A 57671-nucleotide genomic window follows, 5' to 3' on the forward strand; every position below is an offset into this window, starting at 1 on the left:
CACCAAGCCGTCGTCGAGCGACAGCCGCTCGCCGGCATAAACCTTGTCCTTGATGGCTTCAAAAGCAGCGGGCGTAAATCCAGACATATCAGCAACTTGGGCGAAACTTCGAAAATCGGTGCCGCATCCGCGCGGCCACCTCACAACTGTCTAACCGTCGAGTTTAGGGGTGAGATAACGGCTTGTCGATGCCGCGACGGTTCTGCATGTCAGAGATGAACTTTGTTCTGCGTCGCAAACTCGTCCCGCACGAACGCTTCAACGCTGGCAACTTGTTCTGTTGAAATTCCGAAGCCGGGTCTCAGTTCTTGCAACTTCTTGATGCCCTCTTCTGCATCGGGCACTTGCTTCTTTACGAGCAGCCAGGCGAGCACGATGGAACCGGTTCTGCCGTGACCGAGTGCGCAGTGGACAAACAGGTTCCCGCACCGCCGGCGTTCCGCGAGCCATTTCAAGGCAATCCGCAAGTTTGCTGCGCTGACCGGCAGGCCGTCGAGTAGGGGCAACGATTTGTAGTCTGCGGTTGGTACCCACACCCGCGAAAACTCCGCCGCCAGATCGAGTACACCAGCAAATTCAACAGGCAGTTGCGACGCTTCGCGCTTGGTGAGACGCCGACCAAACCACAGCCCCGGTGCAAACTCAGCAATCGCTGGCTGCTTGCGATTGAGTAGCCGGGCAATCCCCAGGCTCAGTCTGATCAGCAGGAAATAGCAAACCCAGCGGTTCCAGGCCAATTTCTCAAACGTCCCATCGTCCAGCTTGCCAAACCAGCGAGGCTGATCACACGCATAGGTTAACCCCACACCTGCAAAGGTAAGGGCCAGAATTGCCAAGGGAACTTGAACGAGCCCGTTCGCGCCAAAAGGGATTGCGACACCCAAGATGGCTGCCAACAGCAAGAACAAGATCGGGTACTTCATCGCTCAATCGCCGCTTCGCAAAACGTCAGCGCCGCAATGCCGTTTGCGCCGATCAGCAGGTTGTCCGGGTTCCAGGCCGCGCTGTCGAGATAAGTGACTTGCGTCGCCTTGCTCGGAGCTTTCAACTTCAGCGTCAGCTTGTTGCCAACAGCCGCGCCGGACTCGACCTGCTTCGGTTCGCTGATCAGATGGAACTGGTTGACGAGCGAATCTTGCCAAACGACCGGCTGATCGAACTCGAGGGCCAGTTCATCCTTCTTGTCCGAGGTGAAATAAGCCTTTTGTAGATTCGGTGGATTGATCGGCTGTTTAAACGGTTTGCCGTAGAGATGCGTTTCGACTTGCGGCTGGATGAGCCGGGCGAACTCCGCATAACCGGCAGCGGGAAAGTGGCAGCCGCCCGGCGGCTTCACGCCGCAGGTCGACATGATGCTGAGGTTGGAAAACAGCCCCGGCATGTTGCGTTGCACTTCGCGCAGGCGGTTGTCGGAACCGTTAATTCCCATCGAGCATGACTTCGGCCAGATTTGGAACGTGAAGTAATGCTCGACGTTCGGAAAATCGCTCTTCCAGCTGCCGGCCAGGTCGACAAAGAACTGCTGATACGTTTCAAAGCCGTAAGTGCCGGTCGGGCCGTCCGATCCCTGATCGCTTTCGCCCTGATGCCAGATAATGCCCCGCACGCCGTGCGTCAGCCGAGCTTCTTGCACCCGCCATAGCAGACGGCCGTAGATCGTTTTGATGTCGGTCGGATCCTCGTCGTTCCGAATGTGCTGATCGATCCGTGTGCCGCCGACGGCGCCGTTGATGATGCAGATCGGCATCTTCCGGCTCTCGACCAATCGCCGGCCGAGTTCCATGCCCCAGAAACCGATCTCGGCTTTGCCGCCCGGCGCGCGAGCTTCGGCGGGTGCCCATTTTTTCAATCGCGAGCCCGGTCCGCCGTCGGTAGCACCGAAAGTGCGAACCCATTCGTTTGGTACCAGCGGGTTTTCTTTGCCGAAGTCATTGGCTACCGCATTCGATTGGCCCGTGATGATGAAGGCATCGCCGCAGACGATGTTCGTCGCCGTGTGCAGGACCTTCTCTTCGCCCTTCTGCTTCACGCCGAACTCGGTGCGGTATTTCACCAGGCCCGCTTTGATCTTGGCCGTGAGTCCATATTGCTTCTCAGGAGTGACGCGAGCATTGAGCGTGTCGACCAATTTGTCGTCGGCATAGATTCGTAGGAATGCAACTTCGGCTGGCTCCAGCAGCGTGCCGGCGTAAACGATCGTTCCTTCCGCGCTCGCGCCCTCGCGAGCAATGAATTGTCCATCCTCGGGCTGTTCACGTTCGGCAATTGGCTGCGGCAGCCATTTGTCTTTTTCCTGCGGCTGGGTGACGCGAATCTCGGTCGTCTTCACCACCGGCTCGCCGCCGTTGCTCACGGCCAGCTTGATTCGCAGCAAGCCATCGCCTTGAGCTCGCTTCAGCTGCAGTTTGTCGCTGGCTTGCTTGATGACCGCAACATCGTCGGCCGACCATTGGAATTCCAATGGCACGCCGGCTTGCTTCACGGCGTCGGCGTTCGAAATCTTCGGAGCAATTTCGAGCGGCTTACGGCCATTCCATGTCGCCGGCACATCGAGCGTGAACTGCGGCTCTGCAATTGCTTCGCGAATGGAAATGTCGATCGTCTTGCTCTTTACCTCGCTGGGATAAACCGCACGGACAATCAACTGCGCTTTGCTATCTCCGGTCACGCGTCCTGCGGCGAAGGTATGTGCAAAGCGATCGGTGGCAACGAGCGACTCTTGTTCGCCGCGTTTCAGGATCCAGTAAATCTTCTGCGCACCGCCGGCCTTCACCGACACGTCAGCCGTTTTGCCTTCGCCGATTTCGAGCTTTTCGGTGGAGACGGAAAACGCATCGCCAGTCTGTACCAGCGGCCCCACCAGCGTTTGCTGTGGCTTTTGATTTTCGAATTGCAGCTTGATCCACTCGGCCGAGCGGACGACGCTCGAGATGCGGACTTCGTCGATATCGCCGGTGAATTGGTAATTGTTGTACCAACCGCCGATCCACAGCCGAGCCGGACGCTTGATCTCCAGTGGCGGGCCTTGGCCTTTATTCGTGACGTCGAGCTGACCATTGACGTAGAGCTTGGCTTCACCTTTTTCATAGGTGTGCACCACGTGGTGCCAATCGCCAGTCGAGAGAGGGATCGCGCCGTTCACATTGCCGCCCGAGAAGTAGCAATCGACGTGAGCATGTGGCGGGCTGCGATACTGCACGACGACCTTGCCCTTGGCGTGCTCGTTGCCCCAGCTGACGATCAGCACGTTCGGCTTCTCGGCGCGGAACCAAGCCTCGGTGCTGTGCGATTCGGATCCTTGCGGCAGCGATTCGATTTTCTCGCCGGCCGTCAGTCCCTTGCCGGGCAGAAAGTGCCGGGACGAACCAATCATGCCCTGCGATGCCGTGGTGCCGGTGTCGGTGGTTGTGAGCGTGCCTACTGCATCGTTGGCTGGTTCATTCATGTGCCAGGCGGCGACGTATCCATTGGAAGAATTGAACACGGCAGCGCCGTTCGATTCGCTCTTGGCGGCAGCATTGCCCCAGAACATGCGCAGCATCTGTCGGGCATTGCCGGTGATCTTCGGCACGCGGACCCAAACGCTCGCGGTGCCCTGATCAGCGTTCCATTCTTCAATTTGGTGAGCGATTGATTCTCCGCTGCTCGTAGCAAAGCGGATGTCTTCGCCCTGCGGCTGGGCTTGCTTGAAATCGAAGAAGTCGCGGTGCAAACGAACGAGCACCGGAAAGTTCTCGCAAACGGCTTCGGCTGGCAGATGGGCTCCTTCAGGAGTTGTCAGCAGCCAGAATTCGCCTCGCTGTTTCCAGTCCTGATAGGGCTCGCTCTTGGCTTGAGCGAAACCGATGGAGGGCAGCAACGACCAAACAACCAGACCGACAAACAGAGCAGCGCGCAGCATGGAGAGACTCGGCAGGTGAGTAGGGTGGGGAGAGACCGCTGCCTATCATCACCGCCCGAATTGGCAGTTGCAATCGCAGGCAGATAGCAACTGGCCGAGCAACAGCGCAGAATAACCGCCATGCACCTCGATCCGCACTCCAACGAACCGCCGATCGGCGACGATCCATTCGCCGCCCCCGGTCCGATGACCGGCTATCGGTTCTCGGAGCGTCCCGAGGATGGCAAGGATGCCACTGGTGGGCCATGGACAATCGCCACCAGTCCCTGGCAGACCTGGCTCTGGTTCGTCCGCGTTCTGTCAGCCGATCCCACCCATCACGTGCCGCCGCGGTTCGGCACTTCGGCGATTTTAGGCATTACAACGCTGTTAGCTTTACTTTTCGCATTGTTCCGCGCGGTCGATCTCCATCCGCTCAATTACATCTTCTCGACGCTGCTCCTGTTCACGGTCGTGCTGGTGCAAATGCGCTGGGGGCACATGGCTCGGCCGGCGTCGATCGTTGCCGGCGCCATCTGGCTGCCGCTGTTTGTCCTTACGCTGATTGCCTTTGTGGAAGAGCCGCCGGCCCTGCTGGGGGCCTGTTGCGCGGTCCCGGTGCTGGTGCCGATTGGTGGCTTCTTCGGCTACTTGGCCGGCACGTGTGCTGGCGGCTTCTTTTTACTGATGGAATTATTTGAGAAGTATTGGGAACGCCGGATGCAGCAGAGCGGGTCGACCCCACCCGCTGCGGCCCCGACGCAGCTTGACGACCCGAAAGGGCACCGTTAGAATCCGCCGAAAATCCAAAGCGGCCAAAGGGTTGTGACTCCCGGCCGCCTGCTTTTAAAAGCACCTGTTTTTCACAGCATGGTGCTTTCGAAAGCACTGCGATTAACAACCAACCTGTTATCAGAACCCGACCAGGAAACAGACATGGCCGATGCCCGCAAACCCTCTCCGCGATCCGGTACGTCCGCGCGGGCGGCGGCCAAGGGCCCGGCGGTCAAAAAGCCTCGGAAAGAACCAATGGCAGAATCGGAATCGGAATCGGTTACGGGCAACGTCTTTGATGTCGAGCGGATTCGCAAGCTCGTCGAGCTGATGAAGGAACACGATCTCAACGAGATCGACCTCCGCGAATCGCGTCAACGGCTCCGCATTCAACGGGGCGCTGCCGTGCAATACGCCGCGCCGCAGATGATGGCTGCCCCTCCTCAAATGATGGCAGCCAGCGCTCCAGCGCCAGCCGCTGCCGCGAGCGGTGGCAAGAGTGCGCCGGCTGCAGATGGCCCGAACATCACGATCATCAAGAGCCCGATGGTCGGTACGTTCTATTCCAAGGCCAACCCCAAGGCAGCCCCGTTTGTGAAGGTCGGCGATCGCGTCGATACCAACACGACGATCTGCATTGTCGAAGCCATGAAGGTCTTCAACGAGATCCCTGCCGAGGTACGGGGCTCGATCGTCGCCGTGCTCGTCGAAGAAGGCGAAGCCGTCGAATTCGACAAGCCGCTGTTCAAGGTCGACACCAGCAAGTAAGTCGCCCGTCGTCCGGCCCTCCAGCAATGTCTCGCCGGGTTTCCGGCCATTTAGCCGCCGGTAACCCGGCTATCGAGCAATGTTTAAAAGAATTCTGATTGCTAACCGCGGCGAAATCGCGCTGCGGATCATCCGGGCTTGCAAAGAGCTCGGCATCGAAACCGTCTGCGTTTACAGCACAGCCGACAAGGGCTCGCAGTATCTGCAGCTCGCCGATCAAACCTATTGCATCGGCCCGCCGAAGAGCGTGCAGTCGTACTTGAAGATCGATCAGATCATCGCCGCTGCCGAACTGGGCGAGGTCGACGCGATCCATCCAGGTTACGGCTTTCTCGCTGAAAACGCCCACTTCAACGAAGTGGTTCGCAGCTGCGGCTTTGGCTTCATCGGCCCCACACCCGAAGCCATGGATGCCCTGGGCGATAAGAACCGCGCTCGCGAAGCAGCCCGCAAAGCCAAAGTTCCCGTTGTGCCCGGCTCGGCTGGCTTGATCGAAGACGACGAAGAAGCCGTCAAAGTCGCCCGCGAAATCGGTTACCCCGTGCTCATCAAGGCTACGGCTGGTGGTGGCGGCAAGGGCATGCGCGTCGCTCCCAACGAAGCGGCCCTCAAGCCCGCGCTGCAAGCCGCCAAGACCGAAGCCGCCGCCGCGTTCGGCAACGCTGGCGTGTATCTCGAACGCTACATCGAAAAGCCCCGCCACGTCGAAGTGCAAATCATCGCCGATCACCACGGCAATGCGATTCACCTCTTCGAGCGCGAATGCTCGACTCAGCGCCGCCATCAAAAACTGATCGAAGAATCGCCGGCCCCGCGCTTGCCCGCCGCTCGTCGTCAGGAAATGTGCGACGCTGCCGTTCGCCTGGTAAAGACTGTCGGCTATCAAAACGCCGGCACCGTCGAGTTCATTGTCGATCAGCAGGACAACTTCTACTTCATCGAAGTCAACGCTCGCGTCCAGGTCGAACACCCCGTCACCGAAATGGTCACCGGCGTCGACATCATCAAGACGCAGATCTTGGTCGCCAGTGGCGAGCCGCTGCCGTTCAAGCAGGAAGACATCAAGCAGACCGGTTGTGCGATCGAGTGCCGCATCAATGCGGAAAACCCCGACCGCAACTTCCAACCCTGCCCCGGCTTGATCAAGCAGATGTACATCCCCGGCGGCAACGGCGTGCGGTTCGACTCGCACGCTCACCCCGGCTACAGCGTGCCGCCATACTACGACTCGATGATCGGCAAGCTGATCGTCTACAAGCCGACCCGCGCCGAAGCCATCGCCACCATGATCCGGGCCCTCGATGAACTTCGCTTCGAAGGGATCCAATCGACGGCTCCCTTCCACAAAAAGGTGCTCAGCCATCAGATCTTCGCCGACGCCTTGGTCGACACGGGCTTCGTCGAGCGGACCTTCCTCACCGCCGGCACCTAGCCGGAACTAGGCAGGAATATATAACAGGTTATTGCAATTTGATTTTGCCGTAACCTGTTATTCGGCAGCCACTTAAGCCAAAAGCACTGCACCTGGCTATAACCTTTTATAACCGCGACAAAATGTCGTACCCGACAGTCGCGGATGGGAGCTGCACCAGCTAGCGGGCGGACGGTATCTAGACCGTTGCGCGAGTCAGGCCGCCAGCAAAGGGCAGCGCGGGAAACGAACGCACTTGATATGGGGCAACATTTTGCTGCCGAGCGATGCCTAGCCACGTATCGATCATGCTGGGCAACCTTTGGTGGAGTTGCTCAACGGTAAATTGATTCGCCGCGACGCGTTGCAGTACCGCAGTGATCGGCTCGACGAATAGTGAGCATTGACCACGAGAAAGTTCTGTGGTCACGGCCTGCAGTTGTGCGGCCTGATTATCGAGACAGTAAACGGCGCCAGGATGCCTATAGACCGACTCGCCGAAGCAGAGCACGGGTAGTCGCTGATTCAAGGCTTCGATGGCTGTCGATGAATTGATGCAAGCCAGCGCGCGGCTGGCGCTCAATGCTTGCTGCAAAGTGGACGAATCGTCCCACAGATGGCCGCGCGACAGCACGAGTTCCTTCAGGCCTGCCGCTGGTGGATGGCGCGGATGCGGCCGGACTCGCACGCGGAGGGCGGAGTGCTTGGTAACGTGATCCACCAGCGCAGCCATGTCTCGAAACCAGGGCGAGTAATCGGTCAGTTGCGTGTCGCGGTCGTACTGCAGCAGCAGCAGGAGATCTCCCTTATCGCGCACCTGTAGCGGAGTCTGCCCGTTGGCGGCCAGCGGTTTGTTCGCCCAACTCGCGCCGATGTTTACTCCGACGTCGTCGAGTTGGACGGTGGCTTGCTGCGGATACCAGCCATGTTCTACGTAGACAACGTGGGCTCCCAGTTCGCGCAGCAGGCGCACGCTCGGCAGGTATCGCTGCTTGATGCCGTTCCAAACAAAGGCGAGATCCGGCCTGCCAGCCCACCAACGATTGGGCAACCAACCACTCAACGGCCCAAACCAGTAATTCATCTGGTGCCCTTGGGCTTTGCAAGTCTGGGCGATCTGCTGAAGTGCTGGCAAGCAGCGCGCAGAGAACGGAAGTTGAACGAGGATTTTTGCCATTCGTCACCTTGCAGTCCAAGCGAAGCCGCCAAGTTTCGTCGCTTTGCTAGCAGTCATCACCCCATCGAATGATGGGACTTACCTGACTAATCGGCAAAATCGTTACAGACCAACATTACAAACGAAATGGCCGTTGCGGCTAGTTTGAAGGTTCCGCGGCAGACGGTGCTCTTGCACGAGACACTAGCAGACCTACTTCAGATCGAGCAGAAAATCTTGCGGACCGGTGGGGAGAACGACTCTTTGAGGTAGCGAGTGCAACCTGAATTCGGAGAACTCCCGAAGCGTTCGCAGCGCGTTGTCCCACCATTCGAGTCGTGACACATTCACGCTCAATTCACGGGCGTGCTTGTGGGTAGAAACAATGGCGCACGAAACCCCGATCAGCAAGGTTAGCCAAAAGAAGTCACGCAGTTGCCAACGGAATACGGGCCTAAGTAGATCGGCAGCCGTAGCTTGTTCATACTTCTCATCAATCTGCTGACTCAACTCTGGCGTCAAAGATACGCCTGGGTGGGTGAGGTAGAAGGTCAACATGAAGATGGCTCCCGCAAATGCCAGCGTGCCAGTGAAGGGACGCAAATCGCAGTATCCGCTGATTGACATGCCGCAGGCCATCAGGATCGAGAAGGGAGTAACGAAGCGGTAGACGCTGAGAGAAGCCTTGGAGTATGCCTTGCCGGTCGTCGGTGCAGCCTTGCGAACCAGAATGCCGGCCAGAGCGCTGAGGGGCGCAACGACAACCAGTAGCAGGAGCGCAAAATCCGCGTCCATCATCCCGGTCAATAAGGATTGATCGCGTTCTGGCCTAGCTCCACCGAACGAATAGCTGCTGCTGTTACGACGCTGCCAGTCGTCGCTGACAATCGAGAGTGTGTTGAATTCAGAGAGGTTAGTCCGCACGCCAAACCTCGTTTGAAGCTGATACGCCAACTCGTGGGTTGCTTGCTCCGTACGTTCTGCCTGTTCTTTCGCGAGGGAAAATTTGCGATAGCGGGCGTGCTCGGTCGCCAAGCCAATTAGCAGCCCGATTAACAGTGTCAGCCAGACGAATTCGCGCCAAGGAAACGGCATGCATTGTTCCCGGTGACGTCAGGTCTAGCCTTGTTTGCGGAAGAAATCCTGCGTCTTCGAGAGCGCGGCGAGAATGTGGCGGAAGACGCTGTAGTGCCCGCCGGAGTACCAATGAATTTCTGGTTTGTCGAGCGCGTTCCATAACGCTTCGGTGCAGGCCTTGGGAATAACCTCGTCGCTCTCGGCGTTGAGCATCAAGATGTGCCGGCCTTTGCAATTGCCGACGTAGTTGAGAGGCTCGATTTCTTTGACGGCGGCGCGGAAGTCGGTGAGCTGCGCACCCTGCGCGATGAGCTTGTCGCGCTCGCGGCGAAACTCGCGAGCCTCCCAAGCGATCTGGCCGAGGTCGCCGCCGGCGAGGAGCAGGCAGATGTTCTTGAGTCGGGGTTCCGAAGCTGCCGCCAGCGAGCCAGTGATTCCTCCGAGGCTGATGCCAAAAATGCCGAGCTGCTCGGGATCGATTTCGGGCCGGCTCATCAAAAAGCCGGTGGCCTGGCGAATGTCGAGAATAGCCTGCGTCATGCCAGCGATGGTCTCCTCGGGGTTAGCGCTGATCATCCGCTGCGGCGCGCCTGGCGCGCGGCGCGGACCGTAGTAGGGCATCTTTACGAACAGAGCCGCCGTGCCCGTTTGAGCGATCGCTCCGGCAAAGAGCCGCGAGAGCGCGAAGTCGCCGCCGAGAATGTGGAGCACGATGACGGCAGGGCGCTTGGTCTTGGTGAGTTCGGCTCCGACCGGCTTGTAGTACTCGCAATGGATTGTGTTGTTGGCTTCGTGCGGCGTGACGACCGGCGAGGGGAACGTCACGTCCCAGATCTCGTGGTTCGAGAGCTGGACGTCGAGTTTTTTCATCTCGTAGTTGAACGAGTGCTCGGCCAGGCGAAATCGCTCGCCGACCTGCTGCTCAGCCGTTGCCGGCGCGGGATGAAAAGTGGCCGTCCCTTTTTCCGTGCCAACATAATCGCCGCTGAGGGTGAGCAGCAGAAGCGCGAGTGCAGCAGCCATGCGAATTCCCGTCTAAATCCCGATCCGAGGAGAGAGGCACGCAAATTATGGGGCTGGCGGCAGGGGAAGTACAGACGAATAAGTCGTGGGATCAGCGATGCCGGCCAGGGCAAAGGCTTCGCGTCGTTCTACGCACGTGCCGCAGCGACCGCAGTGAACCTCGCCCCCTTCGTAGCAGCTCCAGGTGCTAGCGAAATCGACGCCCAGGCGAGCACCTTCGCGCACGATGTCGGCTTTGCTGAGCGTGAGAAACGGCGTGTAGAGCTCGAGCGTGTCCCAATCGGCGAGCCCGAGCGCGTGGCGCATGGCTTCGACAAACGCCGGTCGGCAGTCGGGATAAATCGCGTGATCGCCGGCATGAGCGCCATACGCAACGCGGTCGCATTTCCGGCTCAGGGCCCAACCAGCCGCGATCGCGAGCATGATCATGTTGCGATTCGGCACGACCGTGGCCTTCATCGACTCTTCGGCATAATGGCCATGCGGCACGGCAACATCGCTGCTGGTCAAACTCGACCCTGCCAAGAGTGGCGTGATCGCCCGCAGATCGGCGAGTCGCCATTCGATCTGCAACCGCTCAGCCGTCGCGCGCGCATATTCGAGCTCCCGCCGATGTCTCTGCCCGTAATCAATCGACAGCGCGAACACTTCATCGCCCGCCCGCAGCAAATGTTCGAGCATGACAGTGGAGTCGAGCCCACCGGAAAAAATGGCGATGCTGCGCATGGGGCTGGGAACTGGGGACTTGGGGCTGGGGAAATGCGGGCGAATTGGTACTAGAGTTTACCAGGGTTCCCAGTCCCTAGTTCCCAGCGCCTGCCGCTTCCTTCAGAAACTCCGAGCGATATACCGGCAGCTCGTGCAAGCGCGTGCGACGTTCGAAGTGGGTGCGGAAGTCGAGATCGTGCTCGGCGGGCGTTTCGGGCACGGCCAGGGGCCCCTGCAATTTGCCGGCGGGATTCGGCGGCAACTGCGCGATCAGTTCGAGCGTCGATTGATAGTACTCTTCGACGTCGGTCCAAAAATGGAGCTTGCCGCCGGGGATCAGTGTGCGGATGACATCCTGCAAGAATGACTCGTTGAGCACGCGACGACGGCGATGGCGTTTCTTCCACCACGGATCGGGAAAGTAAACGTGGACCGCGTGCAGCGAGCTATCGACAATCGCTTCGCGAAAAAACGCGAGGGCATCGCCGCAAGCCATTTTCGCATTGGTCCGCCCAGCGCGCGACAATCGCGAGGCCGCGAAGCGGGAATATTTCTTGGCGACTTCGATGCCGAAGAAATTGTGTTCAGGATTTGCGCCCGAGGCGCTGAGCATGAACAGGCCTTTGCCGCTGCCGACTTCCACTTCGAGCGGAGCGCTGCGGCCGAACATGGCGACGGGATCGAACGGCTTGGGAACGTCCGTGGTCTCGACCAGGTGCGTGGCCAGATCCAGAGTGGGATCGATTTTGGGAAGAGCGCGGCGTCCCACGATCAACCCTTCGCCGCAGCTTGTTGCTGCAATTTCTGCAGCGAAGAAACCGGAATCGGCACTCCCTTGAGCGTTCCCTCGATGCACAAGCGATCGCCCGCGATCCCTTGAAACTGGCAGATGATCATCCCGCCGCGGCGGACCTTGCCGAGTTTCGAAATCACGATAAAGCGTTCGCCGGGGAAAACCACATCGCGAAAGCGAACGTTTTCGAGCCCACCAAAGCCGACGACTTCGGCGCCCAGCAAGTCATAGCGCTGGGTGACGAAGCTGCACAGCTGGGCGATCGATTCGAGCATCACCACGCCCGGCATGATGGCCAGCTGCGGAAAGTGGCCGCGGACCCAAAAGTCGTCCTTCGTGGTGTCGCGATAGCCGACGCTGAGGTACTGCGTTTCGTCGACATAAACGACGCCCGACAGCTGCTCCATCTCGTGGCGCTGCGGGTTGTACTTACGAATCTCCTCCAGCGTCGCCACGTGGCGGCTGAAATCGAGCTTGGAGATGTCGTACAAGAATTCTTGCTGGGGCACAGCGTTACCCTTACCAAACGCTGACGATCCGGACAGTTGTGCGCAGTGTCTTCTACGTGACGCTTTTTTGCGTGCAACAGCGGCACGGAAGGCAGAAACGCCGACTAGGTGCGGACCAGCTTTCGCTTGGCGCGCTTGGCTTTGCCATTGGCTGGACGCTTACCGTGATTGGCTTTTTTGTTCGTACGATGGGGCTTGGCCATGACAGACTACTTGAAAAATAGAGTGGCTGAGAATGGTGACAAAATTGGAATCCCTCAAAATACCACGAGGCAGGAAATTGGGGAAGGGGAAAGCAAGGCTGAAGTGGGCTGCAAAGTTGTAATACAAAAAGTTGCAAATCCGCCGATTTTCGCTACTATCAAGCACCAGTCGCGCCCCTCCTGGCCGATGCAAAAGTATTCCCTCTCCACCTTGCTGGTTCTTCTCATGCGCATTCGATCTCTCCGCGGCGGGTTTACTCTCGTCGAACTGCTCGTGGTCATCGCCATCATTGGCGTGCTGGTGGCGCTGCTCCTGCCGGCAGTTCAATCTGCCCGCGAAGCATCTCGCCGGATTTCCTGCTCGAATAACATGAAGCAACTCGCCTTGGCGTGCCTCAACTACGAAGACACCTACAAGAGCTTGCCGGTGGGCATTCAGTTTCCCAAAGGCGAGGCACCCGAATCTAGCCGCAAACATGGCCCGAACTGGATCATCTCGATCCTTCCCTTCATGGAGCAGCAGCCGCTGTTTCAGAAGTTCGATCTGACGGTGCCGATCTCGCATGCGAATAACCGGGAACCGCGGGGCACTACGATCAAGGCTCTGTTGTGCCCAACCGATGGTTTCAACCGCCGGAAATTTGTCGGCATCGACGCCAATGAAGGTGACAACTGGGCGCGCGGCAACTACGGTTCCAGCGGGCTCAACTGGCAGCTCGATTCAAACGCTAACGGTCATTGGGGCGAGCCAAATATCACCGGTGTGATGGGTTGGAACGTTACCAGCCGCCTCGCTGAAGTTACCGACGGCTTGAGCCAGACGCTGATGCTGGGTGAATTGCGTTCTGGGTTGTTTGAGAATGATCGCCGCGGCACGTGGGCGCTCGGGACTGCGGGCGCGAGCGCTATGTTCTGGCATGGCTGTGGCGGCGATGCTTATGGTCCCAATGCCGTCGATATCGACTCGGATGACGTCGAAGGCTGCTCTCTCTTCTACACGGCAGGGAACGCGCTGCTGAAAGCGCAGCGGATGGAATGCCATAACGGCTGCCCCAGTTACCAAGCCGCGACGCGCAGTTTGCATCCGGGCGGTACGGTCATCGGAATTTGCGATGGCAGCGTGCAATTCATCAGCGAGAATATTGAAACGGCCGGCAACTACGGCGCTTGCACCGTGCAGTCGGCCTGGGATCGCCTGATTACGCGTGAACAGGGCCAACCGCTCAAGGCCGGCACGTTCTAGTGCGAGTCGCACCGACGTTACAGACCTGCTTAAAAACTACTCGAAGCGATTCTGATCCTAGGAAACATGATGCGACCTCTCCTGTATCTGACTGGCACGATGGCGTTGTTCCTGCTCGTAGGCTGCAGCGGTGAGGACACGATGTATCCCGTATCGGGCACCGTGAAATTCAGCGATGGGACGATCCCGCACGGTGAAGTCGCCACGATTCGCTTCGAGCCGGTAAAAGCCAACAACGACGAAATGGGCAAGACTCCGGCAGCCGGTCAGATCGATGCCGAGGGAAAGTTTCGGCTCACGTCGAAGACATCGAACGACGGCGCTCGCGCTGGCGACTATAAGGTGACGCTGACGATCTTGAAGACCTACGGCAAGACCGATTCGCTGATCCCAGGCAAATACAACTTGGCGACTTCCACACCTCTTACCGCCACGGTTGGCCCCAAGGGCCAAAAGCAATTCGATTTTGTGCTCGATCGCAACTGATGATGGCAGGCTCGTCGAATCCGCGCAGCGAGGTGCGCCTCGCACTCATTGCCGTAATCGGATTGACTCTGGCATGGACGGGTTGCGACAAGCCCGCCGCCGCGCCGTTGGAATTTCACGACGAGCTGCGCGCCGGAAAGGTCGTGCTCGGGTCGGCATCGCTTGTGTCCGGAATGCCGGGGGACAAAGAACTCACGCCGGCCCAAGTCAAGTTCTGGCTGCAGGATGAGCGAGTTCATCAGCCGCTGAAATACTGTTTGCCGCTCGGCCTGCATACGGCGGATCACGGTCAACTGCCTGAGTTGACGCGGGCCAAAATCGAGCTCGGCCGGCAGCTGTTTTTCGATCAAAGAATGGGCCGCGACGCTGGCATGTCGTGCAGCCGTTGCCATCAGGAAGAGAGCTTCTCGAACGCGATCGGCCCCAAGCAAGGGCTGCGGAATCCCAACACGGTGATCAACCGAATCCTCGGCGAAAACCATTTCTGGGACGGCCATGCGAAATCGCTGCGCGACGTGCCGCCGACCCCCATCCTCGATTTTGCTGAGATGAACACTACGCCTGAAGCCGTGGTGGCGATGCTGCAGCAGCACGAAGGATATCGCCTGCAGTTCGAGCGGATTTTCGGCAAAGTCGATTTCGAAAACGCCTGCGATGCGCTCGCAGCTTTCCAGTGCACGCTGGTCACCGCCCCTTCGCCCTGGGACTACGACGTCGTGCTGCGCGAACTTTCGGCCCGTGAGCCTGGCACTTTGACAGAGGAAGAGCAGGAGTTGCTCGCCGAGGCGCGGGCTGGAGCCGAACGCGAACCCTTGAGCGCCGCAGCTCGCCGCGGCGCGGAACTCTTCTTCAGCGAACGGACCAACTGCAGCAGCTGCCACAGCGGCCCCAATTTCACGGACGAATCGTTTCACAACCTAGGCGTCGAGCCACCCAACGATGATCCGGGGCGCTACGCGATCACCAAGCAACGCGAAGATCTCGGCGCGTTCAAGACGCCCACTCTTCGCAATGTGGCCCACACCCATCCCTACATGCACAACAGCCGATTCGGCAGCGTGGAAGAAACGGTCGCCTGGCTTGTGAAGGGTGGCGACGGCGAACGAGCTGCCCTAACCGACCTCAAGCTAACTCGCGCCGAACAGGAAGCTTTGGTCGAGTTTCTCCGCTCGCTTTCGAGCAGCGTCCCACGTCCCGAGCAATGGAAGCTACCGAAATAGTCGATGTGGAGCGAGTGCGCGTGACGGTAGCAGGCACGTTGACTAGCCCTTCCCACCCGCCATTTTGCTGGCGGCGGGCGAGAACCGCAGGCGTGCCATGTGCCAGATGCCGAAGAGCGGCCCGGCAGCAAGCAGCGCGGTGGCCAGCGGCCAACCGAGAGATTGTTGCAGCAGTGGCAAAATGGCGATGGTGAGCGGCGTGAGGAGGAAGCCGGCGCAAGTTTGAATCGCAAGGGCGGTGCCGACGTAACGCGGGTCGCAAAGCTCTGAAACGGCGGCGCTGAATTGGGCGCTGTCGGCGATCACGCTCACTCCCCACAGGATGCAAACGATCGTGAGGATCGCAGGCCAAGGTGTGAGACTGCCGGCAATGAGGGCGCAGCCGCCGGAAACGACGAGGCTGAGAAGCGCCGTCAAACACCGGCCCCGGCGATCGGCAAATTGTCCGGCAGCGACACAGCCGATCACGCCACTAGCGACGGTGGCGAAGGAAGCGAACGCCGCGGAAGCAGGCGAATGACCGGCGCGCTCGTAGGCATCGCGCAGCAACTGCGGCGCCCACGTCCACATGGCGTAGAGCTCGAACATGTGGCCGAGGTAACCAAAGTTTGCCCGGCGGAGCGGCACATCTTGCCAGATCCGCAGAAAGTACGACCAATCAAACTTCGAAGCCGCCGGCAACCACGGCCCGGTGCGAATGAAAACCAAACCGAACACGGCAGCGAGCAACGAACAAGCCGAAGAAGCCAATAAAACAAGCCGCCAGGTTTCGGCCGCCGCGAGCGAATCGAGCGGCAAAGCACGCAGCAGATGCGGGGCCCCAGAACCAATCGTCAACGCGCCAACCATCACGCCGATGGCAAAACCTCGGCCGCGGCGAAACCACGACGCCATCAATTTCATCCCAACGGGATAAACGCCGGCGAGCATCGCACCGGTCGCGGCTCGCAGCAGCAAGACCACGAGGAACCCGGATTGCGTCGCGGCGAAATCGTTCCTGATCCCAATCGCGATGGCAGCATTGAACAAAGTTCCGAGCAGCCCACAGAGAGCGAGCAACCGCGGCGCTGGCCAGCGATCGGCGAGATTCCACACAGCACTCGCGAGCGCTCCGGCTGCAAATCCAAGCTGCACGCTGATCGTCAGCCAGGCTTGTTCGAGCGGGGATAATTCCCAGGCGGTCTTCAACGCTGGGGCAACTGCACTGACCGAAAACCAAAGCGTCATCGCCAGCAAGTTGCAGGTGGAAAGCCAGAAGAGTTGCGTCCAACGCTGCGGTGATTCTGGCTGGTCGCTCATCAAATAATCGCCAGCGGATGACGGCGTTCTTCGAGCGTGCCGCGGGTGACACCCACGCGGTTGGAGGCGGCGAGGCGGCTCCAAACTTCTCGGCCGGTGACTTCACCGCGAAGGAGTTGCCGATAGAGCTGCAGCATTTCGCCGAGCTTGCGATCGCTGCCAGGGACATCGAGCAGCTCGACCCGAAAATGTCGCACGCCCTGCGTGAGGAGCGTCGGCACGACTTCGGCGGCGCTTTGCGGCACGGCATTGAAGAGCGTGTTACGACAACCAACGTCGGCGGTCAGCGGATGATCGACGCCCATCCGATCGCGGAGGGCAACCTGATGTTCATCGCAAGGGCGGCCACAGTTTGTCTTATTCGTCCCTGGCGAAAGCATCGCGCAAAAGACGCAATGCTCCATATGAAACATGGGCATGTGCTGGTGAATCACGCACTCGAGCCAGTTCGCCGGCACGGCTGTGACGAGCTCGAGGAGTTGTTCGCGATTCAAATCGTACGACGGCGAGATCCGGCCGGCGCCTTGTTCACGCAGCCAATTGGCAGTGAGTTCGTTCGCACAATTGAGCGAAAAATCGGCCACGACGGGCAAACCTTGTTCGGCAAAGAATCGCAGACCGGCGAGATTGCGCACGAGGATGCCATCGGCGCCATGTTTGGCCAGCGCACGAAAGATTCCTGCTTCGCCCGGCTTTTGAATTCGCGGTGTGGCGAGCAGGATTTTTGCGTTGTGCTGGTGAGCGACTTGCACGGCTTCGCGATACTCGCGGATATCAGCGAAGTCGACGTATACGCTCGGCACTTCATGCTGCAGGACCGATTTCAACTGCGGCAACGTGCGACACAGGACGTGCAACTCCGGCTGCTCGCTGCTGGGAGCTTCGTGAGCCGGCAGGGCAGATCGCAAATTGGCCAGAACCGATTCGCTCGCGATCCGCCGCTGAGGAACGGCTTCGATTGCAGCCGTCAGTCGCTCGATTATTTCGTGACGCACTTTGCCGAGGACGCTGAGCGGCGCCATCGGGTTGCCGCTGATCGTGGCTTGCAGGTCGCGGAGTTCGAAGGGGCTGTTGCCAAGTCGGCCCAGTTGAGTACGCAGCGTCTCTTCATTCAACACATGCTGCCGCGCGATTGGCAGCGGCTCGGTCGATCGGATTTCGATCGCAACTTGGTCGACTCGGGCCGTAACACGCAGCGTTTCGCCGGCGGTGGCCTGCACTTCAAAATCAACCGGCGCGCGGCGATTGATTGCTCCTGGCGCAAAGGTCTTGCGTAAGCGATTCGTGAGTTCAGGATCGTCGGTCTTCCAGACTTCGCGGCCGACTTGCACTTCGGCGAAATCGAACGCGCCGTGCGCGAACGTCAGCTCGACCACGCCGCTGCTGATCGGGTCGGTGAGCGAACGACCTTTGTAGAAGACTTCGAAGACGCGACCACCTTGTTGATCGTCTTCAGCGCGGCCGCAGTCAAAGACGACGCCGTCGCCGCGCTTGATCGAGGCGGCCAGTTGCACCGCGATGTATCCGGGCCGCACGGCTTTCACCGTGCCGAGGAACACGCCCCGCTTGTCACTGCTGCGGGCGGGCACCAGCATCTTGTGATCGCAGCCTTGCAGCCAGCCGGGCGAGAAGCCGCGCGAAAACGACAGCTCCATCTCCTCGACTTCTTGCGGCGAAAACTTCGCGACATTGCCGGCCACGGCAGCATCGATGGCAGCGCGGTAGTGGCGCGTGATATTGGCAACGTACTCGGGCGTCTTCAACCGACCTTCGATCTTCAGCGAGCAAACGCCCAGCTTGGTGAGTTCCGGAACAAGATCGTAAGCCGCGAGATCTTGTGGGCTGAGGAGATATTTCTGATCGCCGGTTTCCACCAACTTGCCGTCACAGAGCAAGTCGTATGGCAAACGACAGGCTTGGGCACATTGGCCGCGGTTCGCGCTACGGCCGCCGAGCGATTCACTCGTCAGGCATTGTCCGGAATATGCGACGCACAGCGCGCCATGCACAAAAACTTCGACGGGCATTGTGCTACGCTCGCGGATGTCGCGGATCTCATCGAGCGAAAGTTCGCGCGGCAGCACGACCCGTTCGATGCCCAGTTCCTCGGCTACAGCAATGCATTCGGCACTACTCAGCGTCATCTGCGTCGAGGCGTGAATGGCCAGCTGCGGACAAATGCCGCGAATCAATCGAGCCAATCCCAAATCTTGCACCAGCACCGCATCGACGCCTGCTTCGGCGAGTTCGATGACGTGGCGTTCGACTTCGGGGAGTTCGCTGGGGAAGATCAGCGTATTGAGCGTGACGTACCCCTTCACGCCGCGACCGTGAAGTTGGCGGAGGATATTGGGCAGGTCCTCGACTGCGAAGTTTTTGGCCCGGGCTCGCGCGTTGAACCCGCAATCGAGGCCGAAATAAACCGCATTGGCGCCATTTTCAATGGCAGCGCGAATGCAGTCGCGATCGCCGGCCGGCGCGAGCAATTCAGGAGCGTTGATAATGCGAGTCGAAGTCATCCACCCAGCCTACTTGCGAAGTAGGCACATGGGCAACCGCTAAGGCTTACTACCGGCGAGCACTCCGCAGTGAATTAGGGTCGGTTGCACCGCGTGCGGCTGCAGTCCGGCGGCCACCAACCACTGGCGGTATTCCGCAGCACTGTAGGCTCGCCCCTCCGTGAGCGTGAAGAGAGCGGCCGAGTACAACGCCGTCGGCAGCGGGCCGTCGAGTTCGTCGTTCAGAAATACGTCATGAATGAGCAATTGGCCGAGCGGCTGAAGTGCCGCAGCACAGCGGTTGACGAGTTCCGCGCACTGCGGCTCATCCCAATCGTGCAGAATATTCGAGAGCAGAATCGCATCGGCGCCGGTCGGCAGGGCATCGGCAAACATATCGCCCGGCTGGCAGGTCAGCCGATCGGCCACGCCATGCTGAGTGGCAAATTCGGCCGCGATCTTCAGCACTTCAGGCCGATCAAAAACAATGGCCTTGAGATGTGGATAACGGAGCAACAGGCCGATGCTATAAATCCCCGTGCCGCCGCCGACATCGAGCAGCAGTTGAGCCTGCGACAGATCAACGACATTGGCTAGGTGCGGCGCGACGTTCTTCGCCCGGCCAGCCAGGGCCAACGTGAGATGCCGGGCCGACGATTCGCGCTCCATCGCCGATTCCAGGCCATCGCGAAAGATGAAGGCCGCGCCGCCATCGTCGGCCGTCGCGCCGGCAGGGCGGTTGGTGCGCAATCGTTCGACCATCTCCTTCACGCCGGGACTTTCCGCGGCCAGGCCAATGTAATCGCCGACAAAATGCGGTCCGCCAGCAATCAAATGTTCTCGGGCCAGCGGCGTGAGCGACCAGCTATCATCCTTAACCTGCAATACATCCATGGCCCGGAGCGCAGTCGTTAAGACTACAAACGGCCGACGGGCGATGTTTAACTTTGCTTGCAATGCAGCCGACGACAGGCTGCCGCCTCCCAGAATCTCGAAAAGGCGTAGATGTGCCACGGCGGCCGTCAGCAATTCGGTGGCGTAAACGCCGCGAAAATGCTCAAACAAGGGCGTAGGATCGAGGGCAGGAAACGGCAGTCCGGGCGGCATCGTCTTCTCCAGCAATTGGTAATGATTGTGGGCCATCATAGCAGCCGCAATCCAGGTATTTTCAGCGAAATTTTACTTGACGTTCGCGACCACAATAAGTTTTGCTGAATCCCTTCATTTCAAACTTGTAACGACCCCCGCAACGCTTATGCTAGAAGCTGCCATCTTTCGGAGGTTCGCCGACCGAGGCATTTTGTGAGCAACCCGCCAGATCTCAACAAAGACGAATTCGATCCGTATCGAATTTGGCTCAGCATTCCCAAAGCCGAACAGCCGCCAAATCACTATCGGCTGCTCGGTGTACCGCTGTTTGAAGCCGATCCTCGCGTGATTGAGGAAGCAGCCGATCGTCAGATCGCGCACCTCAAAACCAAGCAGACGAGCGCTCACGTCGCACATTCGCAGGCTTTGCTGAACGAGGTTTCCGCGGCGGTCGCCGTGCTGTTGGATCCGAGTGCCAGAGAACGCTACGACGCCAAGCTCCGGGCCGCCACCGCCCCGAAACCTGCTGCTGCAAAACCGCAGATGCCGCAAGCCCGCGTCTTGCCCACGGCTCAAGCGTTGCCAACCGCGCAGCACATGCCGGGGCCGATGCAGCCCAACCCGATGCAACCGCAGCCACAACAGTGGGTGCCACAGCAACCGGGCTATCCCGCGCAGCAACCGAGTCACTACTCGCCGCAGCCAGTCCATCAAACGCCAATGCATCAACCTCAGCTGCATCAGGCGCAGCCGATGCAGCAGCAACGGCCAATGCCGCTGCAAACGATGCAGTCGCCGGCTCAAACGATGGCGCCGCCGCAACCGCTGCGTCCTGCCCCCATGCCGGTTAGCCCGCCACAACAGCCCGAGCCGATCGCCGATTTTCCGCTTCCCGAGCAAGTCAATCTGAAGCCTTCTGGCACGGCAAACGACGCCGAACGCCGTAAGGAAAAGAACCCCGTCCTCGAACTGGTGAAGATCATCGGCGGCGGCGTCGGCGGTTTGGCGATCGGCGTGATCGTGCTCTATATGATCGGCCGTAGTGATCTAGTGAACGGTCTCACCGGCAATGGGCCGCCTCCCAAAGTCATCGTGAAGACGATCCCGGCCAAGGCAAAGCCAAGCACTCCCAAGCCGGTTGCCAAGACGAACACGGTCGTGCCACCCACGCCGCCGCAAACTGGCAAAACAACACCCACAAAAACCTTCACCCGGCCGAACAACAACGATCCCACCGATTCTGGCGACGATTCGCTCGAACCAACGATGCCCGGACCGGTAGCGCGGCCAGGATTCGGCGGTGGGCCAGGCCCGAATCGATTTCAGCCACCAACGATTGCGCCCAGTCCCGATCGTCTGGCGCAGCCCGAGGTCTCTGGCGCCTCGTTGCAGACTGCCAGCGCTGCAGCGCGAGAGAGCTTGGAATTTCTGCAGTCGGTGTTCGGGAAACTGCGCACCATGGCGCAGCGGCCGGCAGATCGCAATTTGTCGCGCGATCAATTTGCCGTCGCGCAGCAACTCTCCAACGAGATTACAACGTTGGAAGATGGTACGTTACCCGCGTTTCGCCGTTCGGCCATCTCGCGTTTCGATGCTGTCGATCAGCGGTACAAAGATCAGGGCGTGTCGCTCAATTTCTCGGGCAAGTTGCTGGCCACGCTCTGCATCCCGGGGCGGCCCAATGCCAATGAGCCCCAAGGGCGAGTACACAAAATCAACAACGTCGACGAGTTCCCTGCCAAGTTGCTGGAACATGCCGACGGCCTGCTCGCGCTCGCCAAAGATTGCGTCGGAAGCGAGGCCTACGACCGAATCTATTATCAAGCGGTGATGGCGCAGCTGCTGCACTACACTTACGTGCGCGGCAATTCGGACCAGTTCTCGGCCTGCCAGTTGATGGCGACGCTGGGTATCGAAGTCGAGCCTGCGCTCAGCAGCAACATGCTGCGCAACAAGCTGCGGGCCGCGAACGACTTGACGATGACCGCTGCCGGTTTTTCTGGCGATGGCGGCGACGTGATGAGTGACCCTCGCACGTCGTTCCGCAGTGCGGGAAGCTTCTTTGCCCGCGAAGCGAATGGCCAATGGATCGAGCGAAGTCCCACGCGCGGCGTGGTCATGTATCGCGAGAGCAATCGCACGCCGGGCATTATCGAACTGCTGCCGCTGACGGGTGGACCACCCGTGAAGCTTGCGCTCGGCTGGACCTCGGTTTCAAATCCGTCCCGCATGGATCCAACCATCGTCAGCGAGACGATCACCGACGGCGAATGGGAAATGAACAAGCCGGCGCGTTCGCTGGTTCCCAAAATTTCGGTCGGCACGGTAACCATCACGCGCAATGCGAACGGTGGACAAGTCGTTAGTACGGCTCCGCCGGCGCCGGGCATTGCCATCAGCAATGTCGGCGAATTGCGAATTGGTGAGCGTGTGTATGCTGAACGCGTACATCGTTCGGGCAGCTCGGATTGGCTCCCCGCCGTTATCACTGAAATTATCGCCTCGCGAGCAGTGGTGCAGTACGACGCGGTTGTCGACGGCCTCATTGGCGAAGGCTTGACGCGCATCCACATTCGCAAGATGAACGGCATGTCGCCGCCGAACGTGCCAAGTATGCCTGGCATGCCGCAGCCCTCAACGCCTGCCGTGGCTGCCACCACCAACGCCGGCAAAACGGTCTGGCGGCATACGGGCGGATTCTTTGAACAGATCGATGGCATTTGGCACGAACTGTCGCCAACCGGCGACTACTTCGCGCTCAATCAGGTCGCTCAAACCAACGACTGGATCGAGCTCGAACGGACGGTCGGCGCGGTCCGCTTTCGGCTGTCCGACAAAGCCGCCATGATCGCCCTGCAGCCCTACAACAATTATGTCGAAGTGGCCAAGGGTAACTGGGTGAAGCCGCTCGACGAAATCGAGCTCGACGCCAGTAAGCAAGCCGCCCTCAAGAAGCATCTGACCACTCACTCCGACATGGTCGCGTTGGCTCGCAAGAAGTTGCTAGGCCGTTTCGACACAGCCATGGCTTCCGTTCGTAACCGCATCGGCAAAGCAGAAGAACGCCTCGCCGCAATCGCATTGCTGGAAGAAGAACAAACTCGCTTCGAACGAGATGGGCTGGTTCCCTGGTCGGCCCCCATGCGGAATCACACCGCCGAATACATCAAAGGCCTGGCCTCGGCCCGCAATGCGGTCGAAGCCAACTTCGATCGTGCGATCGATTACTTCGTCAATCAAAACCAATCCGAAGCGGCCCATGGCGTGTTGATGCTCAAGCAAAAGACGCTCGCGCCTTCGATCGTCGCGCGATTGGTGGCTCGCGATCAGGTCGGTGCCGGAATGCCTCGTAATCAGTTCGGCAATCAGTTTCCCACTCGCACAGATACGATGGGTCCGATTCCACCAGGCCTGCCGTCAGAAATCTCCGAGCAGATCATCCGCGACCGCGAAATGCGAGGTTACTCCACGCCGAAGGTTACCGTTCGCCGCCTGTGGTCGAACGGCTGCGTCGACGATGCCTTCGGCGCGTCGAAGTGGCTCGCCGATACGACGGGCGTGATGCTCAATATCAGTCGTCCCACGGCCTCCTACCGCGAACGCTACGTCATCTCGGAGCGCGGCGACGAGTACGTAGGTCAAAGCACGCAGGGCACGGGGAGTTCCAGTAGCAGTAGTAGCACGCAGGGAACCAATCTCGCCGGCACGATCTCCAGCGCCCTGGAGTCTTATGAAAAGCGCCCGGAAGCCAAGTTCAATCCTGCCCAGCCAGGCGACGCAAAACCAGCCGACAAGGCCACAGAGATGAAACCGGCTGAACCCAAAGCCGACGTCACTCCCGAAATTCCTCCGGTTGTTCTGCCGTAAGGCAACGGGCTGTTCTTAAGCAAACAGCTCCGCAATCGGCTGGCCACCATCGGTGATCGGCACCGGCCGATCACCCGCATACAGTTCCTTGTGCGGATCGATGCCCAGCGCCCAGCAAATGGTGGCGTGAAAATCGGGAATCGAAACGGGCCGGTCGACAATCTTCATGGCCAGTTCGTCAGTCGCGCCAATCGTCAGGCCATTCTTCAAGCCGCCGCCAGCCAGCACCATGCTGTAGCTCTTGCTGTGATGGCCGCGACCGCCACCGCCATCAAAGGCCGCCGGCCGGCCAAACTCGGTCGCCACGACGATCAGCGTTTTATCGAGTAGTTTCTTCTCCTCCAGGTCTTCCACCAGTGTGGCCAGCGCGTGATCGAGTTCGCTGATTAATTCGTGCTGCTTGGCCATCCCCTGGTTATGCACATCCCAGCCCGTGCCGTTGAGGAAGTTCAGATTGTGGCTGACTTCGACGAACCGGGCGCCACTCTCGACCAGACGTCGCGCGAGCAAACACCGCTGACCAAACTCGCCGCCGTAACGAGTTCGCAGTGTCGCCGGTTCTGCATCGAGTTGAAACACCTTGCCAAATTGTGGTCCGGCCAGCTTCAGCATTTCGGTGATCGTGGCGTCGTAGTTCTTGACGATTTCATCGCTCTTCGCCGCGCCGTACTCCTCGCGCACCGCGGCCAACAGTTGCTCGCGCCGAGCCTGTCGCTCGGCCGAAATATCCGCCGGCCGCGAAAGCCCCACGGGGCCGCTTTGCGTATCGGTCAGATAGATGTAGCCATACTTCGAGCCCAAGAACCCCGGCCCGCGGGTCACGTTCGGATAACCGATCAGCACATACGCGGGCACGCCTTCGCCGGCCGGTCCACGCTCGTGGGCGACAATCGAGCCGATCGAAGGATACACCACGGTCCCCGCCGTCGGCCGGCCGGTATGCACCCGATTGGTCGCGGCTGCGTGTTCGTCGATCACCTCATGATTCACAGTCCGGACGATATTCATCCGGTCCAGCACCGTCGCGCACCGCGGCAGATACTCGCACACCTGCGTCCCCGCAACGGCCGTATCGATGCTGCGGTACATGCTGCCGGGCTTCTTCGCCTTCGGGTCTCCCTGCGCTTTGGGATCCCACGTATCAATCTGCCCCGCGCCACCGCCGAGCCACAAAAAGATGCAATGCTCCGCCCGACCCTTGGCGAGCTTTGCTACTGCGGCCTTGTCTTCGGCGCGAAGGGCTGGCGACCACAGCGATGCCGTCGCCACTGCGCCCGCCGCAGCTCCTGTAGCCAAAAATTGACGGCGACCCTGCATTTCAAACATCGGAGAGGCCTCTCGAAAACGGACGGCAAGCCTTCAGCATACCAAAACAAGTTGCCAACATCCCCACAAAACCGAGCGTTCGAGGGCTGTTTCACCGGTACTCACGGTCGATGCGCTCAGGAACCATCTACCCCTTAACGCTGGCGGAACACAAGCTTCACAACAGTTGTTTGCTGATTTCGCGTTGGTCCGAAGTCTCGAAAATGTCAATACTTGCGCACGGATTGATGGTCTTTGTCGCAGTTTTTTACAACACTTTCATAGCAACATACATGGCATTGGTTGCGCGCGTTCCACGTCGCCGAAGCTCCGACCAGTCAATCACTTGCCGTCAGCTGAATTGTCGTAAACCGCTGAGTGCACTGGCTACCGCACAACAGTCGCCAGAACTGCCGCACAACAATTAAAGCAAGCAGTCACTCGCGATCATCGCACCACTCAACAGCGGAACGATCTCTGGGTCAAGAAAACGCGATCAGCTATGCCAACTTGCATTGCGAGCTTCCACCAAATTGCCAACGATCACGGCGGCATGCCGTCGGGAATTATACAAATATACACTATTTAATCAACTGCTTGTCACGGTGCTGATGGGAACCACAGGAAGCCCATAGTTTGGCATCTCTGACCAGGCAGCGGGCCTAAGTTTTCGGTCGATTTGTTCTAGGGGCCAGAAGAATTTCGCCGAGTGTGCATTGGCGAATCGATAAAAATCGCTTGTCATATTGCGCATGTAGTGCCCATGGACAAACACCACGCCCAATTCGCGAGGGATGCCGCTGGGCACAACTAACGCCAAGTAGCTCCCGACGTACAACACTGGTAGGAGCAGCAGTAAGGTGGCAAATGCGGGAGCGGCGTGGCGTTTCATACAAGCTTGTGCAGTGATACCAGCAAAAGGTGATTCACGACTTGTGATTCACCAAGGGCTCAGCGGCAGCGTCAGTTTAGCGCCGATCGCCGAGTCGCTTCAACGGGAATTGCGATCGTAACATGACGTCAGCCCCGCTCCGGCCTTTACTTCGGCCTGATCTCTACCCGCTAGACCAAGTGGACTCCTGTTTTCTACGATAGGGGATTGGCCTGTGGGTTGCTCCTTTACCGCTGCGTGGTCGATGGCGGCAGTGGTTTTTCCCCAAGGGCCAAATTTAAGGACGTTATTTCGGCCGTAATTGGCTGCTGGGGCTGTGGTTACGTAATTGGTACGGATGGGAGTGGGCGAATGGGAGGACGAGAAACCGAAGCCGGGCGAGTGGCCCTGGACAAGGTCCTCGGGTACCTCAACTTTTCGTCGGGAGCGTCGGATCCCCAGTTTTTGGCTGGCTTGAGCCAGCTATTTGAGGAGGCCGATCACCGCTCACTGGGGGAAGAGACTTGGATCCGTCTGTATGAATGGTTGACGGTCGAGTTGCAGTCGCGAGTGGGCACCAATCCGGCCTTTCAGGACGTGCAGCAAGCCCAGGCTGTGCTGGAACTTACGTTCGAAAAGCTGCTGCTCGCCTATCGCGACTTCCACCGCGATTTGTTGTTCCACCAAACGGCAGAGTCGCTGTTTCAGCCCTATTTTCTGGGCCGGGCCCTGGAAGCGGTTTTGCGGCAAGGGGCACCGTGGGAAGAATCGGACCGGATTGTTTCGACGGCGATCAAACAGCTGAGCGACTACATCGGTCATCGGCCAGTCGCGGCGCTTGAGTCGCAGCGTATCGAACCGTATCCGCACGAATTCTGCCGACCGGTGCCGCTGTACATTCGCGGCGCGGGCGTGGCCTATGGCCCGCAGCGCGAAGTCGTCGCACTCGCACTGAAGTTGCTCGAAACGACCGACGAAAACCTGCTGCGGCAGGCCTGCTTTTTTCCGCATCGGTTGGAAGAACTTGCCATCGATCCACGAGCTTATGACTTCGATCACCCGGCCAACAAGCGGCCGAACTACCACTTCGGCCAGTGGGATCCGCACCAGATCGATCAGCACGGTTTTTACCGTCGGTTTGTCGTGCAGCAGATCACGCTCGACGCGCTGATGCGGCGGCTGACCGAAGACACGACGATCCCGCAAGAAGAATTGAAATTCGAAGCCGCCGCCGTGCTCGCGGGCACCGTGCTGATGGCCTCGGGCATCAGCGGCGAAGGACCGGGTGCGCACGATTCGACGATCACGCTGGCCAAGCTCCTGCCGCGGATTGCCAAGTATCGTGATGCGTTCTACGAGCAGTTGCTGCAGCGAACGAGCGGCGAACATCTCGAGCGATTGAAAAACGAAGCCGCCCAAAAACGCCAGCCATTCGGTGGCGCTCGGCAACATCTCAATGCCCAATTGGCTCGCGCGCGGGCTTCGCAACTCGAGCATGTTCACTTGGCGCGGATTTTTGCTCGGCTTGGTCATGTCGAGGCTGCCGCCAAGCAAGCCAACGTGGTGCCCTGTGCATCAGCCCGCATGCTCTGTCAGATCGACTGCTTGCTGACAACTTGTCAGCTGGCGTGTGCGGCTGGCAAGCTCGATGCCGCCGCCGACATCATGCCGCAGATCATCGATCTGCTGAAACGGGCGATTCAATGCGGCGCGGTGATCGATCCTTGGAACATCCTTGGCTTCGATGCTCACTTCAGTTTGTTCCCCGCCCTCGAAAACAGCGTGCGTGATCATCGGGCGGATGAGTTGGTCGCGCTCATGGAGCGGATCTGGACGTTGTATTCGCTCGTGTGGAGCGAAGCGGCTGCCAGCAATCGGTCGGAGATTGCCGACCGAATTTCGCGGCAATTCAAAAAGACCGCGACTTGGTGGCATCAATTCGCGACGCACGAAGTTTCGACCGTCGAAGCCATCGATTCACTCGCCATGTTCCGCGCCGCTGAACGAGTCGCCAAGGCCTTGCAAGTGTGGCACGGAGGTGGCGCATCGAGCGGCGACGTCGGTTTTTGGGCGCCGCACGCCGAGATGTTTGATTCGCCGAAGGCCTATGCGATGGTCATCGACTCGTTGCTCGAGCGCGGCGATTCGATTGCCTCGATGGCCCTAATGATGAGTTGGCTCAGCCGGGCCGATTCGGTTGGCCTTGAGCACGGCGATTCGTCGTTCCACGATTTAGCTCAAAGGTGGGTAACGGCCACAACGGCTGCCAGCGCAGAATCGCCCGAAGCAGCGCTGAAGGCTTGGGACTCGGCTCGCAAGTTTCTCGATTATCTCGAAGCGAACGCCGAAGGTTTGTGGAACGTGCCGACCTTCGAACTGGGCAACGGCAAACGGCCCGCATCGGCCACCGCCGAGCAGGACGACGACGAGGACGAAGACCGTTTCGACTCGGCCTACGAGGACATGGTCTATCGCGACAGCACCGACGACGGCGTTGATGGAGCCATTTTTGAATCGGGCGACGATACGCACGACGAGATGCAGCATCAGTCGAAGCTCGTCGCCGATCGCCTGGCCTTTCTCGCGACCGTGGCTCGGTTGTGGAAGCAGACGATCGTTAGTCCGGCCTTTGCCGTGATCATCAAGCAGCAAGCCACGCCCGAACAAAGTGCGCCGCAGCAGCGGCGCACGGCGGCGATGCAGAAGTGGATCGAGCAAGCGCAGACCAATCTGAACGGCCTTGATCGCTTGCTCGCGCAAGTTCGCGATTTTCGCATTCCCACGCCCTCGGGCGATCACGATTCGATGGTCGAGTACGACCGTCGGCGGATGATTAAAGAATCGCTGCTCGAACGCGTGGTCGCCACCAGCGTGGAGATGGCCGATGCGGCGCGACTGCTCCTCGCAGCCCGTGCAGCCTTGCAGCCCGGACAGCCGATTGAAAAAGACGAAGAAGAAAACCAGCGGACCGTAGCCGTCTTCACCGCTCTACTCAAGCGCGATGAAGTCGCGGTCAAGGAAGCCTGCGAACTGCTGTTCAAAACGCTGCTCCGCCAGCCATTGCTCTACGTGCCGCTCGGCAAGGGTGGCAATCCACTCGAGATCGTCATCGTTCGCACCCGTCAGCATTCCATTCAAGATCTGCTGGCCTGGTTGCCGCGCTGCGGCTTGTGGATCGAGACGTGCCAGCTCCTCGACGTCGCCCGGCAGATGGAACGCGATCATCCCGTTGGTCCCGGCGCGGTGACAGAGTTCGATGAGCTCTTCAAAATCGGTTACAAGGGAATCGTCGAAAGCCTCGTCGTTTCGGCCCAATCGTGGCCGCGCATTCCAGGCACGACCGACGATCAAGCCGCGGAACCGCTCGTCGCTTGTCTCGAACAATTGACCGAGAGCATGCTCACCAGCTGGCTCGCGCACAGTCGCACGCTGCGGCTGAGCGTGCTCGAGCGCGTGCACGACAAGACGACCTGGAAGAAGGTCATCGCCTTCGTCGAGAAATACGGCGCCGATCTGTTTACGCAGCGATTTTTGAATCTCAGCAACATCCGCGCAATCATTCATCAGGGACCGGCTCGCTGGCTGAAGAGCCTGCAGGAAGAACCCGCCGACGATGCGCCGCAAAAACTGCTCGATGATCTAACCACCGAGAAGGCTCTCGAAGATAATGCCGAGATGCTGAACATCGTGCTGGAAGCGATTCTCGAAAACTACGGCGAGTATCGCGACTACAACAGCACGACCACGCAATCAGACCGCGGCGAGCTGCTGTATATGTTGCTCGATTTTCTGCGGCTGCGCACGCGCTATGATCGCGTCTGTTGGAATCTCAAGCCCGTTGTGCTCGCGCACGAAATCCTCGTTCGCCGTGGCGAAGACATTGCGGCCCGAGTTTGGCGGCGCGCTCTTTCGGAGCGGATCCAGGACGAAGCCGAGCAATATCTAACTCGACTGGCCGATCTGCAGAAGAAATATGCGATGCGAATGCCGACCGTCGCCGATCGTCTGGCCGAACGTTTTGTGCGGCCGCTGACGATCGATCGAATTCGTGCGCTCGTCGAATCGGCCATGGAAGAAGCCCGCCAAGGTGGCGACGCGCCGAAGTTTGCCATGCTGGAATTCGAAACCGCGACGCTCACGCGCGAGCCCACCGGCGTCGGCTTGGATGTGCCCGCCTGGTTGGTGGCGCTCGAAGAAGAAGTCGACGAGATTTTGCGTCCCACGCATGAACGGCAAGAAGAAGCCGATCTCGCTGCCATCCTGCCGCCGGTGCTTCTCACGATCGAGCAAGCCAAGCAGCAGCTCGATCAGTGGACAACGAAGGAAGAGTAGCGAGGTTTACTTCTTCTCTTCCGGGGCTGGCTTGGCCCCTTCTTCAGCCTGCTTCTTGGCATCTTCCTTCATCTTCAAAAACGGATTGGGCTTGAGCTCGATCTTTTTCACGGTCTGCAAGTAATCAAGCACGTTGGCCGATTGCTCGCCGCCAACTTGCGCGTGAAAGTGGAGCGAGAAACCATGCGGGCCCTTCACGTCGATCAGCTTTGGTTGAAACGTGATCAGCGTGCGGACGACATCCACTTGGCCGAGCATCGCCGAGCAGAAAATATCCGGCCGCGCGCCCTTTTCGAGCAACAGCTCGACAATGTCATGTCGTCCGCAGTGAGCCGCCGCTCCCAAGCCGCTTTCCCAATCGCCGGCGCCCCAGTTCATGATGGCGAGCACTAGAGCCGCTTCTTTCTCGACGAGTTTCTTCACCATCTCGAGATCGGTGTGGGCAAACATCACGAAGTCTTGAATCAGCGTGCGATTGAGCTGCGCGTTCTTCCACTTCGGCTGAAACTTGGGTGCTTCGTAATCGCGTTCGAACGGAGCTTCGCGAGGACCGAGTGGCACTTCGGGCGCGGCCGCTGCGGGTTTGTCCTCGGCACGTACGACGGTAGATGTCAGGAAAGCACCAGCCGTCAGAGCAGCGAACGAACGGCGTGAGTATCGATTGGTATTCATGGATGTTCTCGGGTGGATTGGCTGGATCATCATCATACGAACTTTGCTTGACTCGGCCCATCAAAGGTGACTGGTCAGTTGATGCCGACCAGATGGGGAGTAGCGGTTGTGCAGTCCAGCTACGCGAAGCGCCCAGCCAAATTGACGTGACTATGACATCATTTGCGGAAAATAAGTAGTAAAGTTGCGAATCAAATCCCCATTGGAAGTGATCCTAACCTGCCGTGACCGTTACAAACCCAATCGACACCGGAGCGTTCACTCCCCTGCCGCTGGCTGGGGTCGTCGCCGATCTGCTACCGCCGATCGAGCTCTACTTGCCCGCTGTTCCATCGCAGAAGCCCGTGCTCTATCGCGCACGCACGGCGGCCGTCAATGAGAGCGACTTGCAGTTGTTGCAAGCCCGCGGCATCGATGAGTTGTGGGTTTCGGGTGATGAGCAGAACACCGTTGCCGAGTTCCTCGCAAATAATCTGGCCACACTGCTCGCGAATGAAACGCAGCCACCCGCGGCCCGCGCCAAACTGCTCAACCAAGTCGTCAGCCAAACGCTGAAAGATTCGATGAGCTGCGACGATCCGGCCTCGTCGGTGATTGCTTCGCAAGATCTCGCCAAGCACCTGGTCGAACTGGGAACTCGCTCGGATTTGACGATTCGCGACGTCGCCAAAGTCGCCCGCCACGATTTGTGTACCTTCACGCACTCGGCCAATGTCGCCTGCTATTCCACCATGCTGGCCAAAGCGCTGGGTGTGAACGACGAACAAGAACTGCAAGCGATCGCCACCGCAGGCATGTTGCACGATCTCGGCAAATTAGAAATTCCCACGGCCATCTTGAATAAGCCGGGCCGACTAACGAACGAAGAGTTCACGCAGATCAAATTGCATCCGGTGCGCGGCTTTCAAATGTTGCGCAAGGAATTCACGCTGCCGCAGTTGATGCTCGTTTATCAGCATCATGAAAAGATGGACGGCTCGGGCTATCCCGTGGCCTGCACCGGCGTCGAGATCCATTGGTGGGCGCGGATTTGTGCTGTGGCCGATGTTTATGAAGCGCTGACCGGCAAACGCCCCTATCGACGCCCGAACACGGCGAACGAAGCGCTGCTGATCATGCGCCGGGGCTCGGGTACGCATTTTGATCGCGATATTTTTCAATGCTGGCAAAGTCATTTTCAGACGGAGCTAGCCCCATGAACCCCGTGATCGCGAATGCACCCGAACTGGCTCCGTTCTCGGTTCCGAAAGACGGGAGCGAAGACGGCCGCCGTTTTGCTCGTCGCCCTTGCAAGCTGCACGCGCACCTGACCATTCAGGAATCGCTTGATAAGAGCTTCGACATCGCCCGCGAGTTCGACGTGATCGTGCGGAACATTTCGCGCAGCGGCGTCTGCTTTTTGTTCGTGCGGCAGATGTTTCCCGATGATCTGGTGCAACTCGATTTCGGCGGCTTGGTGCGGCGTTATCGCGTGGCCCGCTGCCGCCGCATCGGCGATAATTGTTACGAGATTGGCCTGGCGATTTGCAATTAGCAATCAGCGGTGTTCAGTCTCTTGAACAACAATTTCGCCAAATGAACGCCAGCGCTCCGAACCTTGAACAGATCGACTCGCTCCTGAAATTGGTCGATCGAGAAATCTGGCTAATCACGGCAGCCCACAACGGTCAGCGATCGGGACTAACAGCGACGTGGGTTTCGCAGGTCTCGCTCGATCGCGAACGGCCGGTGTTGCTCGCTGGTTTATCGCCGCGCAATTTCACGACGGAGCTCGTCGAACAGAGTGGACTCTTGGTCGCTCATCTGGTGACGACGGATTTACTTCCACTTGTCTATCGTTTTGCGGCGTCGAGTGGACGAAATGGCGACAAACTGGCCGATGTTCGATTGCTCGATAACGGCGAGAATCTTCCAGTAATTGCCGCAGCGCGGGCGTGGTTGATCTGCCGCGTTTTCAGAAAACTTTCGGCCGGCGATCGCGTCTTTTTTTGGGCCGATGTGATTCAGTCTGGCCAGCAATCGCTCGCCGAATCGGCAGCGCCGTTGCTAAAAGAGCAGGCGTTTATCCAAGCCTTGACGGTCGAGCAGCGAATACATCTAAAGAGCCTGCGCGAAGCAGACGCGCTGGCCTTGCGGCCTGTAGCGGCAAGCTGGCGAGAAAGCGTTTAGCGATTGCCGCTACAGTCGGAAAAATGTAACCAAAACCGCGAACCAGAACTGGTCCGCGGGTATCTTCAACGGTAGAGTTTGTTAGGTTCAAAACGACAGGCACACTCTTTGCTACCAAAAGGCGTAGTGCTGTCCCCTGCCGTTTTGCGGCTCGTCTGGTACCAGCTTTGTTGCTGCATAGCCAGTCGAGTCATGATGATCTCAGGAGGATCCAACTCAGTGCAAAGTCTTGATCGCGCAGCTGGCGTGGCCCGTGAGAAAGTTATTCTCGTCCGGGTCGTTCTCAATCAGGAATCTTCTTCAGAGCAGCCGCTGGCAGAACTCTCCGGCTTGGCCGACACGGCAGGAGCCCGCGTCGTCGGCGAATTGGTGCAACGCCGGGAACAACCCGACATGACCACCTATCTCGGCCGCGGAAAGGTAACCGAGCTAAAGGCCCTTGTCGATCATCATGATGCTGACATGGTCATCTTCGACAACGACCTCAACCCAGCCCAGATCCGCAATCTGGAAGAAGCACTGAAAGTCAAAGTGCTCGACCGGACGGAGTTGATTCTCGATATCTTCGCGACGAGCGCCCGCAGTTACGAATCGCGCCTCGCCGTGGAACTCGCCCAGCTCGAGTACTCGCTGCCGCGACTGAAGCGAATGTGGACACACTTGTCGCGCATCAAGGCCGGCATCGGCATGCGTGGTCCCGGTGAAAAGCAACTCGAAGTCGACCGGCGTCTCGTCGAAAAGCGGATTCACGATCTGCGCGAAGAGCTCCGCGGCATCGAACGCCGCAAGGAACGGCTCGTTGCTTCCCGCCATGATCGCTTGACGGTTTCGCTCGTCGGCTACACCAACGCCGGCAAGAGCACGCTCATGAATACGCTGACTGGCGCGGGAGTGCTCGCTGCCGACAAACTGTTCGCCACGCTCGATACGCGCACGCGTCGTTGGCAACTCGACAACTGGGGCCCGGTGCTCCTCAGCGACACCGTCGGTTTTATTCGCGACCTGCCCCACGGGCTTGTTCACAGCTTTAAAGCCACGCTCGAAGAAGCCCGCCAGGCCGATCTGCTGTTGCACGTGGCCGATGCTTCAAATCCAGAAGTCCTCGAACAGATCTCTGCCGTCTACAAGGTGCTGCAAGAACTGCACATCGAAGAGAAGGATACGCTGCTCGTGCTCAACAAGTGCGATCGCGTTGCCGATCGCGGCGATCTGGCTCGCATCTTTACTCGCTATCCACATGCGATCGCCATCAGCGCTGCGACTGGCGATGGCTTGCGAAATCTGCAAGCCGGCGTGAGCGAGGCGCTCAGCCGTTCGTTCGCCGATCTCGATATCGAAGCGTCTGTGGGCAACGGCCGCTTGCTCGCCGATCTCGCCGCGCACGGCGAAGTCCTCGAGAAGAGTTACACCGACGACAATCGCGTGATCATTCACGCCCGCTTGCCGCAACGACACTTGGGCGTGTTGCGACAGGACGATGTGACCGCCAAGCCGCACGAGACGACGTATCCCGAATCTGTGCATGAACCGGCCAGGCTGAACGTCATCGATCCTATTGAAGAAGTTGCCTAAGCGTGGCATGGCGCACCTTGGCCGGTCAGCGAGTCTTGCTGACCGGCGCTTCGAGCGGCATTGGCCGCGAATTGGCGATTCAACTTGTGGCGCAGGGCACGAAGGTTTTCGCCCTCGCGCGCCGGCGTTCGCGCCTGGAAGAACTCGCGCAGGAAATCAATCAGCCCGAGTTGTTTGCATTTCGTGAATGCGATGTCACGCAACCAGCCGATCGCGAGCAGTCACTTCAAACGTGTATTGAGTGTTTCGGCGGTGTCGACATTCTCATCAACAATGCCGGCAGCGGCGCCATCGGACCGTTTGCCGCCGCCGATGAAGCTCGCTTACGGAAGCTGATGGAAGTCAACTTCTTCGCGCCGGTTGAGTTCATTCGCCTTACGTTGCCCGTACTTCGACAAGGCAACAAACCGCTGATCGTCAACGTCAGTTCGGTTCTAGGCCATCGCGCCGTGCCGCAGAAGTCGGAGTACTGCGCGAGTAAATTCGCGGTGCACGGTTTCAGCGATGCCCTGCGTGCGGAACTCGCGGCCGAAAAGATTGACGTGATGCTCGTTAGTCCAAGCACGACGGAAACAGAGTTCTTCGACAAAGTCACCGGCGATCGACAAAAGCCGCGCGGCCGTTTCGGCGCAAAGTCGCCGGCCTACGTTGCTCGCGCAACGATCCGCGGCATGCAAGCGGGCCGGCACGAGATCATTCTCTCCACCGGGGGCCGCTTGCTCGTTTGGCTCGATCGCCTGTGCCCGCCTCTCGCCGATCGTCTCGTTGCCTGGTGGGGCTAATTCACTCGCCTACGGATTACCTGGCGGCGATGCAATCGGCAAACCAAGTTCCGCTCGCGGTTGTCCACCATCGGCCACCTTCGCCGGCGTCGGTTTCGTCGGATCGATGAAGTCGAACTTCACATTCGGCCGCGAAGGGTTTTGCTTGTTCTCTTCCAGCCAGGCCGTCATCATCCGTCCATCGGGCAACTTTGAAGCCAGCCGCCAACTGTCATCCTGGCGGACGCGCTTGAAACGTTGACCGTTGTCGCCGAAGAGTTGTTCCAAGCGATCGGTGTTGCTCGATAGCAGCAAACTCCCATCGACATCGCGGGTCGCCCACGGCCCTTCGGCTCGATCGGTGAGTTCGCGATACACATCGCGCGGATCGGCGACGCTCAGCGTAGTTTTCTGCTCGCCGACAAACTTCGGCGCTTGCTGATACGCGACCACTTTCGTGCGGAAGTTGCTCTTCAGCTGCGGCGATGTTCGCCGCTGCAGTTTCAGCACCAGCACCATCTCGCGCTGCAGTTGCTCAAGCTCTGGCGAGGTATCCTTCGCCGCGACATACAACGGCTGACGCGCGAGTGGCTCTTTCTGCCAAGCTGCGTAATCATTCGCCAGCGATGTGAAGAACTGATCGACTTGCGGACTCGCGATCTGCGGCTGAAGTTCGCCGCGGCGGTTGATCACCATATTTTCGCCGGCACGTTTGTGTTCCATGCTCACGGCCGACGACTGCAGTACGGCGAAGAAAGCCGGCGTGTGTTCGCTATCGTTTCCTTCGAGCAGAAAACGCACGCGGGCGATCGATTCCTGATGCTGATCTTCGGCCGGCTTGAGGACGTCCTGCTTCAGGCGATTTCCTCGCCACTGCTGACCGCCGATGTTGGCAGTCGTCGGTTCTGGCGCGGCAGTGGCCAGCGTCTCGGCCGACTCTCCTTGCTGAGCGATGTAACTGGCGATCCCTTGGCTGACCCAGCTGGGATATTGAATGTCGAGTTCCGTCGTGCGCAGCAGGGCCAGAACGGTTGCTTCGCGGACTCGCTGGATTTGCTGATCGAGCGGAGGTTGTCCTTTACCTACATGCACAACCAGGTTGCTCTTCAAGCCGACGACGTTGAGGGTCGTCAACGGTTGATCGCGAGCACGCTGCGGATCGCCATCGACCACAATCTGCAACGCGCCAATGCCGAAGTTCGGGTTGCGATGGACCTTTGTGAAGTGGTCGGCGAGAGCGCCTGCTTCCTGCCAGGCCTGCAGTGCTTCGGTCATGGCGTGGCGGGCGTCGTCTGCGTTCGTGTTCGCGATCACAGACATATTGTTATTGTGCAGTTCAAATCCGCGGTGGGTCCAACGCTCTTTGTAGTGCGGCCGATCATTTTCATCGGGAATGCGCGGCCGAATATCTGCCGTGCTGCGATAGACGCGATCTTGAGCAGTCGTCGATTGCAGCGTGCAATTTGCTAGCGGCACCAAGAGTCCCGCGGCGGCCACAGCCTTCAGCCAGCGACGTGTTGATAGCAGTTGGCGCATCGGACACTCCTCTTATACACAGCAGAAAACAGCTTCCCCTCGAATTTATCGGCTGAATCGAGCGTGCGCTTCGCACCGGTTATATGGATCGTTCGCTCCCTGCCGCCAAAGACTAGCCTTCCAGGGTACCCGTACCAACTTCTCGCGTACTCGCCGAAAGTGGTCGCCGCCGGATAAAGCAAACAGCCCTGTTAATCTGTACTATCCGCACAACCCGTGCTTCGCGAATTACCGGCACAATTTCTCAATTGCCGTCTCTGCAGGGTTCGATAGGAATCAGGCAGGGAAGGGCTGCAAATGGCCCCGCGCGTGGATTGGCACGCGATGCCTGCATCAGGGAAGACAACAAGCGTCGTTGCCGGGGAACCTTTCACCGGGTGGCGATGACGCGAGTCAAATAAGGGGGAAGACGATGCTCCGATCGTCGCGTTTTCGTTTGTTGACTGCCACGCTGTGCGCTGCCGGGGTGTTTACCGGACAGCTATTGGGGCAACAGCCCGCCTATCCGCGGCAACAGCTGAGTGGCGCCAAGCCGCAGCTGCAACGGGTAGAGATCGATGCCGCGCCGCTGGCAGTCAAGCCAGGCGTGGAAGCGAAAACCGCCGAGCAGACAAATGATGGGCTCGCGCCGATCGTGTCGTCGGCGAATGTGCCGCGTCCCTCGCGCAGCAAGCCGGCCGCTGCTCCGCAGTTGCCAGCGACGCCGCCGGTCGCAAATGTGAATAAGACAGAAGGCCTGCCGCTGGAAGCAATTCTCGCTCAGCCGACTCCTAATAAGGTCGAGCCAGTTCGTCCAGCTGCGACGACAGGTTTGCCGCCTGGTGCTCCCGCGAGCACGGGGCCTTGGATGCAGGATATTCGGGAGATGATCCGCAGCACGCCGTCGCCCAATGGGGCGCGGAATGCGGTTCAGCCAGCTGCGAACAACGCTGCTTCGCTGAATAAGAATGTCGCGAAGCAAGTTCAATACGAACAGCCTGCGATGCCTGCTGGACCGCCGAAGGAGTTGATCGCGACGCCCATCGGTGGCGCTCAGTCGGCCTTCGCTCCGATTCCGGCCGCGCCGCCGGCTCCGGCTGCTTCGATTCCGTTGCCGCCGTTGCCTGCCGAGATTCAGGCGATGACGCCGCCTGCGGCTTATAGCCAGCCGGCGTTTAGTCCGCCTTCGTTCACGCCTCCGGCTCCTGCGCCGGAAGTGCGGCCGATCGCGCTGCCGGTTCAGCAGTTGGCACCGGCTCCTGCTCCGCAGCAGGCTGTGCTTGCAACTTCGCAGCCGATTTCCCAGCCGAGCGCGCAACCAGCTGCTCCCGCAGTTGCTGCCAAGCCGAAGAAGCTGCAGCATTTGGCGCCGATGAATCCGCAGTACGAAGCGGCAGCTCAGGCTCGCGGCATCGCTCAAGTGCGAGCCGAGAACGCGTTGCCGCCGCTGTCGCCGCCGGGGCAGTTCAACGATTCGCAGCTGACTCCCGCGCCCTCGTATGAACCGGTCGCGCCGGCTCAGCAGCGGCTGCAAGGTCATCCGGTCAACCTGGTGCAACAGCCGGGTGCGTTGCAGCCACCGCCGGCGACCACGCCTGGTCAACAGCCTGTTGATCCGCGGGTCGATGCGATGGCCCGCGCTGGCAGCCCGTTCGAAGTGATCGATGAAACCGGCGCGGTGCAGGTCATGGTTCGTCGCAGCAAGCTGCTTCGCACTAAGGTCGACATCTACCGCACGGCAGTCGTCGACGACTCGATCTGCGAGATCGTGCAGTTCACGCCGCGTGAAGTTTCGATCATCGGCAAGAGCCAGGGTTCGACGCACGTCACCTTCTGGTTCGACGATCCGGCGATGCAGCCGATCACGTATGTGATTCAGGTTGTTCCGGACGTGGCTGCGGTCGTACAGCAAGAGAATACTTACAAAATGCTGCAGGATGTCATCAATGAGATGTTTCCTGATAGCAAGATACAATTGATGATTGTGGCCGATAAACTGATCCTCCGCGGCCAGGCCAAGGACAGCGAAGAAGCTGCTCAGATCGTCGCGCTCGTTCGCAGCCAGACCGGTGGTTTGTCGCAAGGAGCGAATGCGGGCGGCATGGGTGGCGGCCTCAGCGAAGGTGCTGCCGCTCAAGTGCTGAGCGACTCGGCGACTGGTTCTTCTCAACGCTCGCGGTTGCAAGTCATCAACATGATTCGCGTGCCGGGCGTGCAACAAGTCGCGCTGCGGGTGAAGATCGCGGAAATGAATCGCTCGGCCGCTCGCGGCTTCGGCGTCGACGTGAAGGGTCACATCAACTTCACGGACAACACCGATGGCAGCCAGATGTTCCTGCAGTCGATGCTCAACGTCGCTGCCGGTGCTGGTCCTGCCCTGCTCACGCAAGTCGACGGCGACGATATTCAACTCGGTGTGCGTTACCTGCAATCGCATGGCATCATCCGTCTGCTCAGCGAGCCGACGCTGGTGACGATGAGCGGTACGCCGGCCACATTCATCGCCGGTGGTGAGTTCGCGGTGCCGACAATCGTCGGTTCTGCAGGCCTAAATGCGGTCACAACCGACTTCCGCGCCTTCGGTGCGATCATCAGCTTCATGCCGACGGTGATCGATAAGGATCGCATCCGCCTGCAAGTGTCGCCTGAATTCAGCCAGATCAACTCGGCTCTCACGGTCGGCGGCACGCCTGGCCTGAAGGTGCGAGCCGCGACGACGACTGTCGAAATGCGAGAAGGTCAAACGCTGGCGATCGCCGGTTTGCTGGAAGACAATATGAACGGCACGAACGTCGGTGACCTGCCGTTCCTGTCGCGAGTCTTCGGCCGCCGCGACATGAGCCGCAACGAAACGGAACTGCTCATCCTGGTTGCTCCGGAACTGGTGCATGCGATGGAAGCCGAAGAGGTTCCGCCGCTGCCTGGCTTCGATGTAACCGAACCGACGAGTGCCCAGTTCTTCCTGCACGGCCGGTTGGAAGGGAATCCGACCCAGGATTACCGCAGCACGGTCTGGCCGCGTCTGAAGAAACGCTACGGAGCCGGCGGCCCGGCGATGACGAGCGGACCTTTCGGTCACGGACAGTAAGACAGGAAGTTCTGAGTTTTGAGTTCTGAGTTCTGAGACAAAAAAGTTCTCAGAACTCAGCCATCACTCAGAAAGACACTTACTCCTGTCTCAGAACTCCAAATTTAAAACTCAGAACTACCTCACTCCAACCCGCCGAGTGATTCCCATGAAACACACGATACTCATCCTCAGCTTGATCGCAGCTTCGCTCTCCGGCTGTGCCTGGAACGACTTTGATCAGTGTGGTGGCAACCAGCGAGTGATGCACGGCAATCACCAGTCGCAGAAGTGGGCACGCAAGTACGGTGCGCCGCACGACCGGCCGTTCCCGATCGGCCAGGTGAGCGATTCGTTCTGGGAAACCCAGCAAACGAACGCCGAAGCGGCCGACTTCACGTTCTACGACCACGAGTTCCGCGGCGACACGGCTGAACTCGGCCCGGGCGCCAAGCGACACCTCGAGATGGTGGCGATGCGACTGGAACACGCGCCGTTCCCGATCGTGATCGAACAAAGCCAATACAACGCCAAGCCGCAACTCGACGCCGCCCGCCGGCAAACGATCGTGATGCACCTGAACCGCATGGGCGTGACGAACGCCGACGAGCGAGTGGTGGTCGCGGGCGCCTTCGCGGAAGGCTTCACGGCGATCGAGGGAGAACGCGCCTACTACAACGGCATCCTCGGCAACAGCGGCGGCGGCGCTGGCCGCCGCTTCGGCGGCACCGGCGGCGTCTATCGGTAGTCCGACTCAGCAAATTGATGAGTGGTTGGGTCTGTTCGCAGTTCCAGCCCCTCACCCCAACCCTCTCCCCGGAGTACCGAGGAGAGGGAGCAAGAGCTTAGACGAAGATCTCATTCAACACCTTCCCACCAATCACACTGGCGCGTTCGTCGCGACCGTCGTGGAGGAAGGTGAGGGCTTCTTCGTTGATGCCCATCAGGTGCAAGATGGTCGTGTGCAGATCGCGCACGTGAGCAAAGCCATCGGTCGCCCAGAGGCCGATTTCGTCGGTCGCGCCGAAGCGGAAGCCGGGCTTCACACCGCCGCCGGCCATCCAGGTGGTGAAACCGAACGGATTGTGATCGCGGCCGTTGCCGCTTTCACTCATCGGCGTGCGGCCAAATTCGCCGCCCCAGACGACGAGCGTGCTATCGAGCAGGCCGCGACGCTTCAGATCGGTTAGCAGGGCGGCGATTGGCTTGTCGGTCTCGGCGCAGTTGGCTTCGTGGTTGGTGTCGAGATTGGCGTGGGCATCCCACTGCGTGCCGCTACCCATGTAGAGCTGCACAAATCGCACGCCGCGCTCGACGAGTCGCCGCGCGAGCAAGCAGTTGCGAGCGTTCCGCTGCGTCGTCTCGTTTTCCATGCCGTACATGGCGAGGGTCGCCGGCGTTTCGTCCGATAGATCGGCGACTTCCGGCGCGCTCGATTGCATGCGGAAGGCGAGCTCGTATGACGCAATGTGAGCATCGAGACGATCGTCGCCACGACGTTTCTCGGCAAACCGCTTGCTTAGGCTGTTGATGAAATCGATCTTGCCGCGTTGCTGATCGTCGCTCACGCCCGAGGGAGCATTGGCGTACAGGATCGGAGTTTTGCCAGTGGCCAGGCGAGTGCCCTGGTAGGTCGCCGGCATGAAGCCGCTGTTCCAGTTCTGATTGCCACCCGGCGGATCGGTGGCGTAGTCGGTCAGCACGACGTAGCCCGGCAGATCGGCGTTCTCACTGCCGAGACCGTACATGGCCCACGAGCCGAGCGACGGCCGGCCGGCGATCTGGCTGCAGGTGTTCATCTGGCAGACCGCGTTGACGTGCGTCAGCCCTTCCGACTGGCAGCCTTGCAGCAGGCAAATATCGTCAGCATGGCGAGTCAATTCGGGGCAGAGATCGCTGATCCAGTGGCCCGAGTCACCGTATTGCTTGAACTTACGCGATGATGCGAGGAGGGGCGTATTGGCCGTCACCCCCATCGCCGTTTGCGGCTTTTTGAACGACGACGGCAGCGGCTTGCCGGCATACTTCGTGAGCGCCGGCTTGGGGTCGAACATGTCGATGTGGCTCGGCCCGCCATCCATGAAGAGCCAGATTACGCTCTTGGCACGGATCTCGTGGTGCGGCTTTTTGGGTGCCAGCGAGTGAATGGTCTTCTTACCAGCCGCTTGTGACTCTTGCGCGAGGAGCGAAGCCAACGCGAGAGCACCGAGACCGCCACCGGCCTGACGGAGAAAATCGCGACGCGAAGTAGCTGGCATGAAATCCATACTTAATCAACGTAGACAAACTCAGCAGAGTTCATCAGCGATTGGCAAAAATCGACGATGGCAGCGGCTTGAGCGGGCGAATATCCGGCGGGAAGTGGATCGGGCAAGGTCTTCGCATCGGGGCTGCCGTGCTGAGCAATGCGCTGCGATTGTTCGCGAAGGAACGTCAATGCGGCTTGCAGTTCGGCAGGCTCCGGCGAGCGATTGAAAACACGGTCGTACGCTTGCGTGACGATTTCAACGGGCGTTCCCTTGGTTTCGATCAACAGATCGCCAGCCATGTGGCGGGATGTGTTGCGGAGGAATTCGCCGTTGAGCAGCAGCAGCGCCTGCGGAGCGCCGATGGTGGATGGCCGGGCCGCACAGGGGGTAACGCGGTTGGGATGATCGAACGAGGCGAACAGAGGGTACTGCAGGTTGCGTTTGACGAACAAGTAAACGCTGCGGCGGACGTGAGCGCTGGCCTGAGCGGATGGCTGCCAAGCGTAGCGATCGCCCTGAACGGCTTCGGGCAATTCGGGCATTACGGCGGGGCCGTACATTTGCGGGCTGGTGTCTTCGGCAGCGATCAGGGCAGCATCGCGGAGCGACTCGGCGTCGCGGCGCCGCAGCGGGGCGTGCCAGAGCAGGTCGTTTTCGGGATCAACTTTTTCGGCTTGTTCAAAATGGCCGTTCTGCTCGGCGATCGATGACTGCCGATAAACGTGCGACGAAACAATCTGGCGATGAACATCCTTCAGTTGCCAGTTGTCCATGACGAGCGAGGCGGCCAGGTGATCGAGCAGTTGCGGGTTGGTCGCGCTTTCGCCCATCACGCCAAAATTGTTCGGCGTGCCGACAATGCCCGTGCCGAAGTAGTGTTGCCAGAGGCGGTTGACCATCACGCGGGCGGTCAGCGGATGATTTGGCTGCGTGAGCCAGCGGGCCAGCGCGGCGCGACGGCCAGTGCTATTGGGGCGGTCGAGCGGCGGCGTGATGTGCGGCGATTCCTTGGAAAGGACTGCCAGGAAACCAGGCTGCACTTCCTCACCGGGCTTTTTGTAATCGCCACCTTCGAGGCAATGCGTCGCTGGCGCGCGTGAACCAACGTCGGCTGCGGCCATGGCGATGGGCAGCGGCTGCGGCCGGACGTTATCAAAGGCCGACAGTTGCTTCATCAGGTCTTCGTACTCCGCTCGCTTGTCTTCCGGCAGGCGACGGAACATACGGGCATAACTACGTTGCAGTTGCTTGCCGGCGAGAGCGGCCAATTGCTGAGCGCGGGGCTCGCGTTTTTCGACGGGCAACTTCAGCGCGGCTTGAGTCTCGTCATCGAAGCCGGGGACCAGTTCCTCGAAGACCACCGGCCGATAGACGTCGGTCATCGCGTCCATTTTCTGGCGGAGCTTTTCGGTGGCATCTTCCCAGGCATCGAGATCGTGCTCGTACTTCAGATCTTGTTCGCTGCCGTCGACGATCAGTTCTTTTTCTTGCTGCACGAGCGGCGCAAAGAAAGCCTGCAGTTGAAAGTATTCGCGCTGCGAAATGGGATCGAATTTGTGATCGTGGCAGCGGGCGCAACCCACGGTCAGGCCGAGGAAACTTTGGCCCACGACATCGGTGATGTCGTCGAGCATTTCCTGGCGGATCTGGCGATAGTCGCTGCCATTGATTTCTTCCGGCGGCAAACGCAGGAAACCGGTGGCGACTTGCGCATCGGAGTTGTTCGGTGCCAGTTCATCGCCGGCGATCTGCTGCTGCAAAAACTTGTCGTAAGGCAGATCGCTGTTGAAGGCGCGAATCACATAGTCGCGATAGCGATACGCATTGAAGCGAGTGCGGTCCAGTTTGAAGCCGTCGGTATCGGCGTAGCGAACGACGTCGAGCCAGTGCTGAGCCCAGCGTTCACCGAAACCGGGGCTGTTCAACAGCCGATCGACGACTTGTTCGTAGGCATCGGGCGATTGGTTGGCGAGGTATTCATCGCATTCTTCCGGCGTTGGCAGCGAGCCGGTGAGATCGAAGGTCACGCGGCGGATCAGCGTGAGGCGATCGGCGGTCGGCGCCAGATCAAAGCCCTTCTTCAGTTGCTCGGCCAGGACGAAGCTATCGATGCTGACATCGGCTTCGATGTGCGTAGCAGTCGGCGGCATCTTCGGCGCCTTCAGCGGCGTGAAGGGCCAATCTTCGGCCGAGGCCAGGTTAGCTGCAGCTAGCAACGCGCAGCAGAAGATGGTTGCGCTCGAAGCGCACGACACCAGCCAGCGGACGGGCAGGACGCGAGGGAATGTCGGCATGGGAGGGAGAGGGAGGCGGGATGCGGTCACATATTCCATGACGCCGAAGCGCCGAGTGAGCAACCCAGGTCCGAATCAGTACGCAACCGCGCACAATCGTTGGCGAGAGTTCGAGCGGGACGCAAGCAGGACAACAACACTCTTAGCTTATTGAGTCGCCATCCCAAGTCAAGCAAGATTAGTGCCTTTTGCGGCGGTCGGCACACCGCCGCTAACGTCTTCGAAAGCCGCACGGGTCTTTGTGCGGATTGGCAAAACCTTGAGGTCGGCCGGACCGTTACGCCTGCTTCGGCACGACGGTGGCAATCATCCGCTTTTGCTGCTGCGACGGCGGCGATTCGAGTTTGCCGACTTCCAGCAGTTTGGTGATGACCTGGTCCATGACCTTCCGGCCTTCGTCGATGTGGGCCAGTTCGCGGCCGCGGAAGATAACGGAAACCTGCACCTTATCTTTGTGCTCGAGGAAACCGATCGCTTGCTTGACCTTGAAATCGATATCGTGATCGCCGGTCTTGGGGCGAAGACGGATTTCCTTCAGCTTGGGATGGTGAACCGTGTGGCTCGACTTCTTATTCTGCTGATACTTGAACTTGCCGTAGTCCATGATGCGGCAGACAGGAGGCCGATCGTTCGGCGCCACTTCCACAAGATCGAGGTCTGCCTCACGGGCTTTGGCGAGAGCGCTGTCGACGGGCAAGATGCCCAACTGAGAGCCATCGGCTCCGATCACGCGCACGGGAGAGATACGAATCTGCTCGTTAATACGAGTCTTCTGGTCGGCTGGTGGGATCGCGGCACCCTTTCTAATCGGGAAAAAACACAGCCGCCGCTCGCACGTTTGCGGGCGAATCCGGCTGTAAGAAATACATCGCACCTACGTTCAACTTACGACATCGCCGCGGGAGCTGATTGCTGTTTCCCGCCAGCATGCCGTAAGGTGTTACTAGTGTTGCGATTGTGACGAGAGAAGTCAATAGTCAGTTGACGCCAATTGCAACGCCTTGGGCGGCAATTCGTGACCAGACTTAATCGCTAGACTTAATCATCGTCGCCGTAGTCGCCACATTCGACCGAAATCGGATTTGAAGCGATCCGGCCGACTTCGTCGAGCGTGCGGCGCTGTCCCACACTGTGCCAAGGTCCCACTTCCTTGAGCTCGGGCATGATTTCGAGCAGCTGCTCGATCAGATTTTCTGCCATTCGGCGGGCATTGATATTCGGCGCGTCTTCGAGCAACGCAGCCGCGGTTTTCATCAGGCGGACCATGCGGGCCCGTTCCATCACGGGGCGCGAGAGCGGTTCGTCGTTCTCGACGAGCAGCTCTTGCACTGGCACTTCCAGCGCGGCTTGCCAGCGATAGAGATCGCTCAGCCGCAGGTCGCTGGTCGATTGCTCTTGCGCACGAATGGTGCGCACATCGAGCCCCAGATGCCGCGACGCGGTGCGCAGCGACATCCCTTGCTGAAGCCTGACTTCTTGAATGCGATGCAGGGGCTGTCCTGGCGCGTTTCCTGTACGCGTCGGTTCTGATCCGTCGTAACGAACCACGCTCCACTCCGCAGTCGACATACCATGCTCCTTACTGCGCCGGGACGAAGGAATCTGTTCCTGCGATCTACGGCAAAATCGCACTGCGTATTTGCAGTAGCGAAGCTGACGGATCATTCCATCAGCCGGGCGCAAAGGTAGTGACAAAACCTGGCCCTCGTGAAATGGATGCGCGCCCGTCACCGCGCGTTCCCTTTTCAGAGTGGATTTTCCCCAGTCCGCAGAAAAAGTTGTCAAAAATCGGAAACCAAATGCGCAATAACGTTGACACGCATTTGCCGAGCGGCAGCCTGCGACGCAGCTAACTCGTGATGATTTCGTTGGTTGCGAAAGCACGTTTTGAACTGGCTTTTCGCTAGGCCGTTTTGGACGGAACTTTGCGCCGAAAAAGCAGCGCCAACTCGCCAGCATCACCTGCCGACGCGCCGCGACTATAATCAGCGATTCCCCTCCGCGCTTTCAGTCCCTCCTGAATTTTTCTTGCTATGGCTAAGTTCAATCGATCGTTGTTGATGCTCGTCGGCTTCGGTTTGCTGTGCGCTACGGCGACCAGCGCGTTCGGCCAAGCCGCCGGTCCGCTATTGAAGTTGCTGCAAAGTGGTCGCCTGCCGAAGGAACGGCAGCCGCAGGTGGTCGAGATGGTGATCAACCGCGGTGGGCCGGATGACCTGGCGTATATCTTTGAACAAGCCATCAAGGACGACGGCTTTCCTCCAGCTATCCGTCGGCAAGCGCTCGCTCAGCTGGCTGACGCAGCCAAAGTTCGCAAGGTGCAGCCGAGCGGCGATCTCAGTGCCATCAAAAAACTGCTGGCAGCCGACGCGGCAAAAGATCCGGCGCTGGTCGCCAGCGCGATCGAGCTCGCCGGTTTGTGGAAAGTGCCCGACGTCGGGCCGCAGTTTCAGCAATTGGCTGCCAATCCAAAAACGCCGGCCGAAGTTCGCACCGCGGCCATCAAAAGCCTGGTGGCGATCGGCGATCCTGCCAGTAAGAAGGTCATTCGTGAACTAGCGACGACCGGCGACGATCTGCAATTGAAGTTGCTCGCCACGGCTGAACTCACCGCCATCGATATGCCAGCCGCTGCCGAGGCGGCGGGAAAGATCCTGCCGGCGCTCACTTCCAAAGATGATCCCGGCCCGCTGCTGGATGCGTTTCTCACTCGCAAGGAAGGCGCCGATAAGCTGGCTGCCGCGCTGGCCAAAGCGAAGATTTCCGAAGAAGCCGCCAAGATCAATCTGCGCTACATGTATAGCGTCGGCCGCAGCGATGCCGCGCTGAGCGAAGTCCTGAGCAAAGCCGCGAACATCGCCCTCGATGCTCCTCCGCCCACTCAGGAAGAAGCCCTCAAGATTGCCGCCGAAGTGATGGCCAAGGGAAACATCGAGCGCGGCGAGAAGATTTTCCGTCGCAAGGACCTCAGCTGCATCAAATGCCACAGCATCGCCCAAGCCGGCGGCCAGGTCGGACCGGAACTTACCGCGCTCGGCTCGATCTCGCCCGCTGATTACATCGTCAATTCGATTCTCAATCCAAAACTCGCCATCAAGGAACAATACGTCACTCGTGTCATGCTCACTGCCGATGGCGGTGTGGTGACGGGCATTGTTATCGATCGCGACGACACCCGCGTCCGCGTCCGCGACGCCAGCGGCAAGGTCCTCACCATTCCCACGGCAGACATCGAAGACGAAGCCGAAGGCAAATCACTCATGCCGCAAGGGCTGACCAAGTTTCTCACGCATGACGAGTTCATCGATCTCGCGAGGTTCGTCAGCGAGCTCGGCAAGGCCGGTCCGTACGCAGTTCGCACCATTCCTACGATGCAGAAGTGGCAGGTGCTGAAATCCCCCGCGCCGGAGTTGCTCACCGAAGTGCCGAACGTGGAAATTTTCCGCGAGAAAGTTCTCGACCTGCCAGCCAGCGCTTGGGTCACCGCCTACGCCATGGCTCGTGGCGATTTTCCGCTCGCCGAACTCGCCGCGGACAACGCCAAACCGCAGCCGCAATACCTGCAGGGGCAGCTCAACGTGGTCGATGCCGGCGAAGTCGAAATTGCCTTCACCGCGCCGGCAGGTTCGGTGTGGTGGCTCGATGCGGAACCGTTCGAAGGGACCGACAAAGTAACTCGAGAGCTAACCGCAGGTCTGCACCGGGTGACGATTCGGGTACCATCGCCTGCTGGTGAAGTGCGTCTGGAAGTTCGCAAGCCGAGCGGCTCTGCGGCGAACTACACCGTAGTCGGTGGCCAATAGTCGTCGATCGCTCCGCGATCGATGAATGAACTTAAAGTTACCCGCGACGCAGCTTCCGCCCCTCACCCCAACCCTCTCCCCGGAGTACCGAGGAGAGGGAGATAGGAAGCGACAGCAACTACCTGCTGTCTTCCCCAGCCCCTAGCTCCCAGTTCCCAGCCCCCGCGCAGCGCAGCGCCACGGCAAGATTTGCCGATTGTAGGGATTTTCTCGATTCTGACGATTCTGCGGGCCGATACTTTCTTCTGGACACCCATGCTGGGTGACAGCGGAGCCGCCGCATTGCCATGGGGGCAAGCGGATTGAGCTTTGCCGAAAGCACGGAAGCTACAGCCATGTTTAAGTGGGTCTTGCCGGCGATTGTCGTCGCACTTCTTTCTTCAAGCGGTTGCTGCTGTGTTGGCCCCTGCGGACCACTCGGCCTCGGCCTGGCCTGCAAGCCAGGCTATGGCATGGACTGCCGCGGCGGTTGCGGTGGTGGTTGCGGCGCCTCTTGCGGTGCTACCTGTGGTCCAACTTGCGGACCTACCTGCGGCCCGACTTGTGGTGGCGGTTGCGGCGGAGGCTGTGGTTCGTGCGGACCAAGTCTGACCTGCAGCCAATGCAACGGCGGCATCAAATACTGGCTCAACGGTCGTTGCTATGCAGGCCGCAGCTGTGGCGAAAAATACTGGGGCGAATGGGTGAGCGATCCGCCATACTGCTGCGATCCTTGCAATCAATGCGGCAACTTCGTGGGCCCGCGTTGCTGCGGTCCTGGCCCGCTCATGCGGCTGTGGAGCGCCATCGCTTGCAACCCCTGCTGCAACTCTTGCGGCGGTGCCGGATGCAGCTCGTGTGGCGGCGGTGGATACACCAGCTATGGTGCTTATGGTGGTGGCGGCTGCAGCACCTGCGGCGGTGGCCGAGGAAACATCATGCAAGAAAACTGGGACAACCAATCGCCGGCTCCGGTCCCGGGTCAAATGAATCACAATGCCGCTCAACCGACTCCGGCTCGCATGACGCAACGGATGCCGGCCTACCCGCAACAACAAATGGCCAGCCGGCCGACCGTGATGCGGACCAGCGGTCAGCAACCCGTGTACTCGCAGCAACAGCCTGTGAACACGATGCGACGCTAGGAAGAGGCGAGGGACGAGAGGCGAGAGAAATACAAAGGCGCGACAATGTCGCGCCTTTGATCTTGCGCCAGCTCCTGAATTTCCCCTCGCCTCCCGCCTCCCGCCCCTCGCCTCCCGTCCGGTAAACTACTAACTGAACGTCGAGCCTCAAATCACAACCTCCAACCGCAGTTCCGCCGTGCCTCTCAGCGATTTTGCCTATCAACGATGCTTGAGCCAGCAGTGTGGCTACACCTGCGGCCCCGAGGATGCGCGCACCGCGTGCCCTAAGTGCGGCGACCTGCTCGATGTCGTTTACGACTGGAACAAGTCCAAGCCGCCGTCGTCGCTCAAGTACTTTGAAGAGATGTGGTCCCGCCGCAACGAGCCGTTACGGTTCAGCGGCATCTACCGCTTTTGGGAACTACTACCGTTCGCCAAGCCCGAGACTTGCGTCACGGTCGGCGAAGGCCAAACGCTGCTGCAGCAAACCGATCTCGTCGGCACCTACGTCGGCATGAAACCGGGCCGCTTGTATTTGCAGTACGAAGGGATGAACCCTTCGGGCAGCTTTAAAGACAACGGCATGAGCGCGGCGTTCACACACGCCCGCGCGATCGGCGCCAAGCGCGCTGCCTGCGCCTCGACAGGTAACACCAGCGCTTCGCTCGCCATGTATTGTGCGGCTACGAAGCTGATGAAAGCCGTCATCTTCATCGGTAGCGGCAAGATTTCGTACGGGAAGCTTTCGCAGGCGCTCGACTACGGCGCGCTGACGGTACAAATCGCCGGCGACTTCGACGACGCGATGGCCCGCGTGCAGGAAGTCTCGCGCGACCTGGGGATCTACCTGGTCAACAGCGTGAACCCCTTCCGCCTCGAGGGGCAGAAATCGATCATGTTCCGCGTGCTCGAAGCTCTGCGCTGGGAAGTACCCGATTGGATCGTCGTTCCCGGCGGGAACCTCGGCAACAGCAGTGCCTTCGGCAAAGCCTTTCTGGAACTCAAAGAGCTCGGCTTGATCGATCGCATGCCGCGTCTCGCGGTCATCAATGCTGCCGGCGCCGATACGTTGTTCGAATTGTTCGAGCATCGCGGCCTGCGCTGGAACGGCGGTCGGGCCAACATGAATATCGCCGATCACTACTATCAGGAGCTCGATCAGTTGGGCCGCAAGGCTTCGACGATCGCCAGCGCCATCGAAATCAATCGGCCGGTGAATCTCCGCAAATGCCTCCGCGCTCTGGAAGCAATGGACGGCGTGGTTCGGCAGGTGAGCGATCAAGAAATGCTCGACGCCAAAGCCAAGGTCGGCGCCGGCGGATTCGGCTGCGAACCAGCCAGCGCGGCAAGCGTCGCTGGTGCCCGGCTGTTGCGCGACCAAGGCATCATCAGTGCCGACGATCGCGTCGTTTGCATTCTCACGGGCCATCAGCTGAAGGACCCGACGGCGACGGTTGCCTATCACACGACCGATCAAGAACAGTTCAACAAAGTCCTCGGCAGCCGCGGCGTCCGCCGCGCCTCCTTCGCCAACCGTGCGGTCGCCGTACCGAACGATCTGGGCGAGATCATCAAAGCCATTCAACTTTATAGTTAAGTAGTTCTGAGTTGGGAGTTTTGAGCTCTGAGACAAGAGGTTCGACTCACCTTCCTTCCTGTCTCAGAACTCAAAACTCAGAACTCAAAACTTCCCCTCCTCGGATATTCAACGCATGGTCACTCTCCTCGCCATCCACGGCGCCGCCGGACGCATGGGCAAACGATTGGTCGCGCTCGGCAGCGTCGATCCGGAATTGAAAATCGTGGCTGCCGTCGATTACGAAAAGAATCCCGACATCGGCAAGGATGCGGGGCTGATCGCGGGCGTAAGCGAGCTCGGCGTGCTGCTCACACCGACGCTGCGTGGTGATGTGCAGGCCGTCATCGATTTCTCGGTGCCGCACGCGGCCGAAGGCATTCTCGATCAATGCCTCAGCCGCAAAGTGCCGCTGGTGATGGCCACGACGGGACTGTCGAACGAAGTGAAGGCCCGGCTCAACGCCGCTTCGAATGAAATTCCGATTGTCTGGTCGCCGAGCATGAGCACCACGGTCAACCTGGCCATGAAGCTGGTCGCCATGGCCGGCGGCGTGTTGAAAAACATGAGCAGCGGCGTCGACGTCGAAATCATCGAGCGGCACCACCGCATGAAGGAAGATTCGCCCAGCGGCACGGCCCTCAAGTTCGGCGAAATTGTTGCCGCGACGATGGGGCAGACCGAACATGTCCACGGCCGCGAAGGAATGGTCGGCAAACGCCCGCAAACCGAAATCGGTTACCACGCCGTCCGCGTCGGCGACAACCCAGGCGAACACACCATCATCTTCGGCCTGCTCGGCGAAACGCTCGAGATCAACGTGAAGGCCTCGAACCGCGATTGCTACGCCCTCGGCGCGCTCGCCGCCGCGAAGTTCGCTGCCAAGCAAAAGCCGGGCCTCTACAGCATGTATGACGTGCTCGGGCTGTGAAGTAGTTCTGAGTTGGGGAAGTTCTGAGTTTTGAGACAGGAATGCAATGAGCAACTCTTCCTTCTTGTCTCAGAACTCAAAACTCAAAACTCAGGACTTATCCCCAGGCCAAGCCGCCACGCTCGCCTGTCTCCTCGAAGTCACCGCGCCAAAAGTCGGCAACGTTCATCGCGGTGCTGACTTCGAGAAACTGACCTTCACCGATTTCGTGGCAAGCGCCGTGGCGATCGGTCCGGCGATGGAGCACGCCGCCACGACGGGCGTCGGCCGCGCGGTTCTCTCGGCCATTCAAGCGACACGTCAGCTCGTCAGCACAAACACCAACCTCGGCATGGTGCTGCTCATCGCGCCGCTCGCGGCAGTGCCACGCGGTGAATCGCTGCAAGTTGGCATTGCGAACGTTTTGAACAGCCTGACCGCAGATGACAGCGCGCTAGTCTACGAAGCCATCCGTCTCGCCCAACCCGGCGGCATGGGTGAGGCGAAAGAGATGGACATCGCTGCCGCCGCGCCGCCGTCGCTGCTCGCGGCGATGAAAGCAGCCGAGGAGCGCGATCTAGTCGCACGGCAATACTCAACGAACTTTGCAATCGTCCTCAGCGAGATCCTGCCGAATCTGCTCGCCGGCCAACAGAAAGGTTGGTCGCTAACAGACAACATCATCCGCGAGCACGTGCGACTGATCAGCGTTTATTCCGATAGCCTGATCGCCCGTAAGTGCGGCAGCGAAACGGCGACGCAAGCGAGCGCATACGCCGCACAAGTCCTCGCGGCTGGCGACATCGACGACGAAAACTATCACGCGGCCCTGAGCGATTTCGACTTCTGGTTGCGTGCCGATGGTCAGCAGAGGAATCCAGGGACAACGGCAGATTTGATCGCAGCAGCGTTGTTTGCCGGCCTGCGCGATGGTCTGCTATCACCACCCTATCGGTAGTCAGCCATACGTTTGCCTCAATTTCCACCTTTGCGGCTGCCGACTCTATTTACGGTTGCCTTGATTCTCGGGATTGCGCTACCTACCATTCCCGAATCAAAGTTCGCCCGCAGACTTTGCCCACCTCACCGCGTCTCACCCTTCAGGTCTTTAGAATGCGATTCGGCAGAATGCGATTCGGCCTGTTAGATTTCGCCTGCCCGCGCTGTACATGCTGATGAGAGTTCGCAGCCCTGGATGGTGGCTGCTCTTTCATCACTCACGGCGGCTTTGATTTCGAGCTTTTGGGTACTGCGGTGACGCATCTTTTTGGAGCTTCGCAATGGCTTCTGATTTTCGGCTGAAGGAACAGCTTCCCAATCTGACCAACCGGATTGTGGCGAGTTACAAGTGCGAGGGGGCGATCCACCACCTGGGCCATTGCCCGCTGCCGAACTACGACGAAATCATCGGCTGCCTGGCCGACATCAAGGATATTCTCTACCCCGGTTATCGCCGGCGCGAAGGGCTGCACATCGGCAACGTGACGTATCACGTGGGCGACTTGATCGATGGCTTGCATGACAAGCTCACGCGGCAAATTGCTCGCGCCCTGCGGCACGACGCCCGCGTCAACGGCGGCGAGGCCTGCGAATCGGACACCGATTACGAAGCCAAAGGCCAGGCCATGGCGATTGCGTTTCTCGAACGCATTCCGGGCTTGCGCGACATTCTCTGCACCGACGCCCAAGCGGCCTACGACGGCGACCCCGCCTGCCGCAGCATCGATGAAGTCATCTTCTGCTATCCGGGTTTGGAAGCGATCACGGTCCATCGCATCGCCCACGAGATGCGCAAGCTCGGCGTGCCGTTCATTCCGCGCATGATGAGCGAATACTCGCACAAGCAAACCGGCATCGACATTCACCCGGGCGCCACGATCGGTCATCACTTCTTTATCGATCACGGCACGGGCGTGGTGATTGGCGAAACGTGCGATATCGGCAACCACGTCAAGCTCTATCAGGGCGTGACGCTGGGTGCGTTGAGCTTTGCCACCGACGGCGATGGCAACCTGGTTCGCGGTCACAAGCGCCATCCCACGCTCGAAGATCGCGTGGTGATCTATGCCAATGCGACGGTCCTCGGCGGCCGCACGGTGATCGGCCACGACAGCGTGATTGGTTCGAGCGTGTGGTTGCCGCACAGCCTCGAGCCGTATTCAACGGTTGTGATGGAAAAGCCGAAGCTGCGGATCCGCGCGGAAGTGCCGGATGAACTGAAGCCGGAACTGAACTATCAGATCTAATTCACACACAAGCCTGAAACGCCAGCGAATGAACAATCTCAATCCGCTAATTACGGTTCCTTCCCTGCCGCGCCAGGCTCATTCCCCAGGCAACCATGTTGTCGAATCGCAACATAATGTTGCGGTTGCGCTAGGGTCACGAAACATCTAACCAATTGCCACTGCGTCCGTTTATGCCGGCGCGCTCAAAAAAGGCCTGTTTTGCGGGCCTTTCTCACTCCCTCGCCAACTGCACATCACGCCGCGGCGCGATTGGTACGGCCTGTGCTCTATCTGGATTTGTCCAACGTGATCTGTTCGGGGCAGCCAACTGCATTCTCGCAGTAACAACCGGCCGATCACGTTCAGGCAAACATCCTTGACAGAGAAGGTGAGCTTTATGGCCTGGTTGAAGAAGCAGCTCGGTTTCGAGAGCAAAGTCCAAGGCAAGCGTTCGAACCGCCGCGGCGTGCTGACGCTCGAATGGATTCTGATTGTGACCGTTCTCGTGATCGGCGTGATCGGCGGCTTGGGTGCCGTCCGAAATGCGACCGTCGCGGAACTCGGCGATCTGGCCGAAGCCATTGAAGCGCTCAACGTCAAGACGACGGCAGAGATGAACGCTGAAGCGATGATGGGTGGTTCGTAGTCGAACCTCCTACGAACTCGCAGCGTAAGACCTGCGTACTCGCAGCAAAAACACAGCTGTCGGAATTTTCCCAGGGTAGCCTCTTACGCCAGGCTCCCTGGCGTATGCCGCGGGGTCTTCCGAAGCTGAGGTTTGCATCTCGGCATTGACGGGGACCCCGTGGCATGCGGCAGCTTTATCTCGATTACAACTCCACCACGCCCATTGCTCCCAGCGTGCAAGAAGCCTTGCTCCCCTTTCTCGCGGAGCACTACGGCGATCCTTCTCAACCGCACGCCAGTGGCCGTGCCTGCCGCGAAGCCTGCGAAGATGCCCGCGGTCAACTCGCGCACATTCTCGGCGCCGATGCCGACGAAATCGTCTTTACCAGCGGTGGCACCGAGAGCAACAACCTGGCCCTGCTCGGCGCCCTGCTGAAGCAAAAGCCAGCGGTCGGCGGCCATCTCATCATCAGCGCGGTCGAACATGCGAGCGTCGCCGAGCCCGCCCGTTGGCTCGAGCGAATGGGCTACGACCTGACGATCGTTGGCGTAACCGGTCAGGGTGTCGTCCAGCCGTCGGCCATTCAAGCGGCGATTCGCAGCGACACCGTGCTCGTCAGCGTCATGCACGCCAATCATGAAACGGGCGTCATTCAACCGCTGCGTCAGATCGGCGATATCTGCCACGAACGCAACGTGCTGCTGCATACCGATGCTTCGCAAACGGTCGGCAAGATTCGCACCTACGTCGATGAGCTCGATGTCGACTTGCTCACCGTCTCAGGCCACAAGTTTTATGCGCCGAAAGGTATCGGCGGCCTCTTCATTCGCCGCGGCGTCATCCTGGAACCACTCATCCGCGGCAACGGCCAGGAAAGTGGCATGCGGGCCGGCACGGAAAACACCATCGGCATTGTGGGCCTCGGCCGGGCCGCGATTCTCGCCGCGCGAGCCCTCGATGAATCTCCCGATCGACTCGAATCGCTCCGCGATCAACTCTGCAGCCAACTGCGCGCCGCCGTCGGCGACGAGCTCCTCTTGCACGGCGAACTCGCGCCGCGCCTGCCCAACACGCTCAGCGTTTGCTTTCCCGACGTAAACGCAGTCGAACTCCTCAACCGCATTCCCGAACTCTGCGCGCATGCCTCGGGCGGTTCGCACACCGCCCTCGAAGCCTCTTCCCCCACGCTCGCAGCCATGGGAGTCGATGCCCAGCACGCCCGGCAAACCATCCGCCTCAGCCTCGGTTGGTACACGGCCGAAGACGACATCGGCCGCGCTGCCAATCTCTTGCTCGGCGCCTGGGAAGCCTTGCGATAACCTTCGCTCCCGTAGCAGTCTTCAATTCGGGCGATGGAATATATAACGGGTTATCAAAATCATTGCCATTCTCGCAATACCCTTCCATTCAACGACTTGCAGCGAAACAAGGCGGTTATAACGCGCTCCGGCTATAACCTTTTTATAACCACCGCCGATACTTCGGACGCGACTCGATCGCCTCCGCCACCGAGCACCATTCGCTCCCTCACGGTCACGATCAGCGCGCACCGATAGCGCAGCGACACCGTCGTTTTCCAAAAACATCAACCTAAATGAGAAAGATCAATCGTCAATTAAATGCGAACATGGCGACAACTTAGGTCAGAGATACGCACAAGAAACAGCTGCCGATTTCCGGGAGGGCGAGGCTCCCGCCGAGCCGCGCCGGTCGAATGCAATCGCCAATGGCCGAAGGTGATCCCTTAGGGTCATCAAGTCAACTCTGGGCTAGTTTGACAGGCCGTGATCCCGTTGCTACTTTCAGACCTGAGCCACCCGTTCTTAGCTAGTACTCGCTTGGTGTCACTACATGCCAGAAGTAAGTGAAGAACCACGGAAGTCAGCCGATTTCTTTCGCGTCAATAGGACGTTTGCCAAGTCGCAGGCACTCGCGTTGATTGCCATCGTCAGTGTCATGGTTGGAATGGCCCAGTCGGGCGAGCCGCAAGTAATTTTTTATACGAACTTCCAAGATGCGCCCGACGATCCTGCAAACATCGCAGTTCCCGCTGCAAAGAAAACAGAGATCGATAAGGTGGAGTTCGATCGCATGCGCAAGTCTTTGCGTGACGCGGTAAAGGATACTGCGGAGGCAAAAAAGGTCGAGGCAATTCTCGCGTTTGCGAGCAATCCAGAAATCAGCAAAAGTCCTGCCGCCATGAAGGCAGTGCTGGCCGAAGCGCTCGTCCAATCACTGGTGACCAAGGACCTGCGCAATGCTCAAACGACTTTGCGGCGCATTCAAGATTCGGCCGAGTTATTTGCCGACAATGAATACAAAGCCTCTGTCTCACGCGTGAAGGACCTCGCTGCCGCAAACAACGAGTGTGCATTGGCCTTCGAGTTGATAGAAGGATTGCAAGAGCGACAGCTACTAACGCCAGTTGAAGCGTTCACGGAAAAAGCGGCCGCTCTTAATTCCGCCGCCCAAGACAAATCGCTAAAAAAGCCCGCAAATCAAGCGCAGCGGCAAGAGTTGGCCGACGAGATGCTCGCGCTGGCAATTGCCGCGGCAGAAATTGCCCCGGACGTCGCCGACGACTTGCTCGTCGAATCGCGAAAAACCGT

At 59.5% G+C, this 57671-nt stretch carries 44 protein-coding genes (2 of these 44 running past the window's edge); 24 read left to right on the forward strand and 20 right to left on the reverse strand.

Features of this window, described 5'->3' with window-relative positions; all coding sequences use genetic code 11:
- The 3 genes from mqnE to M9Q49_RS20635 form a co-directional block, all read right to left on the reverse strand.
- Positions 1-87, reverse strand: partial view of an aminofutalosine synthase MqnE gene (mqnE, locus tag M9Q49_RS20625; protein ID WP_254510722.1) — the 5' end (the start) only. 1059 nt of this gene lie to the left of the window's left edge; 87 of the gene's 1146 nt are visible here — the first part of the coding sequence; the start codon lies at positions 85-87; its stop codon lies off the left edge, out of view.
- A 122-nt stretch (positions 88-209) separates the two neighbouring features.
- Positions 210-908 carry a hypothetical protein gene (locus tag M9Q49_RS20630; protein WP_254510723.1) on the reverse strand — a complete coding sequence of 233 codons (699 nt, stop codon included), beginning with the start codon at positions 906-908 and terminating at the stop codon, positions 210-212.
- Positions 909-919: 11 nt separating this feature from the next.
- Positions 920-3901: a DUF2341 domain-containing protein gene (locus M9Q49_RS20635; protein ID WP_254510724.1), complete on the reverse strand. Its 2982-nt coding sequence runs from the start codon at positions 3899-3901 to the stop codon at positions 920-922.
- Between the two features lie 120 nt (positions 3902-4021).
- On the opposite strand from M9Q49_RS20635, the gene M9Q49_RS20640 reads away from it, so the two are divergent.
- From M9Q49_RS20640 to accC, 3 genes are all read left to right on the forward strand, one after another.
- Positions 4022-4672, forward strand: coding sequence for a hypothetical protein (locus M9Q49_RS20640; RefSeq protein WP_254510725.1), 651 nt, complete (start codon positions 4022-4024; stop codon positions 4670-4672).
- Positions 4673-4909: 237 nt separating this feature from the next.
- A complete protein-coding gene (accB, locus tag M9Q49_RS20645; protein WP_254510726.1) occupies positions 4910-5422 on the forward strand; it encodes an acetyl-CoA carboxylase biotin carboxyl carrier protein in 513 nt (170 codons plus the stop codon).
- A gap of 79 nt (positions 5423-5501) precedes the next feature.
- Entirely contained in the window at positions 5502-6854 is a 1353-nt protein-coding gene (gene accC / locus M9Q49_RS20650) for an acetyl-CoA carboxylase biotin carboxylase subunit (RefSeq protein ID WP_254510727.1), read from the forward strand.
- A 178-nt stretch (positions 6855-7032) separates the two neighbouring features.
- Here the strand turns inward: accC and M9Q49_RS20655 are convergent, their stop codons facing one another.
- The 7 genes from M9Q49_RS20655 to M9Q49_RS36150 all read right to left on the reverse strand — a co-directional run bounded on the left by M9Q49_RS20655 (position 7033) and on the right by M9Q49_RS36150 (position 12302).
- Complete coding sequence (locus M9Q49_RS20655; RefSeq protein WP_254510728.1) at positions 7033-7917, reverse strand: capsular polysaccharide export protein, LipB/KpsS family; 885 nt, start codon at positions 7915-7917, stop codon at positions 7033-7035.
- A gap of 285 nt (positions 7918-8202) precedes the next feature.
- Positions 8203-9084, reverse strand: a complete 882-nt coding sequence (locus M9Q49_RS20660; protein WP_254510729.1) for a hypothetical protein — start codon at positions 9082-9084, stop codon at positions 8203-8205.
- 24 nt (positions 9085-9108) lie between these two features.
- Positions 9109-10089, reverse strand: coding sequence for an alpha/beta hydrolase (locus tag M9Q49_RS20665; RefSeq protein ID WP_254510730.1), 981 nt, complete (start codon positions 10087-10089; stop codon positions 9109-9111).
- 45 nt (positions 10090-10134) lie between these two features.
- On the reverse strand, positions 10135-10815 hold the full coding sequence (gene queC / locus M9Q49_RS20670) for a 7-cyano-7-deazaguanine synthase QueC (protein WP_254510731.1): 681 nt from the start codon (positions 10813-10815) through the stop codon (positions 10135-10137).
- A gap of 76 nt (positions 10816-10891) precedes the next feature.
- Positions 10892-11566 carry a tRNA (guanosine(46)-N7)-methyltransferase TrmB gene (gene trmB, locus M9Q49_RS20675; protein WP_254510732.1) on the reverse strand — a complete coding sequence of 225 codons (675 nt, stop codon included), beginning with the start codon at positions 11564-11566 and terminating at the stop codon, positions 10892-10894.
- 2 nt (positions 11567-11568) lie between these two features.
- Complete coding sequence (locus M9Q49_RS20680) at positions 11569-12099, reverse strand: 3-hydroxyacyl-ACP dehydratase FabZ family protein (protein ID WP_254510733.1); 531 nt, start codon at positions 12097-12099, stop codon at positions 11569-11571.
- Between the two features lie 104 nt (positions 12100-12203).
- A complete protein-coding gene (locus tag M9Q49_RS36150) occupies positions 12204-12302 on the reverse strand; it encodes a 50S ribosomal protein bL37 (protein ID WP_390844488.1) in 99 nt (32 codons plus the stop codon).
- Between the two features lie 226 nt (positions 12303-12528).
- Between M9Q49_RS36150 and M9Q49_RS20685 the strand changes: the two genes are divergently transcribed.
- The 3 genes from M9Q49_RS20685 (at position 12529) to M9Q49_RS20695 (ending at position 15251) form a co-directional block, all read left to right on the forward strand.
- The gene (locus M9Q49_RS20685; RefSeq protein ID WP_254510734.1) at positions 12529-13545 is read left to right on the forward strand and encodes a DUF1559 domain-containing protein; all 1017 of its coding nucleotides are present in this window, start codon (positions 12529-12531) and stop codon (positions 13543-13545) included.
- Positions 13546-13614: 69 nt separating this feature from the next.
- Positions 13615-14031, forward strand: coding sequence for a hypothetical protein (locus tag M9Q49_RS20690; protein ID WP_254510735.1), 417 nt, complete (start codon positions 13615-13617; stop codon positions 14029-14031).
- A gap of 62 nt (positions 14032-14093) precedes the next feature.
- Positions 14094-15251, forward strand: coding sequence for a cytochrome-c peroxidase (locus M9Q49_RS20695; RefSeq protein ID WP_254510736.1), 1158 nt, complete (start codon positions 14094-14096; stop codon positions 15249-15251).
- Positions 15252-15293: 42 nt separating this feature from the next.
- Here the strand turns inward: M9Q49_RS20695 and M9Q49_RS20700 are convergent, their stop codons facing one another.
- Genes M9Q49_RS20700 through M9Q49_RS20710 form a run of 3 tightly spaced genes read right to left on the reverse strand, consistent with a single transcriptional unit; the run spans position 15294 to position 20155 of the window.
- Positions 15294-16550 (reverse strand): MFS transporter, encoded by a 1257-nt coding sequence (locus M9Q49_RS20700; RefSeq protein ID WP_254510737.1) that lies wholly within the window; start codon positions 16548-16550, stop codon positions 15294-15296.
- Positions 16550-19069 carry a DUF3656 domain-containing U32 family peptidase gene (locus M9Q49_RS20705; protein ID WP_254510738.1) on the reverse strand — a complete coding sequence of 840 codons (2520 nt, stop codon included), beginning with the start codon at positions 19067-19069 and terminating at the stop codon, positions 16550-16552. Before M9Q49_RS20705 ends, M9Q49_RS20700 begins: the two co-directional genes overlap by 1 nt.
- A 39-nt stretch (positions 19070-19108) precedes the next feature.
- On the reverse strand, positions 19109-20155 hold the full coding sequence (locus M9Q49_RS20710) for an acetylserotonin O-methyltransferase (RefSeq protein ID WP_254510739.1): 1047 nt from the start codon (positions 20153-20155) through the stop codon (positions 19109-19111).
- A gap of 195 nt (positions 20156-20350) precedes the next feature.
- On the opposite strand from M9Q49_RS20710, the gene M9Q49_RS20715 reads away from it, so the two are divergent.
- Positions 20351-24004 (forward strand): hypothetical protein, encoded by a 3654-nt coding sequence (locus M9Q49_RS20715; RefSeq protein ID WP_254510740.1) that lies wholly within the window; start codon positions 20351-20353, stop codon positions 24002-24004.
- A 15-nt stretch (positions 24005-24019) separates the two neighbouring features.
- Here M9Q49_RS20715 and M9Q49_RS20720 read toward each other — a convergent pair whose 3' ends face one another.
- On the reverse strand, positions 24020-25330 hold the full coding sequence (locus M9Q49_RS20720) for a DUF1501 domain-containing protein (RefSeq protein WP_390844492.1): 1311 nt from the start codon (positions 25328-25330) through the stop codon (positions 24020-24022).
- 1222 nt (positions 25331-26552) lie between these two features.
- Here M9Q49_RS20720 and M9Q49_RS20725 point away from each other — a divergent pair.
- Positions 26553-30512, forward strand: coding sequence for a hypothetical protein (locus M9Q49_RS20725; RefSeq protein WP_254510741.1), 3960 nt, complete (start codon positions 26553-26555; stop codon positions 30510-30512).
- Between the two features lie 6 nt (positions 30513-30518).
- On the opposite strand, the gene M9Q49_RS20730 is transcribed toward M9Q49_RS20725, so the two are convergent.
- The gene (locus tag M9Q49_RS20730; RefSeq protein ID WP_254510742.1) at positions 30519-31184 is read right to left on the reverse strand and encodes an ankyrin repeat domain-containing protein; all 666 of its coding nucleotides are present in this window, start codon (positions 31182-31184) and stop codon (positions 30519-30521) included.
- A 224-nt stretch (positions 31185-31408) separates the two neighbouring features.
- Here M9Q49_RS20730 and M9Q49_RS20735 point away from each other — a divergent pair, with 224 nt between their 5' ends.
- The 5 genes from M9Q49_RS20735 (at position 31409) to M9Q49_RS20755 (ending at position 35707) form a co-directional block, all read left to right on the forward strand.
- Entirely contained in the window at positions 31409-32383 is a 975-nt protein-coding gene (locus M9Q49_RS20735) for an HD-GYP domain-containing protein (protein ID WP_254510743.1), read from the forward strand.
- A complete protein-coding gene (locus tag M9Q49_RS20740) occupies positions 32380-32718 on the forward strand; it encodes a PilZ domain-containing protein (RefSeq protein ID WP_254510744.1) in 339 nt (112 codons plus the stop codon). Before M9Q49_RS20735 ends, M9Q49_RS20740 begins: the two co-directional genes overlap by 4 nt.
- Positions 32719-32759: 41 nt before the next feature.
- Positions 32760-33353, forward strand: a complete 594-nt coding sequence (locus M9Q49_RS20745; RefSeq protein WP_254510745.1) for a flavin reductase family protein — start codon at positions 32760-32762, stop codon at positions 33351-33353.
- A 219-nt stretch (positions 33354-33572) separates the two neighbouring features.
- Positions 33573-34925, forward strand: a complete 1353-nt coding sequence (gene hflX / locus M9Q49_RS20750) for a GTPase HflX (protein ID WP_254510746.1) — start codon at positions 33573-33575, stop codon at positions 34923-34925.
- A 2-nt stretch (positions 34926-34927) separates the two neighbouring features.
- Positions 34928-35707 (forward strand): SDR family NAD(P)-dependent oxidoreductase, encoded by a 780-nt coding sequence (locus M9Q49_RS20755; RefSeq protein ID WP_254510747.1) that lies wholly within the window; start codon positions 34928-34930, stop codon positions 35705-35707.
- Between the two features lie 9 nt (positions 35708-35716).
- Here M9Q49_RS20755 and M9Q49_RS20760 read toward each other — a convergent pair whose 3' ends face one another.
- Positions 35717-37222: a hypothetical protein gene (locus M9Q49_RS20760; protein WP_254510748.1), complete on the reverse strand. Its 1506-nt coding sequence runs from the start codon at positions 37220-37222 to the stop codon at positions 35717-35719.
- Between the two features lie 412 nt (positions 37223-37634).
- Here M9Q49_RS20760 and M9Q49_RS20765 point away from each other — a divergent pair, with 412 nt between their 5' ends.
- Both M9Q49_RS20765 and M9Q49_RS20770 read left to right on the forward strand, forming a co-directional pair.
- Complete coding sequence (locus M9Q49_RS20765) at positions 37635-40289, forward strand: type II and III secretion system protein family protein (RefSeq protein WP_254510749.1); 2655 nt, start codon at positions 37635-37637, stop codon at positions 40287-40289.
- A gap of 148 nt (positions 40290-40437) precedes the next feature.
- Entirely contained in the window at positions 40438-41016 is a 579-nt protein-coding gene (locus tag M9Q49_RS20770; protein ID WP_254509678.1) for a hypothetical protein, read from the forward strand.
- A 97-nt stretch (positions 41017-41113) separates the two neighbouring features.
- Here M9Q49_RS20770 and M9Q49_RS20775 read toward each other — a convergent pair whose 3' ends face one another.
- The 4 genes from M9Q49_RS20775 to M9Q49_RS20790 form a co-directional block, all read right to left on the reverse strand.
- Complete coding sequence (locus tag M9Q49_RS20775; protein WP_254510750.1) at positions 41114-42526, reverse strand: DUF1501 domain-containing protein; 1413 nt, start codon at positions 42524-42526, stop codon at positions 41114-41116.
- 11 nt (positions 42527-42537) lie between these two features.
- On the reverse strand, positions 42538-44811 hold the full coding sequence (locus tag M9Q49_RS20780; protein WP_254510751.1) for a DUF1549 and DUF1553 domain-containing protein: 2274 nt from the start codon (positions 44809-44811) through the stop codon (positions 42538-42540).
- A 277-nt stretch (positions 44812-45088) separates the two neighbouring features.
- Positions 45089-45676, reverse strand: coding sequence for a translation initiation factor IF-3 (gene infC, locus M9Q49_RS20785; protein ID WP_390844834.1), 588 nt, complete (start codon positions 45674-45676; stop codon positions 45089-45091).
- A gap of 173 nt (positions 45677-45849) precedes the next feature.
- The gene (locus M9Q49_RS20790; RefSeq protein ID WP_254510753.1) at positions 45850-46380 is read right to left on the reverse strand and encodes a helix-turn-helix domain-containing protein; all 531 of its coding nucleotides are present in this window, start codon (positions 46378-46380) and stop codon (positions 45850-45852) included.
- 464 nt (positions 46381-46844) lie between these two features.
- On the opposite strand from M9Q49_RS20790, the gene M9Q49_RS20795 reads away from it, so the two are divergent.
- The 9 genes from M9Q49_RS20795 to M9Q49_RS20835 form a co-directional block, all read left to right on the forward strand.
- A complete protein-coding gene (locus M9Q49_RS20795) occupies positions 46845-48614 on the forward strand; it encodes a HEAT repeat domain-containing protein (RefSeq protein WP_254510754.1) in 1770 nt (589 codons plus the stop codon).
- A 335-nt stretch (positions 48615-48949) separates the two neighbouring features.
- Positions 48950-49738, forward strand: coding sequence for a hypothetical protein (locus M9Q49_RS20800; protein WP_254510755.1), 789 nt, complete (start codon positions 48950-48952; stop codon positions 49736-49738).
- A gap of 178 nt (positions 49739-49916) precedes the next feature.
- Positions 49917-51317, forward strand: a complete 1401-nt coding sequence (gene thrC / locus M9Q49_RS20805; RefSeq protein WP_254510756.1) for a threonine synthase — start codon at positions 49917-49919, stop codon at positions 51315-51317.
- A 115-nt stretch (positions 51318-51432) separates the two neighbouring features.
- Positions 51433-52227 (forward strand): 4-hydroxy-tetrahydrodipicolinate reductase, encoded by a 795-nt coding sequence (gene dapB, locus M9Q49_RS20810; protein ID WP_254510757.1) that lies wholly within the window; start codon positions 51433-51435, stop codon positions 52225-52227.
- Positions 52228-52273: 46 nt separating this feature from the next.
- Positions 52274-53164 (forward strand): triphosphoribosyl-dephospho-CoA synthase, encoded by an 891-nt coding sequence (locus tag M9Q49_RS20815; protein ID WP_254510758.1) that lies wholly within the window; start codon positions 52274-52276, stop codon positions 53162-53164.
- Positions 53165-53486: 322 nt separating this feature from the next.
- A complete protein-coding gene (locus tag M9Q49_RS20820; protein ID WP_254510759.1) occupies positions 53487-54452 on the forward strand; it encodes a serine O-acetyltransferase in 966 nt (321 codons plus the stop codon).
- 379 nt (positions 54453-54831) lie between these two features.
- The gene (locus tag M9Q49_RS20825; RefSeq protein ID WP_254510760.1) at positions 54832-55080 is read left to right on the forward strand and encodes a hypothetical protein; all 249 of its coding nucleotides are present in this window, start codon (positions 54832-54834) and stop codon (positions 55078-55080) included.
- Between the two features lie 164 nt (positions 55081-55244).
- On the forward strand, positions 55245-56381 hold the full coding sequence (locus M9Q49_RS20830) for a cysteine desulfurase family protein (RefSeq protein ID WP_254510761.1): 1137 nt from the start codon (positions 55245-55247) through the stop codon (positions 56379-56381).
- Between the two features lie 532 nt (positions 56382-56913).
- Positions 56914-57671 carry the 5' end (the start) of a hypothetical protein gene (locus tag M9Q49_RS20835; protein ID WP_254510762.1) on the forward strand. The gene runs 787 nt beyond the window's last position, so 758 of the gene's 1545 nt are visible here — the first part of the coding sequence; its start codon is at positions 56914-56916; the stop codon falls past the right edge of the window.

The organism is Anatilimnocola floriformis, from assembly GCF_024256385.1.
In the GTDB taxonomy this organism is placed as follows: domain Bacteria; phylum Planctomycetota; class Planctomycetia; order Pirellulales; family Pirellulaceae; genus Anatilimnocola; species Anatilimnocola floriformis.

Bases quoted from the DNA above. Each gene is read 5' to 3' on its own strand.
- M9Q49_RS20730 (WP_254510742.1), bottom strand. From the start codon at position 31,184: ATGAATACCAATCGATACTCACGCCGTTCGTTCGCTGCTCTGACGGCT.
- M9Q49_RS20775 (WP_254510750.1), bottom strand. From the start codon at position 42,526: ATGCCAGCTACTTCGCGTCGCGATTTTCTCCGTCAGGCCGGTGGCGGT.
- M9Q49_RS20700 (WP_254510737.1), bottom strand. From the start codon at position 16,550: ATGAGCGACCAGCCAGAATCACCGCAGCGTTGGACGCAACTCTTCTGG.
- M9Q49_RS20660 (WP_254510729.1), bottom strand. From the start codon at position 9,084: ATGCCGTTTCCTTGGCGCGAATTCGTCTGGCTGACACTGTTAATCGGG.
- accC (WP_254510727.1), top strand. From the start codon at position 5,502: ATGTTTAAAAGAATTCTGATTGCTAACCGCGGCGAAATCGCGCTGCGG.
- M9Q49_RS20740 (WP_254510744.1), top strand. From the start codon at position 32,380: ATGAACCCCGTGATCGCGAATGCACCCGAACTGGCTCCGTTCTCGGTT.
- M9Q49_RS20795 (WP_254510754.1), top strand. From the start codon at position 46,845: ATGGCTAAGTTCAATCGATCGTTGTTGATGCTCGTCGGCTTCGGTTTG.
- M9Q49_RS20725 (WP_254510741.1), top strand. From the start codon at position 26,553: ATGGGAGGACGAGAAACCGAAGCCGGGCGAGTGGCCCTGGACAAGGTC.
- queC (WP_254510731.1), bottom strand. From the start codon at position 10,815: ATGCGCAGCATCGCCATTTTTTCCGGTGGGCTCGACTCCACTGTCATG.
- M9Q49_RS20820 (WP_254510759.1), top strand. From the start codon at position 53,487: ATGGCTTCTGATTTTCGGCTGAAGGAACAGCTTCCCAATCTGACCAAC.
- M9Q49_RS20720 (WP_390844492.1), bottom strand. From the start codon at position 25,330: ATGTTTGAAATGCAGGGTCGCCGTCAATTTTTGGCTACAGGAGCTGCG.
- M9Q49_RS20710 (WP_254510739.1), bottom strand. From the start codon at position 20,155: ATGCCGCCCGGACTGCCGTTTCCTGCCCTCGATCCTACGCCCTTGTTT.
- M9Q49_RS20665 (WP_254510730.1), bottom strand. From the start codon at position 10,089: ATGGCTGCTGCACTCGCGCTTCTGCTGCTCACCCTCAGCGGCGATTAT.
- M9Q49_RS20655 (WP_254510728.1), bottom strand. From the start codon at position 7,917: ATGAATTACTGGTTTGGGCCGTTGAGTGGTTGGTTGCCCAATCGTTGG.
- M9Q49_RS20770 (WP_254509678.1), top strand. From the start codon at position 40,438: ATGAAACACACGATACTCATCCTCAGCTTGATCGCAGCTTCGCTCTCC.
- M9Q49_RS20780 (WP_254510751.1), bottom strand. From the start codon at position 44,811: ATGCCGACATTCCCTCGCGTCCTGCCCGTCCGCTGGCTGGTGTCGTGC.
- M9Q49_RS20830 (WP_254510761.1), top strand. From the start codon at position 55,245: ATGCGGCAGCTTTATCTCGATTACAACTCCACCACGCCCATTGCTCCC.
- M9Q49_RS20690 (WP_254510735.1), top strand. From the start codon at position 13,615: ATGCGACCTCTCCTGTATCTGACTGGCACGATGGCGTTGTTCCTGCTC.
- M9Q49_RS20705 (WP_254510738.1), bottom strand. From the start codon at position 19,069: ATGACTTCGACTCGCATTATCAACGCTCCTGAATTGCTCGCGCCGGCC.
- M9Q49_RS20815 (WP_254510758.1), top strand. From the start codon at position 52,274: ATGAGCAACTCTTCCTTCTTGTCTCAGAACTCAAAACTCAAAACTCAG.
- M9Q49_RS20825 (WP_254510760.1), top strand. From the start codon at position 54,832: ATGGCCTGGTTGAAGAAGCAGCTCGGTTTCGAGAGCAAAGTCCAAGGC.
- M9Q49_RS20640 (WP_254510725.1), top strand. From the start codon at position 4,022: ATGCACCTCGATCCGCACTCCAACGAACCGCCGATCGGCGACGATCCA.
- dapB (WP_254510757.1), top strand. From the start codon at position 51,433: ATGGTCACTCTCCTCGCCATCCACGGCGCCGCCGGACGCATGGGCAAA.
- M9Q49_RS20760 (WP_254510748.1), bottom strand. From the start codon at position 37,222: ATGCGCCAACTGCTATCAACACGTCGCTGGCTGAAGGCTGTGGCCGCC.
- M9Q49_RS20745 (WP_254510745.1), top strand. From the start codon at position 32,760: ATGAACGCCAGCGCTCCGAACCTTGAACAGATCGACTCGCTCCTGAAA.
- M9Q49_RS20635 (WP_254510724.1), bottom strand. From the start codon at position 3,901: ATGCTGCGCGCTGCTCTGTTTGTCGGTCTGGTTGTTTGGTCGTTGCTG.
- M9Q49_RS36150 (WP_390844488.1), bottom strand. From the start codon at position 12,302: ATGGCCAAGCCCCATCGTACGAACAAAAAAGCCAATCACGGTAAGCGT.
- M9Q49_RS20685 (WP_254510734.1), top strand. From the start codon at position 12,529: ATGCGCATTCGATCTCTCCGCGGCGGGTTTACTCTCGTCGAACTGCTC.
- accB (WP_254510726.1), top strand. From the start codon at position 4,910: ATGGCAGAATCGGAATCGGAATCGGTTACGGGCAACGTCTTTGATGTC.
- M9Q49_RS20765 (WP_254510749.1), top strand. From the start codon at position 37,635: ATGCTCCGATCGTCGCGTTTTCGTTTGTTGACTGCCACGCTGTGCGCT.
- M9Q49_RS20800 (WP_254510755.1), top strand. From the start codon at position 48,950: ATGTTTAAGTGGGTCTTGCCGGCGATTGTCGTCGCACTTCTTTCTTCA.
- M9Q49_RS20790 (WP_254510753.1), bottom strand. From the start codon at position 46,380: ATGTCGACTGCGGAGTGGAGCGTGGTTCGTTACGACGGATCAGAACCG.